We start from the raw sequence: 57,671 nt of genomic DNA, 5'->3' as shown, positions 1-57,671 counted from the left end.
TTTTTAACTTCTGACAGGAATTCTTGAAAATTTTCCATTAATCAAAATTAATAATTATATTAAATATTTCTTAATTTGAAAAAGCAAAATTTTACAGCATTTGCTTTGCATATTAAGCAAGGATAGCCAACATCATCCTATATTTTTAGTGTTTCAAAAATTATTTGATAGTGCAAGGTCAGTTAAGATAGTTAAGGAATTAATCAATAAGACACTTAAGAAACTTAAGACACTTAAGACACTTAATACACTTAATACAGCACTTCCCGAAGTTAAGAGTTACAATAACAGCAATTAGTGAACCAATTTTTTAAATGTTGAGGATTCATCAAGTCGAGAGCAACAGAGATAACTTTGACCGCCAATAAATCCTTTATCAGCTAAGATGCGACAGCCCCGAACGCAGTCTAAAACTGATTCGGCAGCTAGACGTTCATCAGTACTAGCAGGCACTAGAGAGTAAAAGTATCAGGATTTACACTAATACACACTTGATTAAGTACGGTGTTAGGCTGAGGTATTCAAATCAATATCTATATCAGCTGTGTAAATTATATTGCCATGTCAAAATTAGTATCAGCGTTATTAATTACTGCTACGTTGCTATTAACTGCTAGTAGTCACTCTGACATTTCTTTAGCGGGAACTTGTGCATCTAAATGTGGTAAAGCTCCACTGCAATTTACCCCAGGGCAGCGTATCCGCGTGTTAATAATTAATAATACGCCGCGTGTATTGAAAATCCAAAAACCTTCAATTACTGATCCCATTTCGCTAAATCCTGGACAGAATTTAAAGTTAGATCAACTAGAAGGTACAGAACCAAATACATCGCTTGTATTTTGGGATGAAACAGGTAGATCAATACAAGCTAATCTTTCTAAACCCAATTTATCTACCTTGCGCGTAGAACTGCGTCCGACTTGGCGCGTTCCTGGCGATCGCTCTGTGTATATTCAAGATGATGGTAGGATTAACGTGCTTTAAAATAGCCAAAAATAATTGAGAAAAATATAGGATTCATATTGGATTCTCCCTGCCTGGTCACAACAATATTTATTTCAGCCGACCTACTTATTCTTGGGAGCATCCCACTTTTTTATATGTCATTGCGAGGAACGAAGCAATCGCAAAATCTTAGCATTCTGAAGGAGTGCATGAGATTCTTCTCCCAAAGGGAGACGCTACGCGAACGGGAAGCCACTTCGTGTCTACGTCGTTCCTCCTCGCAATGACAATTATCCTCTATATGCGAAATAAAAACTGGGATGCAGCCTATTGCAAGTCGCTGAAAAATGCCTCACTAAGTTGATATTGCTTACTGCACAATCTGATTACACCCATTAGCATCAGGAGGTGCTGTTTGTGTTGAGGCAGTTGTGAGTAGCAGTGAGTTAGGTGCTTGGCCTAAGCCATTACCTGTAGCAATTACATCAAAAATGACTCCGGCCGGGACTTGTTGATTGGCAACTTCTACTGTGATTGGTGGGTTGAAGGCATTATTGATCAATGGATCAAATTGGTCAGGTAGAACTGGATTAAAGTTATATGTACCAGCCGTAAGTTCTGGGTAAGGAATAGCAGTTTTGGGTATTAGGTCTGTGATACGAGTTTCATCCACATTTGGGCTAGAGGATTTGCTAATACGGAAATCTATAACAGCGCTAGTTTCTGAAAAGCGATACCAACGTCCTTTAAATTTACCTGGATTAGGCTGTGTTAAATCCTCTGGAATCACAAAGGGTGATTGATTAAATAATGGTTGACCTGAAGGGCCTTGTAGTGTTCCTGTTACCGCTACTGTATAGGCACTATTAGGTGCGCCTGTAAAGGTTCTAGAAGCAATTGTATTGTAAGTACCAGATTGCCGAAAAACTACCTGAATATTTCCTGGTGTTACATTTACATATTCACTAGCTTGACGAAAATCTACATTTTCTAAAACTTTTGTACCGTTGACAATGACATCAACTGGTGACGCAGTAGCAACCGCAGCGTTAATAACTCTTAATTTTGTAGGGCATTTATAAGGGTTTAGAAGAGGATTTAGAACAGTATTGACTAGGCTTGCAGTGTAAAATTCTTGTACAGGCTTTGTAGATAGTTGAGAATTGGCTAAACTTTTGGATGGATAACTGGTCAAACTAACTAAAGATAATGTCAAAGCACCTAAGAATAATCGTTTTGTTACAAACATAATCTTCCTCTGATCTTCAGACAAAAATAACAAATGAGCAAGCTTTATTCTGCATAAAAAATTGTGCGATAATCATCGCAAAAATTTTTTATGTATAGGGCTATAGATATCGCAATGGTAAATATTTCAGTTGAGAAGACACGTTATTTTTTCTGTTGTTTTCCCAACCATTAAATAGTTTTGGTTCTTCAGTAACTAGTACAGCAAGCCCTAAATAACTAGACTATTAATCCCAACACGTTGCTCTAATGAGGTGCTAGTTCCATTCTCCGAGATAGGCTGGATATTGGAACTTTGAGTTTGGATAAGTGTTGCTCCCATGATTTGACCTTTGAAAATTAGTAGATTGTCAAAATGAATGAGTGCAGGCTTTGTCAAAGTAAAAGACAACAGTCGCACAATAGCGTTCGCCTCAAGACATTAGACTTAGGCAGATTACTATGGCAGCAGCACATATAGTGGCTGACTTAAATTGTCCAACGTGACAAATGCTTTAGTGGAAGCCGCTTTAAGGTTATTGAGAGCGCACTTCATGATTTTAATATTTCACGGTTTTCAGAAGAATGCAAGGACTGTTAAGTAAATGTTTAATAAAAGTTTAATAATTGTCTATTTGCTTGATATTAACTTTATATTTAATTACATAAATACGCAAAAGCTTTACAATGGCTTAGTTTTGGGGATTTAAGGACTGGTTGCGGATCATGCTACGAATAAAACTGAGTCAAGCACCAGATTTTAGTGAAAAAGTCCTAGTAAAATAAGGCAAAAGGAAAAAGTGAGCCAGTGCGGTGGACGGGTTCCCCGACTTGAGGCAACTGTCGTCAACTGGCGTCAACTGGCGTTAGCGACGCAGGAGCGTCACTCGCAAGAGTCAAAAGGAAAGAGAAAGAATAGTGATACCACAAGCCTTTTAGCAAGTTCAGATGGTCTGTTGATTTACGCCGACCTGTACTAGTTAATTTCAGGACTTACGCACAAGCTACGGAAAATCGAACCACAGAGGCGCAGAGTTCACGGAGAAATGAGAGTTTGAGAGATATTTTGCGTAAGTCCTGAATTTATTTTCTGCAAGTAATTAAAAATCTTAAATAGAGACTCAACACTTTACCTAAGCACTGCGTAATGCCACGATGGGGTCAAGTTTAGCCGCACGGCGGGCGGGAACGACACCGAAGAATAAACCGATCGCACCAGAAACACCAACGGCTGTAGTAATTGCTACTACCGAAATTCCGGCATCTAGGGGGGTTAAGGCGGCAACTATTAAAATACCGCTAACTCCAACGGCGGTTCCCACTACACCACCAATGGCGGAAACAATCACGGCTTCAATCATGAACTGCAATAAGATGTCTTGTTCGGTTGCGCCAATAGCTTTTCTCAGTCCAATTTCTTGGGTGCGTTCGGTGACGGATACTAGCATGATGTTCATGATACCGATACCGCCGACAAATAAGGAAATGCCAGCGATCGCCGCCAGCATAATTGTTAATGCACCTGTGATTTGCCCAACGGTTTGCAATGCATCTTTTTGGGTACGGATGGTAAAGTCATCTTCACCGATGATTTTGTGCCGTTGGCGTAGCAAGTTGGTGATTTGAAAGACAGCTGCATCAACACTATTGGCATTTTTCGCCGAAGCGACGATGTAACTTAACTCTAAGCCGTAGGGAGAGGTGCGCCCAACGATGCGGTTAGCCATTGTGTTGACGGGAATTAGTGCCGCATCATCATAGTCAACGCCTAAATTGGAGCCTTTAGCTGTTAATACGCCAATTACTTGAAAGCTGGTATTTTTGATGCGTAATTGCTGCCCAACTGGTGTTGTATTACCAAATAATCTTTCGGCGAGTTTTGCCCCTAGGACGACAACTTGGTTACTACGTTTGGTATCAACTTCCGAGAAAAACCGCCCTTTTTCCGGTTTAAAGTCGCGGACTATTAAAAAGCTAGGGGTTGTGCCGATAATATTCACATCAGTATTTTTACTACCGTAAGTCACGACTTGGCGACTATTTAATTCTGCGGTGACTTCGGCGATGGTGGGAACTTGGGTAGCGATCGCTTGGGCATCTTCTAAAATTAAAGTTTTAGGGACATCACGCGAAATGCGCTCAGTTTCTTGATTACCGGGAATGACAAATAAGACGTTCGGCCCTAAAGATTCTAATTGATTGGAGACATATTTTTGTCCGCCTTCACCAATGCCAATCATGGCAATCACCGAAGCGTTACCAATCACGATACCTAACATGGTGAGCGCGCTACGCAATTTATTAGATAGCAGGGTTTTACCTGCCATTTGCACACTTTCTAAGAAGTTCATTTTTGTTGTTTGGCCTTTTCGAGTTTGTAGTTCTTGGGCAAGTCAACAAATACACGCTCGCCAGCTTGCACGCCTGAGAGAACTTGAGTTTGGTCTTGAATTTGCGCCCCTACTGTGACTTCCCGAAATTGGGGTTGGTTTTTGGCATCGGGAACAAGTACACCCGTTTTACCTTTTTCGGTGACGATGGCGACGGTGGGTAAAACTAAGGTATTGTTAACGCGATCGCCTAAAAAGGTTAAATCTAGATTTAAGCCAGAACGCAATTTATCCATACCTGTCTCTAAAGCTACGCGCACCTGAAAGGATGTGACACCTTGATCTACTACTGCTTCTGGTGCAATCAGTCTTACCGTACCTTTAAATACTTGGTCGGGATAAGCATCTGCAACTATTTCCACAGCTTGTCCTTGTCTAACTCTGCCAATATCCGCTTCTGGGACTTGGGCTAAGACTTCTAAACCTTTGGCGACGGCGACAATTGAGCTAGATGTTGCCGATGCACTCGTAGAAGCTGAAGTAGTTGGGGTCACAAACGCACCGATGTTGGCATATTTCTGCGTCACAATTCCGGCAAACGGCGCGCGAATGACTGTATCTCTCACTTTTACTTGGGCTGCGGCTAACTGTGCTTCGGCTGCTTTGACTGCGGCGCGGCGTTGGGCAATTTCTTCAGGACGAGAGCCATTTTCTAATAAAACTAAGGCGGCTCGGGCTTCAGTTACAGCAGCTTCTCGTGCGGCGATTTCTTCGTTGCGTGTACCACTTTGTAATAGAGATAAACGTTTTTGTGCTTCTGCTAAAGCTGCTTTGGCGCGTCTATCTTCACTAACATATTGATCTAATTGGTCTTGAGAAACTGCTCCTTGTCGGGCTAATTCTCGATAGCGGTTAGCGCGTGTTTCGCTGAGGCTGACTTGGGCTTTGGCAGAATCTACTTGGGCTACGGCTTGTTCAATTTCTTGAGAGCGATTTCCGGCGCGCGCTTGGGCTAACTGGGCTTGGGCTTGGGATAAGCGCGCTTTGGCTTGGGCAATTTCTTGTGGACGATTACCTGCTAAGGCTTGATTGAGTTGAGCTTGGGCTTGGGCTAAATTGGCAAGATATTGTTGAATTTGGGCTTCTAAATCGCCTACATCCATCCGGGCGAGGACTTGATTTTGCTGTACGCGATCGCCTTGTTCGACATATAATTCTGCTAGTACACCAGGATTTTTCGGACTGATATTCACACTTTGAATTGGTACAACTTTGCCACTGGCAGTAATTTTTAACGTGACATCTTTGGTTTCTACGGGAACTGTTAATTTTGTCATATCTTGGTCACTTGCACCACGATTGACCAAGTTGTATGTAGTAGTTGTCCCAACCACTAAAGCACCCGTGGCTATCAACCCCATCAGCCAGCGTCCGGGGTGCTTAATCTTGCCAATCACGGGAACTTCTATGTAGGTGTTCATAATCAAGCTTGATAAAATCCTATAGGAGCTAACGCTGGGATGTGTCGCAAACTGTTGAAATATAATTTGAAACAATATTGCTTAACTTTCCTTAATGTTAGTCTTTAGTAATTTTATATGCCTTCACCTAAATGGGTGAACTCAGTAATAATTTTGAGATTTCGCGGCTCATCATTATCTCTTTTGATGGCTAAAGGGTTTAGGTAACATTACTCATCAAAGTAAATTAATTAAATTTTCCCGACAAAATATTACCAGGGAACAGGGAAATCCCCATAATTAAAATGAGAGGATTTGTCTAAAGACGTATTTCTTCTTGCCCTACGAGCCTCGCAAAAAATGTTTTTATTTCTTTCATAAATAAATAATGGTGCTTTACCCAAAATTCGGGGCTAAATTCTTTCCCTATTCCCGCCTCGAAGGGGCTTGGCCAAATCAATTACTTTTTGCTTTGCTCAGGAATGACTGGCATTTTTTGTTGTTCTAATTTTTGCTGCTGTGCTTGCAGACGTTGTTGAGCAATAGTTTGATTGGCTAAAGCTAAGGAATTTTTTGGATCAAGTGCTAAGGTAGCTGCAAAGGTAGTGACAGCTTCTTGAAAGTTGCCTAATCTTAATAAGGCTACGCCTTTTCCGGCTAAGATATTGGCATCTGTCGGCGCAAGGATATTGGCACGATTATAAGCGTTAATTGCTTCGTTATATCTGGCTAAATCAAATAAAACTACGCCTCGGTTGTACCATCCTTGCGATAAGTCGGGATTAAGAATAATTGCGCGGTCTGCTGATACTAATGCTTCTTGATTTCTCGATAAATGCCATAAAACCACACTACGATTAGCCCAAATATTTGCTAATAGTAATTTATCTGTAAATTTGCCTGTATTTTCTAATGCTTTGCTATAAGCTGCTAAGGCTTGAGGATAGCGTTCTAATGTTTTGAGAATTCTGCCTTTATTAAACCAAGCTTGGGCATATTTAGGATTAATTTGAGTGGCGCGATCGCTACTAGCAATTGCATCAGAGTATCTGCCTAAATACCATTGGGTAACAGCACGATTATTCCAGGCTTCAGCATAGTTTGGTTTCAAAGCTATTGCTCTTTCTAATGATGCTAATCCTTCTTCATAACTACCTAATCCAGCTAAAGCGATTCCCCGTTGTTCCCATGCTAAAGCCGGGCTTTCATCACCCCAACGGTTATCAGCTTGAAGGGCTTGTTCGCCGGCTGCTTGGGCTTCTTTAAATTTATTCAATTTGTTAAATGCAGCACTTTGACTTGCTAAAGCTAAGGCATATTTTGGACTTAATTTCACGGCAAATTCATAAGACATAGCCGCTTGTTCTGGTTTACCAATAGTTGCTAAAGTTCTGCCATGTTCTAGCCAAATTTCGGCATCTTGGGGATTCATCGCTACGGCTTGATCAAATGAAGAAATCGCTTCTTCAAGTTGTCCGTTTTTTTTCTGTGCTAACCCTTTAGCATACCAAGCGATCGCTGCTGTATTATCACCCCAATTTTGATTAGTTTTAATAGCTGCATCACAAGCCGAGATGGCTTCACTCAATCTATTTAAATTTGTGAAAGCTTGGCAATTTGCTGTTAAGGCTAAAGAATTTTCGGGATTAATTTCTAAAGCGTGATTAAATGATGTAAGTGCTTCTGTAAATTGTCCTAATTTAGTTTGGGATAAACCTTTATTATACCAAGCGATCGCTGCTGTATTATCACCCCAATTACCATCAGAACGCAGTGCTAAATCACAAGCGTTGCTGGCTTCTGTATACTTATTTAAACTTAATAATGCTTCACATCTTTGGGCTAATGCTAAGGAATATTTTGGTTGTAGGCGTAAGATGCGATCAGCTGATACTAATGCTTCGCTATATTTTGCTTGCTTGAGTAAAATTTGCGTGCGCGTTATCCAAATTTCTGCTTCATCTGGTTTAATACCTATACCTTGGTTGCAAGCTGCGAGTGCTTCTTCATATTTCTTTTCATCTCCTAGCAGTTTGCAAAAGTTTGCCCAATAGTCAAAATCTTTAATTTCTAACTTTTCTTGAGCGAACAAAGTTTTCGGTACTAAGGAATTTACTGCTAAAAAAGTGGCTGTTAGTCCCCAAACAATTGCACTCGATTTAGCTTTAATCCCTAAGCGCGCAATTTTTACCCAAATATTCGGTTTAGCTGGGCAAAGGTGCGGTGCTAATCTCAGCTTTTGCTTGTTTTTAGCATAAGAATATTTCATATTTTTTTAATTTTTATGAAAGAATGAGGCAATACGAATCAACTTTATCAAACTCAGGATTTAGACAAGAATTGTCAAAAAGTCTAATTTAGCCAACCGCCAAGTCGCCGAGAACGCCAATATATTCTAGTTTCCGTTTACTAAGATTTATAAATTACGCAAGACAAACCTTGATAATGCCTAAAAGATAATGACTTAATGTATATTCTATGGATACAAGGGAAATTACAGTTATAAAATCACCCTATTTGATTTCTCAACTACTTATAGAAATAGGGAATAGATTGGTTTGTCAATTTTAAACGGATTACTTTAGTCTTAATTAAATTTAAAAACTTAAATTTGTATGCTGCCAACAATTTCATTAATTATCACAGTTTATAATCGAGAGCGTTATCTCAAAACGGCTATCGAAAGTGTTTTAGCGCAAACGCGACAAGACTTTGAACTGCTAATTTGGGATAATGGCTCGACAGATAGTTCAGTAGAAATTGCTCAAGAGTATGCAAAATGCGATCGCCGTGTGCGGTTAATATTAAGCAAAAATAATCTTGGACAACCAAAAGCCTTAAAAGCGGCGATTCCCCAAACTCGTGGTAAATACATTGGTTGGGTAGATAGCGATGATTTGTTAGCACCAACAGCACTAGCCCAAACAGCCGCAATATTAGATAAAAAACCGCATATTGGTTGGGTTTATACAGATTATTTAGATATTGACGAAAACGACACGATTTTAAGTTATGGCTATCGTTGTCTTGTACCTTATAGCCGCGAAGAACTATTAAATAAATTCATGACATTTCACTTCCGCCTCATCCGTCGAGAAGTGTTTGAGTTAGCAGGCGGAATTGATGAGTCACTAATTGCGGCGGAAGATTATGATTTATGTCTGCGGCTGGCGGAAGTTGCCCAGGTAGAACATCTATATCAGCCACTATATTATTATCGCACCCATCCAGAAAGCATCTCTCAACAACAGCGTTACCTGCAAATTAAAAATTCTCACTTAGCAACTATCAAAGCACGACAACGCCGTAATTCTAGCCAACAAAAAACAGCAAAACAAGCACTAATTCCCGGTGGTAAAATCAATTTATTGGCGATTTTTCAAGCTAAGAAAATATTCCATCAAAAGAGTTTATTCCTGCCAGCTAAATTATTAGCGGCGAGTAATTTAGCTTTGATATTATCGCTATTACCTGCAAGCGTCAAAGCACAGTCAATCACACCTGCCTCTGATGGTACAGGAACAGTGGTGAATACCCAAGGCAATAATATTAATATTAGTGGTGGCAGTTTAAGCAGCGATCAAATTAATCTCTTTCACAGTTTTACAAAATTTGGACTTGATGCTAATCAAACCGCCAATTTTTTATCGCAACCATCAATTCAAAATATTTTAGGCAGAGTTACAGGTGGACAAGCTTCTTTAATTAACGGTTTAATTACCGTGACGGGGGGTAATTCCAACTTATATTTAATTAACCCTGCTGGGATTATTTTTGGCAGTAATGCCAGTTTAAATGTCCCAGCATCGTTTACAGCGACAACTAGCGATCGCATTGGTTTTGGAAATAATTGGTTTAAGGCGATCGGTAACAATAACTATAGCGCACTTATCGGTAGCCCTAATAGTTTTGCCTTTGATTCTAGCGTTGCCAGTGCAATTTTAAATCAAGGCAATTTAGCTGTACCATCAGGCAATAACTTAAGTTTATTTGGCGGGACAGTTGTCAGCACCGGCACTTTATCAGCCCCAGGTGGTAACATTACTGTTGCTGCTGTACCGGGTAGTAGCTTGCTCAAATTGAGTGTGCCGGGAAACCCCTTAAGTTTAGAAATTCAACCACTAAATTCGCCTACTAATTCAGCTACAAATTCTTTAGCCGCATTGTTAACTGGTGGCGGTGGCAGTAACGCTTCTGGGTTAGTAGTTAATGATCATGGACAAGTGCAATTAACTGGTTCTGGCTTAATTGTTAAAGATGGTGATGTTGTAGCAACTCAAGCGAATGCCCAAAATATTACCCTCAAGGCTAGCCAAAATTTAACATTACCAGAAAGTCAATTAACAGCTACAGGCAATTTAAATTTATTGGCCCAAGATACAGTTACAGTGCGTGATAGTGTAGCCAAAAATTTCTCGGCTATTGCTGGCGGAAATCTCACACTGCAAGGCAATCAAAAGATTGATATTTTTGCGATCAACCATTTAGATCAAACACCTTTTATTAGTAGCGGAAATTTAACATTAATCAGTGATGGGCCAATTTCTCTCGATGCTCACTTTGCCAGCGGTGGTAACTTTGCAATTCTCAATACTCAAGGAGCAGCAGGCAACTTTACTAGTTTAGTTGACCCCATTATTAGTTCTACTCAAGATGTGACTATTGGCGATTACACAGGGCCATCTTTAAAAATAGAATCTAGTGGGAGTATCACTACTGGTGCTATTACTATTGATAATACAGATACAGCACTGGCTAGTTTTTGTGCAACTAATACTTGTACCGCAGATGCTTTACAATTAGCCAGTCAAAGGGCTTTGATTTTAAGAGCAGGTGTCAGCAGTTTACAAGAAACAAATTTTACCCCACCTACCTTCACTACTTCCGGTATTACATCTTCACCAGGAAATGTTATTACACAAAATCTGACAATTGCCGACTATGGTGGGCCAATAACTATTAGTGCGACAGGTAATATTACTACGCAAACTATTCAGACCACACCTACTATTTTTGGTAACGGCGGCGCAGTTAATCTGACTGCTGGAGGTAACATTTCAACTAATAGTATTAACACTAACAGCTCTGATACTGCTGGTGCAGTTACAATCAACGCTGGGGGTAATATTACTACGACTAATATTATTACTTTCAGTTCTACTACAGGCGGCGCAGTTAATCTGACTGCCGGAGGTACTATTGACACTGGTGATATCAATACATCATTTTTTAACGAGACAGGGGGTACGTCTGGTCTTGTTAACTTGACAGCCGGAAGTAGCATTAACACGGGTAGCATTGACACCTCAGCATCGGGTTTGGACGGTGACGTGATAGCAGGTGCAGTCACCTTGAATGCAACTAATACAGTTTTTGGCAGCAATATTACATTTACTAGTATCAACACTCAAGCTAGTAGTAGCTCTTCTGAAGGTGGTACACCCAATGCTCAAGGCGGCAATGTCAGTGTTTTGGCAAATGGTCTGGTTAGAGGAACAGGATTAATACCTTTGAGTGAAGGAGTAGCTACCGATACCATTAACACTACTGGTTTTAGCAACGGTAGTGTTAGTCAGTCAGGTACTATCACAATTCAACATGATGGCGGGCCAAATAATGTCTCCTTTGTCATAGGTGATGCTACTAGCACTAATGGTACAGCAGGCAGAATTGTCAGGAATGATACCCCAACAACTGGTACATCTTTTCCGCTACTAGCAAGTAACGGCACGGTGACAGATACAGGTAACGGCACGAATTTTATTTCGATTAATACAGCACCGACCATCACAACCAACTCACTCGGTACAATTCAACAAAATCAATCCATAACTTTTACATTTGGCTCATTAAATGCAGTTACCAATGATGTAAATAATGATGTTACTACTAATATTTTTGATGCAATTTCATCGGGTACTCTCAGACTAACAGACGGTACACTAGTTACTTCTGGCACTACTTTAACTGCCGACACAGTTTTGGTGTACACCCCGCCATCGGGTACGACTGGTACAATTCCCGCTTTTACAGTCAGAGCTAGTGATGGCGTGTCTCAATCAACACCACAGCAAATTAATATCAGCGTTACACCAACGCCAACGCCAACACCGAGTATAGATAACGCGCCTGACCCAGAGGTTGAAAAACAAACTCCCAGTTCCCAACCCACAGGAGAAATAGTAAATAACCCTCCCAAGTTAGAACTTGACACAGATGTGGCTAAAATCGATGAACAGTTGACAAATCAGGTTGGGCAGTATTTAGGTGAAGGTCAACCCCAAATTAAAACTATCACGGAAGCTCGTGAAATATTAAGTACTATTGAAGCCTCCACAGGTGTAAAACCTGCATTAATTTACGTTTCGTTTGTCCCAGGAACCATCAAACCAGGAGAGATACAGCAGGAAAAAGCTCTGATTGCCCAAGATAACGACCTGTTAGAGTTGGTAGTAGTGACAGCTAAGGGTGAGGCAATTCGTAAGGTAGTAAATGTTACGCGATCGCAAGTTCTCGCCACCAGCCGCCAATTTACTAGTCGTGTAACTGACCCAGCCTTGCGACGCAACTATATCAACCCAGCTAAACAACTATACCAGTGGATGATTACGCCAATTGTTGCCGATCTGCAAAAATACCAAATTAATAATTTAGTCTTTCTTATGGATACAGGCTTGCGTGCCATGCCTGTAGCAGCCCTTTATGATGGACAAAAGTATTTGGTGGAGAACTACAGCGTTGGTTTAATGCCTAGCCTTAGCCTCACCGATACCAAATATGTTGACATTAAAAAAGCAGAAGTTTTAGGTATGGGTGCATCGCAATTTACTAACCAAGACCCTCTCCCTGCTGTACCCACAGAATTAAATACCATCACTCAAAAGCTTTGGCCAGGTAAATCATTTTTAAATGAAGGCTTCACATTAAATAATCTCAAAGCTCAACGCCAGCAAATTCCCTTTGGTATTGTTCATCTAGCAACCCACGGCGAATTTAGACCTGGTGCGCCTGGTAACTCTTACATTCAATTGTGGGATAGTCAATTAAAAATGGATCAAATGCGACAACTTGGTTGGAATGACCCACCAGTGGAACTAGTAGTTTTGAGTGCTTGTCGGACAGCGTTGGGAAATGATGAAGCTGAGTTGGGTTTTGCTGGCTTTGCAGTCCAAGCTGGGGCGAAATCTGCGTTAGCAAGTTTATGGTATGTCTCCGATGAAGGCACTTTTGGACTGATGACAGAATTTTATGAACAACTGCGAAAAGCCCCCATCAAAGCCGAAGCCTTAAGACGCGCCCAAGTCGGAATGCTCAAAGGAGATGTCAGGCTAGAAAATGGTACACTCAAAACACCCAGAGGAAGTTTTGCTTTGCCGCCAGCTTTGATAGAACTTGGTGATAAACAGCTAAATCATCCCTATTTTTGGGCAGCTTTTACAATGATTGGTAATCCTTGGTAAAGAGATTTTTGGTTTTGCAACCTACGTCTGATATTTGAGACTTCACTGCATAATTAATTTGGCTACTTGAGTCATTACTTGGCTAAAAGGATGTTCTGGATGGCGCAGACAAAATAAGTCACTACTAGCTAGTTGAATCAGTTCTTCCGTGAGGGGTAAAATTCCGGCGACAGGCGCGCTGTAGGTTTTTTCTACTTGTTGTTTGAGTGCATCAAAGTCTAATGCTGGTAGTGCTTTATTGATTAAGAGCAACATTTTTGGCACTTCGAGTCTCCGGGCGACTTCAACTGTCACGGCTGTGCCTTGAAAATCTTGGCGATCGGGTCGTAGGATAAGAACTAAGACATCAGAAATCGCAATTGAAAGTAAGGTTTCTTCGTTGAGTCCGGGGTGAGTATCAATAAATAAATAATCTAATTTTAAAGCTACCAAGAGTTTTTGAAAGCCTTCATTGAGTAAATTAAAATCAAAGCCTTCTCGTAATACTTTGGTAATATCTCTAACTTTAATACTCGAAGGAATCAGATAAATTCGCCCTTTGGGTGCGGGTTGATTTAAGGTTGAACTCACATCATAGGCAGATTCTTCAATTTTACAGCGTCCCCACAAGTAATCATTGAGGGAATATTTCATTTTCTGCTCATCAAATCCAAATAAAACGTGAATACCTGGCGATTGGATATCAGTATCAACAATACCAACTCGATATCCATAACTAGCAACTATTCCTGCTAAATTTGCAGTGGAGTTTGATTTGCCTGTCCCACCCCGAAAGGAGTGAATTGATACAATTTTTGACATAAATTAATTATTGTGATTTTTAAATTTAATTTGCATCAGTGGGGCGGACAAGATGTCCACCCCACAAGAGTAGGATGCAATTTCAATATGCAAACTAGATGTTTTTTAGTTGATTAAATGGACATTGAATAATATCCACCTCATCATATTATTCCTCAAGTTTGTCCCAAATATTTTGACTCAACTTACTTTTCTTTGGAGTGCTAAAGCAAGGTTGATAGTAAATTGAGCCATTTTCGTTCACTTCTTGAATAAAGCCTTGATTTTTGAGATTTTGCAGATGTTGTTGGGCGACTTCTGCGGCAATGTTGAGATGGGTGATGACTTGGGTCAGGCTAACTTTTTGCTGATGAATGATTAAGTTGGCAAGTTGTCTTGGCTCATCTGGCAAATTCATCACATCTATGAAACTGCTTGGAGAAGCTGATTTTTCAAATTCGGGTTGATTCATATGATATTATTGATTCTCTTTTAATTTTTTGCTACGTCGCTGTAAATCTGCTAAGTATTCGAGTTCTTCTGGTTCTTCTATAATGGCTGGGTTGGTCGTAATTTCTAGGGGATGAATTGGCTGTGTTTGTATGTTGGTGTTTTGAGAGTGAATTTGGTTACGTTTATCTCTGACTTGTTGTAAGTAATCTACTTCTGGATTGGCGTTATCTGGGGAATAAGTGATGCTGGGTTCAGGCACAGGGTTAGAAATATCTACTTCATGCACAATAGATGAAGTGTTGATTGAGGATATTTCTTGATTGTCTTTGGTGCGTAAATCTTTAGCTTTTTGCTGCAATTCTAGAAAGTAATCACTTTCGGTGATGGCTGCGACTTCTTGATTTTTTTTGTCTTCGTCAATATCAATATTAATTTTGAGGAAGCCTTTAACAGTTTTGACGATTGTGGCAGCGTATCTATCTATTAATACAACACCTACACCACTGGCTAAAAGTGCGATCGCCGGTGGCACTAAAGGAACCCAAGCTGCCCGCAGAAATAGCATATATGTGCTACCTAATAATACGGCGATCGCTACTCCTCCACCTAATACCAATAGCCAAGGTTTACGAATTCGCCATGCTAAAAAGCCGCCTACTAATGACCAAGCAAATACCCATAATCCTTCTTGCCATTCGTTCCAAAACCAAAATAGGGGCCGTTTATCTAAAACTGCACTTAATATCTGGCTGGCATTTTGGGCGTGAACTATTACCCCTGGCATTTTTTGGCTATCTTCTGACCCTGCACTATAAGGTGTGTAAAAGGTATCTTTGACAATTTGGGCGGTGTAGCCAATCATAACAATTTTGTCTTTGATTAAAGCTGGGTCAACTTTATCAGCCAAGACATCACTTAAAGATACTTGCTTAACGGCATTCTTGGCAGAACGATAGTTGAGCATGATTTGATAATCTGCGGTATCGACTTTGTTATACCCTCCCGATTTGGGAGTTAAGCGTTTGAGAAGGGTGGAACCTAGTTGTAATTCTCCAGATTTTGTGAGTTTTGGTTCAATGCCTTGTTCTGCTAGGTAACGCGCCACCATTTGAAAACTTAAAGAAGGCAGTTGATTTTCTGAGTCGGCGATATTGCAGATATGTTCGCTTGGCTTGGGTAGTTTTGAGGCTTTGGGAACGGAAATAATCATCCCTTGACGCACTGTCCCACCAGCATCGACAGGAAAATCAGCAACTCCGACTCTATCTTCGGGGATGCCTGGGGCGGCAGCGATACCTGGGGAATCTGCTTTACTAATCACACAAACTGCAACTATATTGTCGCTGTCGGATAGTATTTGCACTAATTCTGCTCTTCCGGTGGCTGCACCTTGCTTGACATCTCGCAAAACATCTATGCCAATCACTCGCGGTGCTTTTTCTTCTAGTTTTGTTAATAGCTGGGCCATTGTGCCGTCTTCGATGGGATACTCTTTGCGGGTTTGAATATCAACGTCATCGATACCGACTATTAAAAAGCGATTATCTACGCCTTCATCGGGACGAGATCGCATTAACCAATCAAATGCAGCTAACTCCATTCCTTGAAAGCTGCCTACTGCCCGTAACCCGACAATTAACCCTGAGATCGCTAGACTGGTGACAACTACCGTACCACCAATATTCAACACTGTCTGACGTAAATTGCGAAGTCTGGAATCTTGCCCTACCATCGGCTTTACCTCTTGATGTAGATAAAAAGAGTGTCTGATTTTCTCAAATATTGTTTTTTTAAATTCAGTTTTTCTACTAAAAATTATGCTTAATATTTAGTAGCCAAATGCAATAAAATATTACACTTAAATAATTTTTGTTAGTGTGGATAACAACTATGGTAATTGTATAATGTTTATCGAATTTTAGCTAAAAATGCCAAGAATGCTTATAGTAATTTTACGTAAGAGATGATAATTTAAATTTGACTAATTTTTAGGCAAACAAAATTTAAATAATGGAACTTTACTTAAATTAATATAGTCAAGATCATCTGGAAAATTGCCCAAATTTTCCACCTAGCTGTAGCTAGTTACAAAATATAATTTACAAGATAAATTGGGCGTTTATCTAATGGCGATCGCCCAATACATATTCGTTATCAAAGGCGCACTATTGTCAACAAATATGCTTAAAAGAACATTACTACTAATGACTCTAGGTTTAATATCTCCAGAAATGCTGTTAAGTACATTGCCAACAATTGCTGCACCGATACCAAGCATTGCCCAATTCAATAATCAGCGTTCCATCCCCAGATTAAAACCTCGCCGTCGTTCTTTATTAAAGTTTAAAATTCCCGGAATTCGTGGTTCTCGGAATTTAGAAGCGGGAGCCGCTAGAGGAAAATGTAGCCCGCAAATTATTAGTGCAGTTTTACCGCCAAAACCTGCGGCGATCGCGGCAAATCAAATACCTGTAGAATTAACAATTAGCGAGCGTCCTACATTTTTTGTCAATGTCCCGCAAACATCGGCCAAAGAAGCAGGCTTTTTACTGTGGAATGAAGACGGAGAAGAAATCCTTGATAAAACTTTATCTGTGACAGCGACTCAAGGAATTTTAAGTTATACCTTACCTGCTGATTTTTCTGGGTTAGAAGTAGGGAAAAAATATAGATGGCGATTTTCTTTATTATGTGATCAAACCGGAGGCGATCGTAGTGCTGATCCCGTCGCTAGTGGCTGGATTGAAAGAGTTGAACCATCTGCAACAATCACCAAACAATTACAAACAGCTACCAATAAACAACGTGTTCTAATTTATGCAGAAAATGGCTATTGGCATGATACCCTCAAAGCTTTAGCAGATTTGCGCGCTGCCAATCCTAATGATTTAACTTTATTGCGAGATTGGGATGATTTATTACTATCTGTAGGTTTAGAAGAAATTGCCAACCGTCCTTTAATTCCACTAAATGCTGTGACAGCTTCTAATTAATCAAAAGATTATTCTCGCGGCATCATTTTACCAATTTCTCCAACCCAGCGACGGCGGTCAGAGTGTTCTAAATCGAGAATCTCTGCTAAACTCCAGTGAAAATGAAACGCAATATAGGCTACCTCCTCATGTAGTTCTTCCAAGGGGTAGCCTACGATTCCCCCGCTAAAGCTAACTCCACTTGAAAGTTACTATTGCATTGAGGACACTGTGCCGAAATACAAACATCACCTTGTTGATTAATGCGATTATAAAATTCACGTAAATAAGCTAAATCGCGGGTAAAAAGATTTTCTAATAAATCAGGAGTGATTTCTGGTAAATCTCCTAACTTTGTAATAACTCTAGATAGCATCACAATCGATTGATATGCTGAGTTATCTTGAGCAGCTTTATTTTTTTGCACAACAATTTCATCTTTAGCCGTCGCTAAACGCATCACACCATAACGATGCAAATTCCCTTCAGTATCTAATAAACCTCTAGGAAGAATAAACTCAAATTCTGTAGATATATCTGTCATTGGTTATTTGTCATTGGTCATTAGTTAAAAGACAGAAAGCAGAATAATAAAATTTCATACTTCATACTTCATACTTCATACTTCATACTTCATACTTCATACTTCATACTTCATACTTCACACTTCATACTTCATACTTCATACTTCATACTTCACACTTCATACTTCACACTTCATACTTAATTCTCTTCTTCTAATTCATTAATTAGACGATAAAAATTTTGTAAATAACTTAAATCACAAGCAAAAAAATCTTCTACTACTGCTGGTGTTACTTCTTCCAAAGCTCCTAAACGAGTAATCACACGCGATAAAATAATGACTGTCGCATAGGCTGGATTTGATTTCACCCGGGGGTCACGTAAAGGAATAATTTCATCCATCGCTCTGGATAAACGCATTACACCCTTACGATGCAAATTACCATCTGCATCTAAATATCCTTTTGGAAGAGTAAATTCAAATTCAGTTTGCAACATCCTATGATACTTTCACTCGTTTTAATTCTTCTACTACTACTTCTATCTCTTCAATTTCATGTTCACTACCAGAGGCATTCACATCATTAATTTTATAACTAGCGGGCCAAGCATTTTTAAATTCTAATCTAAATTGTGCGGTTGCAGCTTGATTATAAATTACGAGAGAACCGTCGCGTCTTTCATCACCCCATTTACTTTCTTGGACAGAGGCTAACCAATTCCACATGGTCATCGAAATAGTTAAACCCCGCCTTAACACTATATTAGAATATTTAATATTTCCAGGAATCTTAGAACGGACAATTCTACCGTTACTATTGCCATTTTTACCCCAAGTTTGTGGTGTAACTTCGGCAATTTCTACAACTTCCTGATTAACTTGAAAACCTTGACATTCCATAAAATAGCCATCCACTGGTTCTTGACTACCAGTTAGTTTTAACTCCAGATAAAAACGGCTATTAGTAAGAATTTCTGGAAACTCTGCCATGATGCTCACCGCATACAAATTTTAAGATGATAAAAAAGTATGAAGTTTTGTAGGGTGCGTTATGGACAATAGTCCTAACACACCGCAAATCTCTGGCGGTACGTTACGCTGGCGCGATAACACACCCTACTGTACTGAAGGATAAAATTTCATACTTCATACTTCATACTTCTATTTACTTCTTCCTTTCAAAATAAGTAAAACCAATGGTTACTGTTTCTGTTAATAAATCACCACTACCTGCTGTAAAATCACCTGTAGCATAGCTAGTAGGAAATACATCTGTAAATTCGTACTGTACTTTTTCTGCTGCACCATCATAAATAGAAAGTTTTCCTAATTTACGACTTGTACGCCCGTCAGATTTACCTCCTGAAAGAGCTTCAGCATGGCATTTGTTATACCAATCAAGTAGTTGTTTAGAATCAGCAGTTGCTACACATTCCAAGGTAATTTCTGAGCATTCTACACCACCGATAGTAGCTTGGGTTTGAGTTTTACCATCCTTGGTGACACCAATAGGTGCATCTCCACCTGCAACTATCATTTTCATTTGCATACCACTGATTTTCTGAATCAAAATTTCTGTCAGTCCATCAGCTTCCCAGTAAAACTTGGCATTAGAGATATACTCTGGCATAAATCAACCCCCAGATAGATAGGTAATAATTAATTAACTAAAAAATTAGGCAAAATCTATTTTTTGCGATTGATGTTTTCACAAGTTAAGGTGTAAGTTTCTTCAATATAATCGTTGCCATTCACATCTAAATCTCCGATTTTGTATTGAGAAGGCCAAGCTTCTTTTAATTCCCAACGCATCACTTCATTGCCATCCGTATCGTAGGCAACTATAGATCCGGTTTTTTTACTGTCTGCCCATTTGCCTTCACCTTTTTCAGTTTTGGGCATACATTTTTTGAACCAATCATACATTTTTTTGCTGGTGCTATCACTATCTCCACTCATCAGGGTAGAAACGTCGATTGTGAATAGTCCTTCAAACCCAGCAGAGTTAATTTGTCTGAGCGTAACACCGCCTTTTGTAGACATCAAAGGTTTATCTTGACCTTTGACTTTAGCTTCAAATTTGACTCCACCAATTTTGCTAAAAGCCATGTCGGTCATGCTATCAATTTCAAAGTAAAAATTACTGGCGGCAATTGGTTTTAATTCAGGCATATTTTTAGCTCCTTAGTTTGTAATAGAGGGTATTAGGGTGTGAGGGTGTAGGGGGAGTATGATTTCCCTTACACCTCTGCACTTGTTTTATTGGTTAGGAGACCATTGACTAAAGCGGAAGATGACAAATTCCGCCGGACGCACAGGACATACACCAACTTCGATATACAACCGACCCAACATCATGGTTTCGTGGGTGTTGATGCTAGAGTCGCATTTGACATAAAAAGCTTCAGCTGCCGAAGCACCAAATAAAGCACCTTCGCGCCAGAGTCTTTCTAAGAAGTTGCTGACGGTACGGGTGACACGCGCCCATAAATCTTGGTCGTTAGGTTCAAAGACTACCCACTGTGTACCGAGTTCCACTGATTTCTCGATATAGCTCATCAAGCGACGGACGCTGATATAACGCCACTGCACGTTGTCTGGTTCGACCAATGTCCGAGCGCCCCAAATGCGGATACCACGGTTGGGGAAGGTGCGGATACAGTTGATACCTAGGGGGTTGAGTAATTCTTGCTCGCGCAGGTTGGTTTCGTAGGCTAGACCAATTACGCCTCTAGGTGTGTCGTTGGCGGGGGCTTTATAAACGCCTCTGGTTTCATCGGTGCGACACCAAACGCCCAACATATGACCAGCCGGAGGAACCAAAATGGGTCTACCACCGTTGCGGGGGTTGGGGACTTTAATCCAAGGATAGTAGAGGGCGGCAAATTGCGATCGCCTGTTAAATGCACTCAACCACTGAGCAATGTGCTGGGGCTTCACCTGGGTGGGAGATACAGCAGTACCACCACCTTTGCAGGGCGGTGGGTCTAATACTACCATCCGGTTGGGGGCAGTATTTTCACACAGACTCACCATCGCTTCCATGATGCCGTGGACTTGATCTAAATCCAAGATGCCGTTTTGATAAGCCCGCATCAAGTCAGGGAAAGCAATCATGGTAACTTCATCAATTTCAAAGATACCCTGCATCCCGGTGCGATCGTCTCTGACACCTTGCACATCTCTAGGGAAACGGTCTGGGGTGGAGACTACAGGTGGTGGGCTAACTTCATAAGTACCGTTAGCAGGACGACGAGACAGAGGTTGTCCTGGTGTTTCTAAGTCAGCGACAGTCACAAACTGCGACTCTTGCAAAGCCGTCACCGCATAACTACCCACTGCTGCGTCAACTTGCGGGTTCATGGAAAGATTGTCGTACTCTTCCAGAACTTCGCCATTGCGACTAATTATGACTTTGAAAAATTCACCACTATTGGCTGGTGGTTCTGCTTCTGGGTTTTCTGGCGGACGCGGTTCACTTTCTGTGACAGAAACGTTAATTCTGCCTTCTGCACCACCGTCATCATCATCTTCAGCCGGCTTCAGGACAAAACTTAAAGATGGACGGTTCCCGGTAGTGCGAATTTTTAAGGCGGTTTCTTCTGGTGGTGGTGGCTGAGAACCAGGCAGTTTTGTACCGATACTCGCTACCCAACAACGCCCACCGCCATTGAGAAACCAACCATTTACCGCAAAAGGTAAATAAGCATCAAAATCGGTGTAACCGTCAGAACCTTGTTTAGCAAAGTATTCTAAATATTCGTTCCACGATGTTACTAACATCGGTTTAAATAGTTCAGCATCACCGCGCACATCTTCGGTAAAGCCGATAAATCCGGCAATATTTGTACTCACGCCCTCTATTGGACGACTACCTCGGTCTACTTCTTCAACGTAGACACCAGGTGCAAAATAATCTAATCTTGGCATAAAGCTTGGTTTTCCTAATTTTGGAAGTATGAAGTATGTAGACGCGTAGCGGCTTGCCGCAGGCTAGTATGAAGTATGAAGTATGAAGCATATAGCTGTAACCATATAGGTTAGTTAGGACAATGGCGATCGCTCAAAGCTATAAATTGACTGATTTTATACACATTTCAATCTTTAACCTTCAGACTTCACATTTCAGACTTTTTTGGGATAGTTAACTGGCCTTGGCTCGGTTGCAGAGCTAATGTGCAAATTTAAAGGGATAGTCAACGTCACATATAAGGCAGGACGTAAAGGGACTCCCAACGCATTCCATAAAGCCGCAGCATCCATCGGATGAATAGCGCAAACGGTCATTGCCAATTCGCCATGACCTCGCAGTGCTGGAGCAAGTACCTCCTCTTGTATTGAGTGATGATGCAAAAGTAAAATCAAAGCTTCTGACAGCAGACGTTGTTCACCCAAACTGGTGAAATCCCAGGCACTCACCAAAAATGACACATCAAACCACCTAGGGGTCAATAAGCCAGAGTTGTCTGTACTTCGTGAATGCTGACAACTAGATTGTCGATAAACATTTTCTTGAATGTTGTAACAGTACAAATTCAGCCTGGGGTTGATGTTCTGCCCCACACCAGGGTGGTTGAAATCAATTTGCTCTGTACTGAGCAGGGAAATCCCGCCAGCTAAAATTTCTGCCAAAGTTTGGGTAGCAGCTGGGATCATAAGGCACAACAGCGGGTCGGCAGCAAGAAGTTAACCTTTGAATAAGGCTTTTTTGTCAGCTTTGCCAATATGAGGCTAGCTATGAATAGCTTAGATATCTAAATAGTCTGGCGGTTATTAGACTTTGGTCGATATTGTAAAATTATTGTTTTAAATTCCCCAATTTTAAAAGCGGTAGAGTAAGCTAATTTCGTCCGTATTTATACAGTAAGCAGCATCATTTCAACAAGTTAACAATATCTAAAAGTTGGTAGCACCCACAATGCTGCTTACTGTTCGACTATATCCGAGAGTATAAATATGAAGGTTGCTACTCAGAATGTCACTTTCCAGGTGTCTTTACCGCTATCTTCAAGCCAGCTGTTAACAGTCAATGTAAAAGACATTTGTCAATTAGTTATTCAGCAGTTAGTTGCTTTACTGCCAACTTTGGTGGTTTGGGTTGCATATCATGATTTAAGTACAAGTCAGCGTCAATTAGTGGTGCAAGAGCCGGAAGCACAACTACGTTCGACAAAGGCTATATCTGATTACTCTCACCGTGAGTTATCCCATCGAGATTTTGCATATCTGCAACAAGAAAAATGGTGGCGAGATGATTTAGTAAATGTTAATATCCACGAGTTAAATGTCTCGGGTGGGTATCATACTTATGTTTGCCCTTTGAGTCAGCAAAGTTCGATCGCCGAATATATTTTAGTCTGTACTTTTGACCCACTCTCGGTTAAACAGCAACAGTTACTATTGGGCAATGCTCAAATACTGAGTAATTATTTAGCTATGTATCGGGAGCGATCGCACTATCAATCTGAAATCAATTGTTTAGCTCAATTACTCGGTCAAGCCGAACATCAACTGCGAAATCCCTTAGCCTTAATTAATCTTTGTGCTGAAAACCTCCGCCTAGTATTGCCAGACGGTAGTTTACGAGAACAAGCAACATTAATTCGTCAAACTGTAGATGAACTCAGTAGTAAATTAACTGACTTACTTTACCGTGGTCAACGTGCTAGGTTAAAAATAAAAAAACACAATTTACAAACAATTCTTGCTCAAAGTATTAAAAGTTTACAACCTTGGTTAACAGAAAAACAATTACAAATTAACTTTCCCGAAAAACCTGTGTATGTATCCGTCGATGAATGGCAGATGAAACAGGTATTTGACAATTTATTAACTAATGCTATTCATTTTAGCCCGCGTGGTGGCAAAGTTACTTGTAATTGGCATACATATCGTAATGAAGTGTTGATAGAAATTTGCGATCGCGGTTCAGGAATTGCAGCAGAAGATTTGAAGCAAATCTTTAAACCTTATTATTCTCGACGCGTAGGCGGGACTGGTTTAGGATTAGCGATCGCCAAAAAGATTATCCTAGAACATCAAGGTAACTTGTGGGCTGAAAATCTTCCGGAAGGCGGCGCGCAATTTTCTTTTACGTTACCAATTACAAAGTGACAGGTTACAGTTGAGAAGGTTAAAAGTTTTTGGCTGACTTACTATTTAATTTTTTTTGGCTTCTGATTTTTGAGTTTTCATTTAAATACCAGGCATACTACTACCATGAACGTTAAAAAAGAAGTCATTTCTATTTTGCTTGTTGATGATGAGCCACACTTTCGTCAAGGCATTCGGACTCTATTAAATTTTTATAATGTTAGTGCCAGTGTTGGTTTTAATGTTGTTGGTGAAGCTGCTTCTGTAGAACAAGCAATTAAACTTACCACCGAACAACACCCAGCTTTAATCCTACTAGATTTAGAATTACCGCCAGAAGATGGAATTACAGCTTTGCTGCGTTTGGGAGATTTACCTTATACAGGCAAAGTCTTAATTTTATCAGCACATCAACAAGATGATTGGGTATTTCGAGCGATGCAAGCTGGTGCTTGGGGTTACGTATTTAAAGACCAGTTAGCCACTCAATTATGCGAAGCAATTGTGACTGTAATTAATCATAAAGTTTATTTACCGCCTGATGTCGCTACGGGATTTTTCCGATTATTTCAATACTATACAGGACACTCTTTAAACTCTAGTAATGGCATTCATTTAACCGAAAGAGAACAAGAAGTATTAAATTGGTTAGTCCAAGGTGCATCAAACGAACAAATTGCTAAACATCTTTATATTACAGTAGCCACTGTTAAAGCTCACTTAACAGCTATCTTTGAAAAATTAGGTGTTACTAGTCGCACGCAAGCAATTGTTAAAGCCTTAAAAGTAGGTTTAGTGTGTCCATAGAAGAGGCAGGGGAGCAGGGGGGCAAGAATATAATTCAGCACTCAGCACTCAGCACTCAGCACTTTTACTAATGACAAATGACAAATAACCAATGAGTAATTATTTAGCAATTGCCACTGTCACCGCAACTTTGCAAAGAACCTTGCAGGCCAGTGTGCAAGTAGATGTGGATGGGGCGAGGGTAACAACTGTTAGACCAGATCGCTTAAATAATGCTACCCCAGAAGCAGGAGTAAATATTTATCTTTATGATATTTTGCTTAATCCGGCTTGGCGAACTGCTGATTTAAGACAACGCCACTCAGAAGAGAAATATACGAAGCGCGCAAAAACTGGATTAGATTTATACTATTTATTTAGCTGCTATGGTAACGATGTCGAGTTAGAACCACATCGGTTGATGGGTAGCATTGTCCGCACCTTAAACAGTCAATCTAACATTACTTCTGAGATGATTCGGGAAACCGTAGCCGATTCAACTTTTACATTTTTGGCTGATTCTAATTTAGCCGAACAAGTAGAAGGAATTAGCATTTCTTCTGTTGATATGGACATAGAAGAAATTTCTAAAATTTGGTCGGTATTTTTTCAGACACCATACGCGTTATCAATAGCTTATAAAGCTAGTATTGTTTTAATCGACAGCAGCGATATACCAAAAAAACCCTTACCTGTACGCAACCTTCAGCGTCATATTACACCATATCAACCTGCGATCGCTCAAATCAAAGTAGTAGAAGAACTATCTAAACTTTGGCAAACACAATATTCAGCCACACCTTTAATTCTGGCTAACAGCACATTATTAATTCAAGGGAGTAAATTAAGTGCAAATATAACTCAAGTCCGTATCGGTGATATGAAAATAACTCCCCAAGCCGTCACCGACAAGCAAATTACCTTAGATTTATCTTCTGTACCAATAGAATCTCTGCGCGCTGGTATCCAGACTTTGCAAGTGCTTCATCCGCAACAAAATGTGAGTTCCAATGTTATACCTTTTTTGTTACGTCCGACGATTTTAGATATCTCTGTATCTAATGTACATGGTAGAGGTAATGAACTGCGATCGGCAGAGGTCACAGTTGTAGTTAACTTAACTATTGAAAAAACACAACAAGTAACTTTAGTTTTAACAGAACTTTCATTGACTCAATTTACTGGTTATTCTTTTGAGCAAACCAAAAATCGGCGGAACAATGCCAACTCAATTACCTTTGCTATTCATGATTGTTTACCAGGTAATTATTTAGTTAGATTTATTGTTGATGGTGCAGAAAGTTTACTGACAGTTGATACAAATTCCGATAGTCCTACATTTGAACAATATACTGGGCCAGTCTTAGCTATTTTATAGAAGATATTTGACAGGTGGAATTCTTTGATTAACTAGCATTTTTTTTGTATTTTCCCTTCTATCTAAAGTTTAATTATTTTATATCTATTAACTTATTTATGCAAAGTTCTATTCCTCAATTTATTTGGAATAATCCGCAAACCCAAGGTATTTCTCCTCAACCTAGATACGGGCATTCTGCTATTTTGTATCAAAAATCAATGATTATTTTTGGTGGAGAAGACAACAATACTAATGATACTTTTAATGATGTTAATGTACTAGATTTGCCTTCTTGGACTTGGAGACAACCTAAAATTTCCGGGCAAGTTCCTGAAAATAGAAGTTTTCATATATCTATTTTATTTCAAGATAAAATGCTGGTTTGGGGAGGGCATAAAGAGGCCAAAGATGGTGGGTATATTTTTAGCGATGTTGCTGTTCATATTCTAGATTTAAAGACTTGGGAATGGTCAAAGGTTACACCAGATGGTATACCTCCAGATGCTCGTTCTCATCATAGTGCAGTTTTATATCAAGATAAATTATTTATTGATGGTGGCTCTTATGATCTTTACTCAGCGCGAAATGATGTACATATATTAGATATTACTAAAATGCGCTGGTTAAATATTCCCGTTGAGAACTGTGCGATTTCTGCATTAGCTGGTTTAAAAGTTCGTAACAATATATTAGTAAAATTTTTAGGTGATGCAGCTTATGACGGATTCTGCCAAAATATTTTCACTTTAAAATTAGGGGATTTTGATACTATAAATACGACAAAATTACAGTGGGAATTAGCTGATTTTAAAGGTATTGACAACTATCAATACCCAATTTATTCACAAAATAATGATGAGGAAGATACAGAAGAATATGATTACGACAATGAATTAGAAGAGGGGGAAAATTTAATTCCCTGTCGAACTGTTCATGGGTATGGTGAATTTGGGGATAACTTAGTTTTGTTTGCAGGTATGTGTCCCGGCGATGATGTGAGTCATGTGACGATTGGCGATTTGATATTATTAAATCTGCCTAACTTGGAAAACAATAACTCTGGAATTTATCAAGTATTGATTCCAGAAGTAGCTGGTAAATTTCCTCCTCCTAGATTTGGTCATTCAACTATACAGTTTAATCATCAAATGATTGTCTATGGGGGATTATGGATTGATACTTGGTGTGGAAATAATAGCTATGATAATGAAGTATACGTTCTTGAGATTTTAGATAACAGCTATAGCCTTTCCTAATCCCCTCCTGATAACTTATCTCTGTGTGACTCTGTATTTCTTTGCGTAAAAAAACATTTACCTCACTTAATTAGAAACTGCTATAAACTGTTAACTATTAACTTGACTCTATTTATTTACTTTTTATATTTAAAAATGACAAATGACAAAGAACAAAATTATCTTTATTTAATGCGCGAACTAGCTATAGTTCGGAATTTATTAGAAAGCAATCCAGAAAATCAGCAAAATTCATCTTTAGAATTGAGGGTAAAAAATGCTTGGCCAGGGTCAGCCCTCAACACCCTGTGCCGCATTTTTGGTTTAACAGAGTTTGAACGGAATATTTTGCTATTATGCGTTGGTATGGAATTAGACGCTAACTGGGGTTTATTATGTGCCAACGCCCAAGGTATAGGTAAACCTTATCCAACTTTTATGTTAGCAACGATAGTTTTACCGCAAGCCCATTGGAATGCTTTGACACCTTATGCAGCGTTGCGACGTTGGCAATTAATTCAAATTGCGGAAGGTGCAGGGATAAATTTAAGTCCCTTGCGAATTGATGAACGAATTTTACATTATCTGTTGGGTTGGAATCATTTAGATGAGAGGTTACAAGGCATTGTCAAACCTGTGGAAATACAAAGCATTGTTAATGTAGTTTCGCATCAACAATTAGCGGAACAATTAGCAGCAACTTGGGATAATACTACGTTAGAAACGACTTTACCAATTATTCAGTTATGTGGTGATGAAATAACTAGTAAAAAAGCGATCGCATTTACAGCTTGTCAATTACTTAAGATGAATTTATACCTCATGTCCGGCGGGGCAATTGCTAACTTACGTAACAACGAAATCAACGATTTGTTGCGTCTGTGGGAGCGAGAATCAATGTTAACCAATAGTGCCCTACTATTAGATTGTGATGAAATTGATAGCACAGATGCCACGAAAGAAAGTGCGATCGCTCGTTTAATTGCAAATATCTCTAGTCCTTTAATGATGACTAGTCACGAACGCAGGCGATTTTCCCAAAAGCCCCTCATCACCTTTGATGTTCAAAAACCCAGCGTAGCCGAACAACGCACCATCTGGCAAAATGCTTTAGGCGAAGCAGCCACCACCCTCAACGGTCACGTAGATATTTTAGTTTCTCACTTCAGTCTTAGTGCCACAACTATTCAAACAATTTGTACCGAAGCGATCGCAAAGTCAAGAGTCAAAAATCAAGAATTAAGCCTTAATGCTCAAAATCCTACTCCCCACTCCCCACTCAGCACTCAGCACTTAGCACTCAGCACTCTCTTATGGGATACTTGCCGTTCTCAGGCGCGTACACGTTTAGATGAATTGGCCCAACCTTTAGAACTGGGCGCAAGCTGGGATGATTTAGTTTTACCCGAAGCCCAACGTCAAGTTTTACGCGATATCGCCGCCCATGTCCGACAACGGGCGAAAGTGTATGAACAGTGGGGTTTTGGGAATAAGGGAGGCAGAGGTTTAGGTATTAGTGCTTTATTTGCTGGTGCGAGTGGTACTGGTAAAACAATGGCTGCGGAAGTGATTGCTAATGAACTGCGTTTAGATTTATACCGCATAGATTTAAGTCAAGTGGTTAGTAAATACATTGGCGAAACAGAGAAAAACTTGCGGCGAGTATTTGATGCGGCTGAAGCAGGTGGCGCAATTTTACTATTTGATGAAGCCGACGCTATATTTGGCAAGCGTAGCGAAGTGAAAGATAGCCACGATCGCCATGCCAATATTGAAGTAGGCTACTTATTACAACGTATGGAATCCTATCGGGGTTTAGCCATTCTCACCACTAACTTAAAAGCTTCTTTAGATCAGGCATTTCTGCGTCGCATCCGGTTTATCGTCCAGTTTCCCTTCCCCGACGCTAACCAGCGTACAGAAATTTGGCAACGCATCTTTCCCCGACAAACGCCAACTCAAGATTTAGATTGTAGTAAATTGGCCAAATTAAATGTATCCGGCGGCAATATTCGCAATATCGCCTTAAATGCTGCTTTTTTAGCCGCCGATGCTGGGGAATTCGTAGAGATGAAACATATTTTACAAGCAGCTAAGAGTGAATATGCAAAGCTAGAACGACCATTGACCGATACCGAAGTCAAAGGTTGGATTTAGCCGGAAAAACCTGAGATGAAGATTCATGTTGATATGTGAACAACACACACAAGGGAGAGAGATATTTGTAAATCATTTAAGATTGCTATATTTCAGGTAGTAAACCAAAATGTGATCGCCTGCTTTTAATTCTGTGAACAATGGTGGATATCGCTCACCAATTCCTCAAAAATAGTGCAAAAATTGATACTAACTGTGTCTGGACAACAAAGCACTATTTCACAGATTGGGAGAGTTGAGTAAATGTATACAAGACAATACAAAACAAAAAAGACTTCCGCAAATTCCTCTGATACCTCAACTACCAATCAATTCGCACCACGCCGTTTTGTCGTCCAGCCAGATGAGGAAATCACCAACAACCAAACTTCTGATTTGCAGGCTAAATCAGACAAGAAAAAAAACCTGCCAAATATATCTGTATTTCCTAGTAATGTGACTCCGCAACCATTACCCATGCAAATGAAGCTTACCATTGGTCAGCCGGGTGACAAATACGAACAAGAAGCAGATAGATTAGCCGCAGATGTTGTCCAGCAAATTAATGCACCAGAAACTCAACAAGTTCAACGTGAAGCAGCACCGGAAGAAGAAGAGATGCGAATGAAACCCATCTCCGGGAATATTCAACGTGAAGCAGCACCGGAAGAAGAAGAGATGCGAATGAAACCCATCTCCGGGAACATTCAACGTGAAGCAGCACCGGAAGAAGAGGAAGTCCTTATGAAACCAATGGTGCAGCGTTTGTCTGGTGCAGGTGGAATGACTGCAACACCTGATTTAGAACAGTCAATCCAACAAGCCAGAAGTAGCGGACAGCCACTAACAGAAAGTATCAAAGAACCAATGGAGCAAGCCTTTGGTGCTGATTTCAGTGGTGTGAAAGTTCACACTGATGCTCAATCTGACGAGTTAAATCAGTCAATTCAGGCAAAAGCCTTCACCACAGGAAAAGATATTTTCTTTCGTCAAGGAGAATATCAGCCAGGAAACCGTGGAGGACAGGAATTAATCGCCCATGAATTGACTCATGTAGTCCAGCAAAATGATGGTGTGGTGCAGCGCCAATTACCTGGCAAAAAAAAACAAATGCAGTCGGTTACTACCACGGGTAAAACAGCTTTACAACGGCGAGTTGTTGTAGCCAAGAAGAAGATGATAAATGATTTTATCGAACTGACCTCTATTGACTACGCAGTTAAAAGAGCTGGTGGCCCAGTAGAATTATTAAAAGATGCGGATTTTAGCAGTATGTCGAAGAAAGAGGAGCTATACATAGTTTCTCATGGGAAACCCGGTAAAACGGGCGACTACAAAGCAGAACAGATAGTGTATTTTCTCTTCTCTGGGCCAAAAGCTTTACGAAAGCGAATCAAAGCTATTTATTTTACTTCGTGTAATGCAGGTGCAGGGGTAACAGATGACCTCACAGATTCAGTAGTAGCTAAAATTAAGTCAGCACTTGATATCAAAGGTTGGTCTGGTATTAAAGTGAGTGGCCCACGAGGGCCATCTATTAAAACGGATGCATTAGGGGATAAAATTACAGTAATAGATTCCAACAAAAGGGACACGGCTCACCAAATTCAGCATATCTTAAAAAATATACATCAACCAATTGATAAGACAAACACAGCAATTACAGATTTTGAAAATAGAGCAGGTAGACCAGCAACAATTGAAGAAAAGGCTTTATTAGCTAGTGAAGCAACAGTAGACTTCTATAAACAATTTATCCAAGCAGTAGAAGATCCTACTCAACTGCTTCAAGATATCAACAGTCAAATCTCAAATGGGCAACTCGCCTCAACGCCGGATATCGAATCCCTCAAACTAATATTACAAACTGGAGGAAAATTAACATTAGATAAGCCAATGCTAAAGCTAGTCAGTAAAAAGCCAAAGACTTTTAAAAAGGGCTGCTTTATCACTACTGCCTGTGTGGAATCAAAAGGACTACCAGATGACTGTTATGAGTTAACTACTCTTAGAGCTTTTAGAGATACATATATGCGTACTGTTCCATATGGGGAATCATTAATCTCTCACTATTATGAAGTCGCTCCTAAAATCGTTGCACACATTCAAAAACAACCTCATACCCAAGAGATTTTAGCAGATTTATATGAGCGTATTACTGAAGCAGTACGTTTAATTGAAGCCGGAGAAAATCAGGTAGCTCTCCAATATTATTGTGCATTGGTTAGAGAATTAGAAGAAGAATATTTACAAGGATTGCCTAATTTTGTTGGTGATTAGTTTAGAGGATGTTTTAAAAGTATTGGGCGAATATAATTCGCTACTACACAAGCAAAGTTACCCTGCGTGGACTAACACAAAATCAAGGTTTTTCAACCCACGTAGGTGGTGTTCAAATGGCAGCAGATAGCGATGGATATAGAAATTCACAACTTGATTGATAAAAATGCAGAAGATGAACTCTTACTGAAATTTATCAATCACATTCCAGAAAAACCAGAAATTTTTGAAATGAGGGAAAGTGATACCTCGGATGGCAGCGTGTTGCAATTCAAAAAGACGGGATTACAAATTACGTTTGATCAACAACATAAAGTTAACACAATTCATGTTTTCGCTGAAAATATAGATAAATATCAACAGTATCCGTATCCTTTACCCAAGGGTTTATCTTTCAATGTGAATCGAGATGAAGCAATTGCTATTCTAGGACAACCTAGTGTCACAGGTGGCCCGGTTAAGGCTGTAATTAACAAGAGCATTTTCTTTTGGGATCGATGGGATAATGAAAATTTTTCTTTACATTTACAATATCCAGAAGATAAAAACTCTATTAGTATGCTGACTTTGATACGACCTAATCGATTACCTAAGTAATTTATTCAGCAACACAAGTTGAGGTATGCAGCCAAGCGATCGCCCATCTAATCACCCTGCTAAACTAAAATCATATTCTTTACTGCTTACAAAATGGTTGTCAGCTAGGTTGGTTAATTGATCCAAGCGATCGCTCTATTCTTGTTTTTCGTTCCAATCAACAACCAGAATTATTACAGGGTAGCGATCGCTTATCAATATTAGAGGAAATTGAGCTAAATTTGTCAGTCGAGCAGATTTTTAGTTGGCTGAAGATGCAATCTATGTGAGAGGTTGTTTTAAAAGTCTGCTTGTTGGTAGCAAAACACTTTAGATCCCCCTAAATCCATGCCACTTGCTACAACGGAGGGAACCTCCCTGCGGGTGACGCTCCTGATAAACCGAGGAGACTTAAACAACGAAGGTTGGCAGAGGTTAAAACCGTTACAGCTAATTATACAGCTATGATTACGATCGCCTCCATTTTGTTGTGGTTATAGTTTGAAAACACGCCCTAGAGGCTAGTATTTTGACTCAGCACTTTAAAATTCTGCTTCGATTTGTCTTGCTACTGTCAATGCGGAGTAACTCACACCAGCTGTGCCTTCACCGGGATGGGTGGAGTCGCCCACTAACCATAGGGAATTGATGGGTGTGCGGTTGGCAAAACCAAAGGGGCCAAAGGTGGGGATTCTTTGACCTATGCCCCCAACTATACCGCGATCGCGCCCGGTGTAATGGGCAAAGGTGCGGGGTGTGGCAGCTTCTTGATAGATGATGGTTTCGGGTTTGAGGTAAAAATATTGGTTGAGACGAGCGATCGCATCTTGGGTATATTTTTGTTTCAATGCTTGATAATCTGGAGTCTGCCACCATTGTTGATAATCGACAAAAGATGAGGCAATAAGAGTTGCTTTACCTTCTGGGGCGCGGCCGTCTCCGGGATGACTGACGGAAACAAACAAAGAATTATTCTCGCCAATGGGGCCGTTAGCATCATACATAAATTGCAGGTGGGGCGGACAATCTAAAGGAATCGCACTGGCATCTACACCCAAATACACAACAAATGCCCCTGATGGTGGCGGGAGTTTTTCGACTCGCTGTTTGTAACCTAATGGCACTTTGTCGCCCAATAGTTGCACTAAATTTTGAACTGTCACGTTAGCTACTACATGGTCTGCTGCTTCCGTCCAGACTTCGCCTGTTTTCTGGTTTCTGATGACAACTGCCGTAGCTTTACCATTTTCGACTTTGATGTGTTCGACGGTGTGACGCATTAACAAGCGTCCGCCATCTCTTTCTAAGGCAGAGACTAAGCGATCGCTCAACACCTGCATACTACCTTGCAGATGATATAATCCCTGGGGCAATTGCGAAACGCTCAATGCCGTTGCCGCATAGAGTAATGCCGTCTCTTCCGCACTCACCTGAGAATACAACTTCAGTTGCAAATCTAAAAATGTTCGCAAACGCTGGTCATTACCCAGTCCGCATAACCTTAAGGCATCACCCACAGTCAACAAAGTAAATGGCGCAGTAATAAATGTACTGGGACGCACCGCCTGAAATAATTGCCACAAGTCCCACAAGTTACGCGGCGGTAAAACTGGGTCGCGTCCTTGAAATTCCCAACTAGCGTCAAATAAAGTCGCCAATAACTGCCAGAAAGGTTCGCTTCCGGGAAACTGCCGTTGTCGTTCCTCCCGCCACTTATCTGGGTCGCGCCAGACGTTAATAGGTGTAGTTTCCCCAGGTAAATAAACTGCACAAGCCGGGTCACAAGGGGTGGCTGCTGGTAAATCAATTTCTAATTCAGCAAAGATGCGGTGGTGAATTCCCCCAGGTTCTAAACCTGCAACTTGGGTTGCACCGACATCAAATGTGAAACCTTGACGTTTAAATGTAGAAGCACAGCCTCCCGGTACGATGGCTTGGTCAAGGACTAAAACGCTGTAACCACGATGGGCTAATAAGGACGCAGTCGTCAGTCCGCCAATACCTGCACCAATCACAACGACACGAGATTTACTTTTGTCAATAGCAGCACTGGACATTGATATCTTCTTTATATTTCTTAATATTTCTATTCATAATTTTAAATTACCTGAGAAATATTAACTGGACTGGAACCATGAACTTGTCTCTCGATCAAATATTCAAGCATAAGAAAATTACATGGGATATTCAAAAGATTGTGGATATCATCTATCCAAATACAGAAATGTTGTTATGCTTAACAGGACATGATATATGGTGGTCTGCGGTTGAAGTGCGACAGCTAGCCAGGAAAAAAGTGCGATCGCTTGCGGTTGTATCAGAAGGTAGAGCAAGCGTATGATTAAGCTGGTTAGACTTTGAGAAAATTGCGCCAGTAGCATTTGTACTGGTATACTTTCAAAATTTGGCAAAATATATCTATAAATTTATAAGTCCTGATTTTTTGTCGTTATTAGGACTCATGTATGAAAAAGAAAAATTAAGGGTGTGGGGAAGGGTGCAAGGGTGAATGTATCCAAAACCCCTTACACCCGGTCTTAAGAGATTAGTATCAGCTTAACGAAAATTAAAAATTGCAAGGGTCATCATCAAGTGCTAGCAAGAAATTAATCAAATCGGTTTGCTGTTGAGAACTAAACCCACTCTGATAATCTACATAGAACTCATGACCTGTGCCATCAAGGTTACTGCGCTGTGGACTTAAAGCAGGGTTCTTTTTATTGGCACTCACAACTTGCTCACGAAGTCTGCGGTCTAATAAAGCACGTAAGCTACTAGCAGAATCAGCAGGTAAGCCTTGGCTGAGAGTGCCAGTTAGTCCTAAACCTTTAGGGTCAATAACTTGAAATCTACCATCTCCAAAAACCTTTAAACTACCTTGCCTTACTGCTACACCACCATCGTGTAAATAGGGTGGGCTAAAATAAAGACCGCGTAAGGTTGTTGTTTTATAACCGCCCTTGGGTAATATCCCCGTGGGTAAAGTGGTAGGAGTAGCAGAAATACCCTCAGTTGGCACATCTAGAACTGTCGCATTGGCAGAAACGGGTACAGTCGTATCATAGCTATATAACTTAGGTTCCACTAATAACTTATTAAGTCCTAAGCGAGATTTAGCACGGGCAGAATTAGTGCCAATTTCCTCAACGGGATGGATTTTGTTATCGGTAAAGAAGGGGGGAATGTGACAAGTTGCACAGTTAGCTTGTTGAAAAACTTTTGCCCCTCTTCGTACTGAACCATTTTTTAAGGCTTTCCAGTTTTCTTGTGAACGGTTGGCAGGCGGTACTAAGCTATTTTGGAAAGCAGACATAGCATTAGCAGCAAAAAAGAACTTCCCACTGGCGATGTCACCGGCTTTGTTGGTGTTAGGACTGAAAAATAAACCGTTGAATGTAGCCAAGCTAGGATTCAGATTAGGATAGTTCCCTGCATCAGGAGCAGAAATTTGGTCTTCTAATTCTGCGAAGGGAATGCCCAATTGTTGCTGTTGTTGTCGCAACCACTCAGAAGGTTTGATAGGCTCTCCATCTGGTAAGCGAAATCTTGGGTCAGCAGCATTTTGAAGAAATGTACCGATATAAACTTCGGAGTCAATTCCTAGCGTTTTTTCACTAAGTTGGGCAGCAGCTAACAAATTGATTTCTGAAGAGTGAACTGCACTGTTGAAAACACTAAGTCCGTTAAAAGAACCAACAGCAAAGCCACCATCAGCTGTGTAGGGATGATTCCCAAGAGTAAACCCACTAGGAATTTGAGTAGTGTCATCAATGCCATCAGGTGAACTTTCAAAATGACCGAATGGTACATCTAAAACAGCATCATCAAAAGCATCTTCTAACTTTTGAGGATCGGGGAGTTCGACCAAATTACCCTCACTGTCAATGATTGTCTTACCATTGCCTTGGTACTGTGGGTTGAGCGGGTTAAGATTTAAAGGATTATTAGGATCTAATTGTGTATTTAACCGCGCAAACGCAGCAGATGAATTGGGCGCTAATGCAATAAACAAAGGAATAGCAAGTTCACCATTCGGAACTCCTGCTAAACGTTTACCTTCATTGGAAACGCTGGCATGACAAACAGCGCAGCTAATTCCAATCGTTTGAGTTTTTTCATCAGGTAATAGTCCCAAAGGAAATTTACTGCCTTTTTCAACTTTTAAACCTGTATTAATTACATCTCCAATATGGAAAGTGCGGCTACCTAGGGTGAGATTTTTCTGAAGGGTAATTTGTAAATTAGTTGTTGGTTGACCATTTAACTGGACAACTGCCGTTTGAATTTCTGGCAAGATAGTAGAGAGACCTTGGGCTAAACCGAAAACTGCTTGCAGTCCAAAGTTGTCACCAATTTTGCGATTGAAATATATATCTTCTCCTTGTTTGATTAATTCATCAGTTATTTCAACCGCTCCAATTTTTTGATAAGAGACAGGATCACGAGGGTTGAGGCGTTTTTGTTTAACTAAATAGGCAGCCTGTCTAGGACTCAGCAATTTACCAAAATAGTCATAATAGCCTATGGGTTGGGTGGGCGCAGATTGTAAAATTTGATAGTTATATCTAGAAAACGTAGCAAAAGCTGGGTTATTTGTGATCAAATAGTTGGATAACAAAATACCCGTAAAAGACATGAGAAACACATAAATTAACCAGGAAATCCGATTTTTTTTAGCAAATAATTTCCTAAATAAACTATTTTTATGAGTAGTATTTTGGTTTTCCATGTAAGGATACCAGAAAAAGCTTTTGCATACTTATTACCAGAATGAGCAGTAAATATACGTAAAAAACATAAATATTTAATTTATATAGATGAAGTATTTAGTTTTTTTACTGGAAAAAATTGAAAGTATTGAGCCAAAAGTTAGATTCTGGCTAGATAATATATTCTTATTGCTATTGTTTGGATGATTGCTAGGAAAATTGTTGCGGAAATATTACTTAACAGCAGAAGGAAAAATTTAAAATGTATTAAATAATAATCAAGTTAGTAAGCATCAACACATATCTTGCACCAAGCGACTGAAGTCGCAGCTACACAGACAAAACCCGCCTGCGCGGGTTCCAAATCCTTGATATTGCGTTAGTCCGCGTAGGCGGACTTCGTTTGTATAGCCGCGAATTCCATTCGCTGGGGCTAGGTGCAAGATGTGAATCAACGTAAAAAATCCACCAAGCCTCAGGCGGTTCCCAATGATTTGGGAAGCCTACATCGTACCTCAAGGTCGATGTAGGTAGTTCACTTCTTAAACTCACACCTGCAGACTTGAAACATTCAATTTGGCAATAAACTCAGGTAAATGATCAGTACCAACAATTTCAATGCGGGGTAGTGCCAACAGAGAATCTTGGAAACGGCTGAAACCAGATTTGCAAGATAACCCAAATGTATAACCACAAGCACCGATTAAATGTTGTACTGCACTATCTGTATCGCCGTAGGGATAAGCAAAAGCAGTTGGTGTCTGACCTAAGCCTTGGTGTAAAATAGAGCGCGATCGCACTGCTTCTTGCACAACTTCAGTCATCGAAAGAGAAGTCAAATAGCGATGAGTTACTGAATGCGCACCAAATTCCACACCCTCATCTTGTAATTGCCGAATTTCTGACCAGTTCAATAAAGGTAATTCCTCACCGTAATAACTATCCCAGTGATTCGTTCCCCCAATGGCCCCAGCAATCAAAAAGACCGTAGCCGAAAAGCCATATTGTTTCAATAACGGCCAAGCATAATCAGCAAAATCTTGATAGCCATCATCAAAAGTGATAATCACAGCGCGGCCAGGAATCGGAGTTCTTGTCGCCTTCGCCCTGCGCCATTCTTCTAAGGTGATGCTGTGGAAACCAACATCACGCAGATAACGCAGTTGTTCGGCAAAAGCTTGTGGCGTGACTCCATAAGGTGAAGTAGCCGTACACCCTTGGGGATGCACGCGGTGATACATCAAAATTGGTAATTGGTCGGTGACTACTTGCCAGTTCGTGTAAATTTGGGGCGTACCACCATGCCAAAGAATATCAGCCGCAGCTAGAGGTGGCGGTGGTGTCGGTTGAGACATTTCAATGATTTCTGGTAGTTGATGAGTGTTACCTGCTTGGAAAAGTTGCACCCGATAGAGGGGGGTGTGTATTTCTTTGATAAGTTGCAGAGGATGAGTTTTTGCAAAGGTCTCGCCAATAACTTTTGCCCCAAAGGGATGACCCCAGTTGTAACCAGTTTTATCTGGCTCATCGACAACTAAATTGGCGTGGGCAGTAATAAAATAGCCACTAGGGTTAAGAGCATCGGCAACCTTACGTGCAAAAGCTTGTAGTTCTGGCAAGCCACCGACATAATATAAAACTTCGCTACAGATAATTAAATCAAAGCTGCCAGCAATTTCATCTTTAGTTAAGTCAAACAGTTGAAAACTGACGTTGTTGAAATCAGCACAGCGTTGCGCCGCCCTATCCAAAGCTACTTGGGAGATATCAACCGCAAGTAAATTCTCTACCAGTGGGGCGAGTTGTACGGTGAAATGTCCTTCTGCACAAGCCACTTCTAAGACTTGGTTAAAGCGTTTGGCTGGTAGTATTTCGAGAGTTTGTGCGTATTTCTTTTGTTCGTAAGGATTAGTGTATTGCCAAGGGTCAGCTTGGGTGGCGAATAAAGTCTCGAAATACTCCCGCAGGTTAACGGTTGTTGATTTACCTTGAGATTCAATTTGGGAAGAGTTGCTAATTATTTTGGCTGGAGAAGGAATAACTTCCGGTGCATAAACTAGGCGTTCTGGTGATTCATTGTGTGATTGTTTAACTGTTGGTTCACCGAGAATTTTGGCAGCTGCTATCAAGTCATTGACTGCGTTTTTCGGGAAGATTGCCCGTCGAGAAACACTAGTACCGATCGCACCAGAATAACGTGAGAAAATCACATCACTAGAATGGGGAGTGGGGAGTTGGGAATGGGGAGTCAGGCGTTCAAACAAACTTCCTGATGTTAAGCTTTTTCCTAGTAAGGCTTCGCGCACAACGGCGATGGCTAACTCAAACCCGCTTTCTTTAATAATGGCAGCACGTAATTGCTGAGAACTAACTTTTCCGCCTGTGACTTCTACAGATATACTGCCTAAGGGTACACCGCCGACAGTAGGTATAACTATTAATTCTTCAGTATTAACTGACAAATTGGGTAAATCATCCCCGACTTCAACTGTCAATGTGTTTTGATTTACCTGCTGTTTTGGTGCTATTAAAGTGCCGACGGCGGATTTCCAACTACCTTGAGAAATACTCGCCTTCAGTTGACGCAAGATAGTTTTTGTCCCTAGATGTGAACTGTAGAAATGACTATCCAACCAGTGGGGAAGCTGCCACAGTTCTTGTAAAAATACTGTCCAACCGATGCGATCGTGTAGTACTTTTTTTAGTGATTGCTCATCGCTGGGTAGATTATCTGCCAAACACAGAGAACCCCGCCAGATAGAAGAGCCTGCTGTACTGGGTTTAATCGTTAATTTTGGGTAAACTGTGCGGTGGCAGAAATGCCCTAAAATTTCCCAGGCAAATTTAGCTGCGATCGCATCTTGCAAAACATAGCTAGCTACAAACCCATCACAAATAGGTAATATCATACTCCCCAAACGCTTACCTTCTATACTGACAGTACAATGCAAGCGTTCTGTGTTGGCTGGTGCAGTCATATCTAAAATTGGTTCTGTTACTTCCACCGCGATTGCGAATGTAGAACCAACTGCTACAGGCCGAGGCGTTGTTGACTGGTCTAATATTAAGTTCTCCAGGCGACTGCAGACACGGCGCGTTAAAGCGTCAGTCATTGACTGCTTTTCTAATGCAGTTAAAAACTTATGAATATCTATTTCCCGACGTTGCCATAATTCATACCCAGCGGATGATGATGTGTAACAGTTGGGTAAGAATAAAGATGAAAACAGACATAAAGCGATCGCATCAGGACATAAACTAGGGTCAGGTTCCGGCACAGCCTTTAATAAAGACTGGGCATCCTCGCCACGATTGAGCATAAAACCTGCCATCCAGCAGAGAAAACTTAATTTCATCCCTGGTAAGTGCGAGGCTGGCATCCCATTAGCGTAAGCAGGCGATGGTTTAGCAACCCGTGAATCAGGTGAGTGTCCTGTCGTAATTACACGTAGACCATCGGTAAAAATTTGCTGTGAGTTGTTAGAAGCAGAATTCGGACGGATGCGATAACAAGCAGAAGCTTCCGGAATTTCGCCAAAAACTGCACCAGTGCGCGCAATTTTTTGCCAAAAATCCCAATCTTCGCAAGTAATTAAACTTGTATCAAAACCACCAACTTCAATAGCAATGGCTTTACGCACAATACAACAATGAATAGCAAGTACACAGTTACGTGCTAGAGCTGCAAATATCCCACTCGGTTGAAAAGAAAATTCTTCATCCAATACTACCTGTCCATCTGATGTCACCTTCATCCAACCACCATAAACAGCGTCCAGATGAGGATTATTTTGTACCGCTTGCGTCAACTTTTCTAGGTGTTGCGGCAAAATCCAATCATCAGCATCCAAAAACAATAGCCAGTCAAACTTAGCTGCATGGATACCTGCATTACGGGCTGCACATACACCTCTATTTGCTTGACTTAAAACCCGAATCCGCCCATCTTGTTGAGCAAATCGAGTGGCGATCGCTAGCGTATCATCAGTTGAACCATCATCAACAATAATTGCTTCCCATTCAGCAAAACTCTGAACTAGCAAAGACTCTATCGCTTCTTTGAGTGTGTCTCCCGCATTGTAAGCAGGAATAATTACAGATACTTTCATCATAAAAAGTTCTCTTAAAATAAATTTTTTGTGTTCTTTTCTTTGTGCCTTTGCTACAAGTCGGCAAAGCCGTCTAACGCACTACCTCGTCTCTGCGCCAAATAAAAAACAACTCCCGCCACACAACCAAAAATCTCGGCAAACAAAGTCTGATACCTACCGCCAAAACCTCTAATTAAAGCCCCCATAAATAACCGCAAATACCACCTCGGTAAAGTTAGTAATACTCGCCGTAAATTACCCCAATGACCATACTTTTCATATTGAATCAGCAAAGCAGCAACGTGTCCGCGCATATAAGAGTAGATTTGCTGTTTGAGATTACTCATATCCTGACGGTGGTAATGATATGCCACCGCTCTTGGCTCATACCGACACACAAAACCTTCGGCTAATAAACGATAACAAAATTCTGAATCTTCACTACATCCAGCCGCTTTTTTCCCCGCCCCTAATCGTTCATCAAAACCACCAATTAAATTAAAAATGCGACGGCGAACCGCCATATTCCCACTACCACCTATCAACCAAACTGGCACACCATGATGTTGATGCTTTTCAAAAAATTCTCTATCAAAATTTACTTGATAAAAACCCCGATTAAAACTCCAATGTTCTTCAAAAATCTGTTGTGACTTTGTTGTTAACTCTCCTGGTAAAACTAAACCAGTCACAGCCATAACTGCAGGGTCATCAAAGCTTTTTTGGAGTTGCATCAACCAATCAGGATGGGCAGTCATATCATCATCAATAAATGCCACAATATCGCCTGTGGCATTTAAAATACCAGTATTGCGGGCTTTGCTGGCACTGGCTTCTGGCTCTAAAATATAGCGGACATTTGGTATTTGACTGATTAATATTTGGGTAGTATTAGAACTAGGAGCATTATCTACAACTATAATTTCGTGAGGACGTTGAGATAATTGTTGTAAAGAATTTAGGCATTTAGCTAAATGTTGAGTTCTATTTCTCGTGGGAATCACAATAGAAATAGAACTTTTAACTAACAAGGGAATATTAATGCTAGATTTAGTTGATTTTTTGGCTACCGTTAATAAAGCAGGCTGATTTACAGTTTTTGGCTGCAATATATCTATGCCTTGTTTGTCAAGGTAGCTACTAACAGTGGGTGTAATTGTTTGCAGAGCAATATTTAGTAATTGAGTAGCAGGCATCGGTAACTGCTCAGTAGGAATATGACGATGACCAAGAGGAATATTCTGCCACCAAAACACTATATATACACCTTGATAATCAGGATAAGTCGGCAGTGATGATAATCCTGCATCTATAGATATATGGATAATTTTCCACGGTTGATAACTCATACAAATTTCCTCCTAATTTGCTCAATTCGTTTACAAGAACGGGGATATCCACCCAAAAGTCCAACAATTCCGCCGAAAAATTCTGCTAAAAAAATATCCGGTGATAAGGGATTTTTACCTAATAAACTTTCTAATAATTGACGCAGTTCATACTTGATCCACCACCAAACTAAACGTAATAATTTCTCTCGTTGTTGTGGGTCGCTAAGATAGCATTTGCTGACGTAAGATGTAAAACCTAAACCCCAACTACGGCTATATTGACGACGGAGTGAGAGATAGTCTCGACGATGTTCATGAAAGACTAGATATTTTGGTTCATATACGAGGGTGTAACCTGCACGAATAACGCGATAAAACATATCGTGGTCGCCACCACCAGGTAAGGAAGGGCCTGTATCTAAAGCTTCATCAAACCCACCTAAATCAAGCACTATTTGACGGCGAAAAGCCATGTTGCATCCCACGCCAAACACACCTGCACCACAGGGATAGAGAGTATTTCCGGGTAGACTTTGACCAAAGCGAATTTTTTCAAAACCTTTGCGAAAACCACCTCTTTGTTCGCATAGGATTTGTGCTTCTGTCTCTAGGGCGTAGGGTAGAACTTGCCCTGTAAAGGCTGCTGCATCAGGATTTTCTGACCAAGCTTCTATTAAACCGTTCAGCCATTGGCGGTCTACAACTACGTCATCATCAACAAAAGCCAGAACTTCTCCAGTGGCTTCGGATAAGGCGCGGTTACGGGCAAAATTCAATCCTGGTTTGGGTTCTTGAACGTAGCGCACGCTTGGTAATGCGGCAACGAGTTCTTGGGTGCGTTGATCTGTAGAGGCGTTATCGATGACGAGAATTTCAAAGCGACGAGTAGGACGTTGGTGATGTTGAATAAGGATGTGGGGTGTCTTTTGTATCGTGGAGGCAGACAAGATAGCTACGCTACTAGAATGACTATTGAATTCAGCCACGCCTTGAGGTTGTTGTAGCTTGATTAAAGACTGCAAACATCTAGCTAGATTATCAGGTCTATCTTTAGTACAAACTGCAACCGTCAAGCTGGGAAAGTCAGCCATATTAGCTGTTGGTTGAGTTAATTGGTCGCGGATGCTTTCTTGGAGTAGTTTATTCCCGACTTCTTTGGTTATCCATTCGCGTATTTCTGCAGCACTCAGAGTACTATTGGCTGGGAGTGCTTGCATTAAAAATGCGATCGCCAGGTCTTTGCGTCTTACAATTAAGGCGATACCTCTGTCATTTTCTGACAGTTGAATAGTCGGTAAGGGTTGTGTGACTTCAATGTCGATAATTGGGTAAGGCATGGAAGGAACTTAATGATTGGTTTGACGATGCTGTAATTTATATAGCTGGGCAAAAAGTCCATTAATTTTCAGTAGCTGTTGGAGATTACCTTGTTCCACAACTTTTCCTGAATTCAGGACAATGATTTGATTGGCTTGTTCGATAGTGGATAAGCGATGGGCGATGATAATAACTGTACGGTTATGGCTAAGAGTATTGAGAGCTTCTTGAATGAAGTTTTCGGAAATACTATCGAGGGCGTTGGTAGCTTCATCTAAAATTAAAATTTTCGGGTTCCGTACAATAGCACGGGCTAAAGCTATACGCTGTCTTTGTCCTCCAGACAGTCGCAACCCGCGATCGCCTACTTTGGTGTGATAACCTTGGGGTAATTCTTGAATAAAATCATGGGCATTAGCTAGTTTAGCGGCGTTAATAATTTCGTCTTTTTTCGCATCTAAGCGACCATAGGCAATATTTTCTAAAACAGTGGCACTAAACATATAAATATCTTGGCTAACAATTGCTATTTGATTGCGCCAGTCAGTTAAATTAATTTCTCGCAAAGGGTAACTATCTACATATATTTCTCCTGAATTTACTTCGTAAAAACGACAAATTAAAGCAATCATAGTAGACTTTCCCGCACCAGATGGCCCAACTATGGCTGTAGTTTGGCCACTGGGAATAAAAATTGTGACATCATCCAAAGCGGGAGCTTCTTCGGGATAGTATTGAAAGCTAACACTTTCAAAATAAATCCCTTTATTTATACTTTGATAAGGATTATTTCCCGAGTAAATATAAGGTTTATCTGCGGATTCTAAAAATGACATAACATCTTCAACCGCCGTTGTCAAAGATATTAATCCAGTCCGGGTGCTATTTAGCTGGATGACTAAAGGTTGTAAGCGGTTGAGGACAAAAATAAAAGTGAGAATTTCTGGTAAAGCTGCCTGATGAAATAATAAGGCGATCGCTAAAATACACAGCAATACCAATAAAGATAAAATTTCTGAAACAGGGCCAACTGTACCAGAGACAATATCTAATTTCAAAAAAGCTTTGACTACTTGATTTGATGCGGCAATAAATTTTTCATATTCATAATCTTCTCGAGCAAAAGCGCGAATTTCTTTCATGCCAGCTAAACCTTCCCACATCCGTTTAGCTAAGATAGAGTTTACTTCTACTGCTATCTTTCCTAGTTGCTTCACTTGCCTAGTCATTGTCTGATTTATTACAGAAATCAGCAACATTAAAATAGTCACTAGCAAAGTTAATTGCCAAGAAATTAATAGCAATATACCTATATAAACTGCAATATTACAAATTATCGTGACTAAGCCTAAAGTAGTCGCTAAAGCTTCGCTAGCTTGCCAAGTTTCATTGCATAATATATTAACTAAATCACCCGAATCACTACTTTCTATAAAACTGTAGCTCACACTCAATAATTGTTGAAAAACTCCTGTCCGTAAACGATGCCCTACTTGCCCGTTAAACCAGGAAGATAAAATACTGTTACCATAAGCTAAACTGCTTTTGATAACTAAGCTACTAAAAATACATAAGGCGATAATTAGCAGACGTTGATTAGGAGAATAATTATTAAATATTTGATAGAAATAATTGATAAATTGATTATCTTTGATTGCCAAAGATTCTGATTTAATGAAACTTTGCAGTAGCGGAATAAATAAACTTATTCCTAGTCCTTCTAGCAAAGAGGTCAGAAAACCTAAGATAATAATTGCTGCGATCGCACCAGGATAAATTTTTAATATTGGTAATAGTTTTTTAATTAACCTCGCTTCTTGCATCATTTGTGATTGTTATTTTATTAGGGGTTTGCAAATTACTAAATTATCTTTCTTTTTCAATGAAAGTTCAAATTTATTACAAACATCCAAGACTTTTAACCATCTTTTTAACTTAATTTTTTCAGCTATTTTTTTATTATCTATTGAATAATTGTGTGTTATTTTATTTTCTAATTTTACCGTTTTTGAACTAATATTTTGATTGTTTATTAACTGCATTTTTCTACGAAACTGCATCCAATCAACATAATTATTCCAAATTAAAGCGGTTAAAGGCTGTGTAAGAGCTTTCAATATAAATATCAATAGAGATTTATATATCCAAGACTGCAATAGCAGACAATAGTCTAGATTGATGGCTTGATAAAATAAAATTAATGTATGCCAATTATCAGCACATGCTCCACTTTTAAATGCCAAGTATAATTTAAATTCACTTTCAGATAAATCGAATATGTATTTAGGAATTTCTAAATGTCTCTTTTGGCATTCTCTTATTATTAAATAATAAGAGAATGCCATAGAATGATAGTTGCAAGACATACTACCTGTTAGCTGACGATAGCCAACTAAAAAATCTTTTACTACCCGAAATTTATAACATTCAGCTATCCGTAAATATAAATCCCAATCTTCACAGCCTTGAGCATTACGCGCTCTTAATTTGCAGTTATAATCACCTATTCTTTCAAAGCAAATGCGGCGAATCAGAGGTACACTAGCATTACCAAGAAAATTGCTATATATCAATGCTGGATAAACTTTGCCTTCAAGACTACGCCAGATTGCATAATATTCATAATCGCAGTCTGAGATAATTACATCATCTTCATCAATCCCAACAGACCAAGCATAAACTAATCCGACAGATTCATCAGCTGATACTAGACATTCAACTTGCTTTTCTAGCTTCTGAGGATACCAAATATCATCAGCATCAATTGGGGCAATATATTCACCACGAGATTTTTGGATTGCTAAATTTCGTGCAGCAGCTACCCCTGCATTTTCTTGCTGCAATAAAATGACTCGACTATCTTGTTGAGCAAACAATTCGACAATTTCCGATGTTCTATCTTCAGAGCCATCGTCAACAACTATCACTTCAGTATTTTTATACGTTTGCGATAAAATCGAGTTTAAAGTTCGGTCAATAAATCTTGCTGCATTATAAGCAGGCACAATTACTGATACTAAAGGAGCTTTTGTCATTAGCCAATTTTAATTTTGCAGATGTGTACACTGGATTAGGGGAATTAATCAGTTAATTGTCTGTTACTCAAAAAATTTCATGCAAAAGCTGACGAATACTGAGCCTCTTTGAGTCAAGTAAATCGCCGATAAAATACCCACTCCTTACATAAATAAGAAGTAAATATTTATACAGATTATATTAAGCTACTTAATAGCTTGACAATAAACAGTTAAAAGCAGTATGATACACGCAAAGTGGAATGTTGTTATAATTTGAGTAATAACTGAACAAACTCAATTTAGACAATTAGAACAATTGCCTTAGCCTTATCTAGGGATAATTAATTCCCAAAAAAATTTGCCTAAAACACCTAAGCTCTACACTAAAGGTAGATGGGTAAAGATGAACTTTACTTAAGTACATTATAAAAGACTATTACAAAAATAAAGCGTATTGTAAAGCAGAAACATTAAGAAAATATTATATATACTATAGATAAATCAGTACATTCACGGTAGCGCACCGAGAAATACATATCACTAATTAATTTATTTTGGTCAAAAAAATTACTAATAAGGGTATAAGCTAGAGCGATCGCTTGAGGTGGCAGATAAGATAAAGAAATAAGAATGCTTTTCACTCACCACTAGCCATGACCTCAACCCTATTAAAATCTCCTCGTCTCAATTCCCCAACACTACACAAGTTACCCAATGGTTTGACAATTATTGCCGAGCAAATGCCAGTTGATGTTGTCAACCTGAGTCTTTGGATTAGGGTTGGCTCGGCTGTAGAATCTGATGCCATCAATGGGATGGCTCATTTTTTAGAACATATGATTTTTAAAGGAACTGAGCGACTTGCCAGTGGTGAATTTGAACGTCGAATTGAAGAGCGTGGGGCTGTCACCAATGCAGCTACCAGCCAAGACTATACTCATTACTATATAACTACGGCTCCCCAAGATTTTGCTGAACTAGCTCCATTACAAATAGATGTTGTCTTTAATCCGAGTATTCCAGATGATGCCTTTGAACGCGAGCGCTCTGTAGTTTTAGAAGAAATTAGACGTTCTGAGGATAATCCCCAGCGCCGGACTTTTCGCCGTGCAATGGAAATGGCATTTGACTCGCTACCTTACCGCCGTCCAGTATTGGGGCCAGAATCAGTAATATCTGGGTTGCAACCCCAGCAGATGCGAGATTTTCATGCTAGTTTGTATCAACCTGAATCAATTACGGCTGTAGCTGTAGGTAATTTGCCCGTAGAAAAATTAATTGAAACAATAGCTGAAGGATTTGCCCACGTTCCGCAAACTCAGCACCCAACACGGGCTAAAAGCCCCGCTACCGCTAACAGCACTCAAAACCTACTGATAAATCCTGAATCGGCATTTACGGAAATTGTGCGGCGAGAGTTTGTCGATGAAAGTCTTCAGCAAGCACGTTTAGTTATGGTGTGGCGCGTTCCCGGATTAACGCAATTAAACCAAACTTATGAACTAGATGTATTAGCCGGAATTTTAGGACATGGCCGGACATCAAGATTAGTGAGAGATTTGCGTGAAGAAAGAGGATTAGTTTCGGCGATCGCAGTCAGTAATATGAGCAATCTATTACAAGGTACATTTTACATCTCTGCTAAATGTGCAGTTGAAAACATCACCGCAGTCGAAGAAGCAATTACCCAACACATCCGCCGCTTACAAACCGAGTTAGTCACAGAAAAAGAAATCGCTCGTGTCCGCAAACGTGTCGCCAACAGATTTATATTTGGTAACGAAACCCCAAGCGATCGGGCTGGTTTGTATGGTTTTTATCAATCTTTAGTCGGTGATTTAGAACCAGCCTTCAACTATCCACTACACATTCAACAACAAGAAGCTAACGATTTGCTCCTCGCCGCTAATCAATATCTCTGCCCAGAAGCCTATGGAATAGTCATCATGAAACCATTGTAAATTTTAGTCAATGGTCAATGCTCATTTGCTATTTGACCATTAACTATACTTTATGCCCCTTAACTTAATAGCTGGGGTAATTTCATACTTCACACTTCACACTTCACACTTCATACTTCAGAATGTTTTGGACTGAAATTGATGCCCATATTAGCCAGGTGACTGGCGAACAATTCCAAACTCAACAACGACGTTCTGTCAGTGGTGGATGTATTAATCAAGGTTACGCTATTTCTCATGGCGTAACTACATACTTCGTCAAGCTCAACCAAGCAGCGCAAGTGGCTATGTTTGAGGCGGAGATGTTAGGGTTAAAACAAATATTCGCCACCAATACTATTCGCGTACCTAAGCCGATTTGTTGGGGAAGTACAGGCGATTCTGCCTATATCGTGTTGGAATGGTTAGAAATGAATGGCGGTAATGCTAAATCTTGGGCAGAAATGGGACGCAAGTTAGCAGCAATGCATCAAGCTACCAGTCAAAATGGTTTCGGCTGGGAAATGAATAATACTATTGGTTCCACTCCTCAAATTAATACTTGGACAAAAGATTGGGTGGAATTTTATTGCCAATATCGCTTGGGCTATCAATTTCAATTAGCCAGAAGGCGGGGCGGTAATTTTCCTCAACAAAATGAATTATTAGCAGCGATTCCTAAAATTTTGGCAGAACACGAAGTGCAGCCTTCCTTAGTCCACGGTGATTTGTGGGGTGGGAATGCTGGTTTTACTGTGTTAGGAGAACCAGTAATTTTTGATCCAGCAACTTATTATGGCGATAGAGAAGTCGATATTGCCATGACAGAACTTTTTGGGGGTTTTCCGGCTGCTTTTTACCAAAGTTATAACGAAGTTTTTCCCTTAGATGCAGGCTATGAACGCCGCAAAATATTATATAACTTGTATCACATTTTGAATCATTTCAATTTATTTGGTGGTGGTTATGCTTCCCAAGCAAATCGGATGATTGAGCAAATTTTACGTTAGATTTTAACGGTGCGATCGCCTCAATCACAATAACTTTTAATGAGTACTTAAGTAATTTCACTAATATTTTTTTATAAAAACTTTATTGAAAATAAATTATCTTCTCAATAGTTTAATTTATCTATTATTTAACTAGAGAATCAATAAAATCAGCAATTGTACCATGTAAATTCGCCTAAGTTTGATTTTATTCTAGATAGTTGATACATATAATATATGTGTGATTCAAATCACTAAGTAAATAAAATGTTTATTAAATAAACAACATCTCAAAATGTTGTCTAGCAAGACAACGGGTCTTTAGGTTAATTTTTGAGAGATTGAGGGTATGTGAGTCATTATTGAGACAATAAAGTGTAAAAGGTAAAATTTATTTTGAGCAGTATTTTTTTAACCATAGATCCAAAAAATGAGATTTTGAGGAATAGCAATGCCAGGAAACGAGTGGGAAAAAATACGCCACCTGTTGGTTGTCCAAGACTTACAAGGGCAAAGGACTATCCCGCTTCAAGAAACCACTTATTCCATCGGTCGAGATTCGAGAAACGCAATTGTGCTTCGTTCTCGTTCAGTATCTAGACAACACGCGATTTTACTGCGGGTGACGCTGCCGGAAACTGACCAATACGGCTTTCGGATTATTGATGGCAACTTTAAGGGAAAACCCAGTACTAATGGGTTGTATGTCAATGGAACAAAATGTGTCTCTCATAATCTCCAACATGGAGATTTAATTGCCTTTGGCAATAGCCAAGTCCAAGCTAGATACTATGCTATTTCCCACATTTCCGAAAAAGCATTTTCGGAAACTGGTGAATTTGAAGATTTATCTGACTTTTTATTAGAACAAGGTAATCCTGCCAATCCTTTTCAAACTTTAATTGTCGATCCTAACTTTGAAGCCGCCAGTGAAACAGCCTTGGCACGTCTGGCATCATTCCCAGAACTGATTCCTAATCCCATTATCGAGATGGATTTAGAGGGAAATATCACATATCTAAATCCAGCCGCAGCCACTAAGTTTCCCAAAATTCGAGATATCGGCCAGATACACCCAGTTCTTGCAGGGTTGCTCAACGCAGTCCAAGATCGCAAGATAAATTCTTTTTGGCGAGAAATAAAAGTTGATAAAGAAGTTTTTGAACAATGCGTTCATTACTTAGCCGAGAGTGATTTAATTAGAACTTTTATAGTTAGAGATATTACGGAGCAAAAACAAGCAGAAGCTGAACTAACTCAAAGAGATCGCCTCTTGCAAGCTGTCGCAGAAGCAGCAAATTATTTGCTAGTGGAAATGAACTATGAAACTGGCATTGATAAAGCTTTATCAGTATTAAGCAAAGCCGCAAAAGCTGATCGGGCCTATCTATTTAAAAATCATCTCCACCCAGAAACAGGAGACATGGCTTTTAGCCTGCAATTTGAATGGACTCGCCTCAACTTTCCCTCTTCTCGACACCACTGGCAAAACCAGCTATATCAATCGGCGGAACTAACACGCTGGTACGCGACTCTGGCTTATGGACAGTCGATTAGCGGCAACATCAGCGAATTTCCCCCAGCTGAACAAGAATTATTAGCCAGGGACGGTATTCAATCTCTACTGTTAGTTCCCCTACGCTTAGAAGATGAATTTTGGGGTTTTCTGGGTCTAGCAGACTGTTCTGAGCCGCGTCAGTGGTCAAGACATGAAGAATCAACTCTGTTGACAATGGCAGCTAGTATTAGTGGTGCTTGGCAGCGTCAACAGGTAGAAGAAAAAATTCGCTTCCAAGCACTTCATGATATGCTGACTGGCTTGCCTAACCGATTTCTCTTTAATGAGTTACTGGCTAAAGCTTTACCGAACGCAATGCGTAATAACGAAAGTTTAGCTGTCATGTTCCTCGATTTAGACCGCTTTAAAGTAATTAATGATACCTTAGGGCATACCTTGGGCGATAAGTTATTACAAAGTGTCGCGCAACGGCTCCAAGAATCTCTGCGAGAAGGCGACACAGTGGCTCGTTGGGGAGGAGATGAATTTACTATCCTGTTACCACGAGTGAATTATCTTGATGAAGTTGACCAAGTAGCACAGAGAATGCTGCAAGCTTTAGAAAATATCTTCTGTCTTGATGGACATGAACTCTACGTCAGTGCAAGTTTGGGCGTTGCTTTATTCGACGAACACAGTCGTGATCCGGAAACTTTGATTCAACACGCAGATGCAGCTTTGTATTATGCCAAAGATGCAGGCAGGAATAATTATCAGTTTTATAAAACCAGCCTCAGTGCGAGAACTCCGGAACTACTAAATTTAGAGAAAAGCTTGCGCTCTGCATTAGAAAAGCAAGAATTAACTGTGTATTATCAGCCTCGTGTGAATATTCTGACTAAAGAAATTACGGGGATGGAAGCACTGGTGCGTTGGCAACATCCAGAAATGGGGTTAGTAGCTCCTAGTGTATTTATTCCCTTAGCGGAGGAAAGTGGCTTAATTATTCCCATTGGTGCGTGGGTTTTAAAGGAAGCCTGTAGACAGAATAAAGCTTGGCAAATGGCAGGTTTGCCACCTTTAACGGTGGCGGTTAATCTTTCACCCAAACAGTTTCGTCAATCTACGCTGGTAGAAGATGTGGCGCAAATTTTAGCAGAGACAGGATTAGAATCGCATTTTCTCGAACTGGAAATTACAGAATCAACTGCGATCGCTGATTTAGAATTTACCAGAACTGTTTTACAAAATTTGGAAAAAATGGGTGTTCACCTTTCTATTGATGATTTTGGCACAGGACATTCATCTTTATCGCGGCTCCAACTTTTACCTTTGCATAACCTCAAAATCGATAAGTCTTTTATTCAAGAGTTAACTACAGATGTGCGCGTCGCTCATATTGTTAAGGCAATAGTTACCTTAGGCCGTAGTTTGGGTTTAAGGCTCACCGCCGAAGGTGTAGAAAAGCAAGAAGAATTAGATTTCTTGCAATCTATCAAATGTGAAGATGTTCAAGGCTATCTGTTTTATAAACCTCTCTCGGTTGAAAAAGCTACTCAAGTTCTTCAATCTAAGTTGCAGCTGCGTGAATCATCGCTTGATGTCACAAAGCAGTCCTAGTCAGAATAACACTTATAAATTAAGTATTTTTAATTAAAAAATAAGTATAAAAAAATTAAAAATTCGCAGACAAAAGTAGAATCATAACTTTTGTCTGTTTTTTTATGACGCAGTATTGACAGTAATAAATAGTGAAACTAATAATTAGATTAACTAATTGTATGGAAGGTGCATCAAGCTTGTGACAAAAGTGACCGGAAAACCAGAACAGTCAAAAACACCTGCTGACACGCCAAAACAGATGATTTTAGAAGCCCAGGGGCTAACACGCCACTTTGGGAAAATGGCGGCTGTGCAAGACCTAAACCTATCGGTAGAACAGGGTGAAGTGTTTGGCTTGCTTGGGCCGAATGGCGCAGGTAAAAGTACAGTCATAAAAATGCTGACTACGCTTTTACCAGCTAGTGCAGGCAAGGCAACCTTAGCAGGTTATGACATCCATCATCAATCTACGGCTGTCAGAAGGGTAATTGGCTATGTCCCGCAAGCCTTGTCAGCAGATGGTAGCCTCACAGGTTACGAAAACCTGTTGATATTTGCCAAATTGTATGAAATTCCCACACGGCATCGAGAAAGATACATTAAAGAAGTTCTGGCATTTATGGGTTTAGAGGATGCAACTCACCGTTTAGTTAGAAACTATTCTGGTGGGATGATTCGCAAATTAGAAATTGCTCAATCAATTTTGCATCAACCGCAAATTCTCTTTTTAGATGAACCGACTGTCGGGCTAGATCCTCTAGCACGTACTCAGGTTTGGAAACTAGTGCAGAAACTTTGTACTGATTTCGGGACAACGATATTTTTAACAACGCACTTTTTAGAAGAAGCTGATAGTCTGTGCGATCGCGTGGTAATTATGCAGCGAGGTGAAGAAATTGCCACAGGTTCCCCAAATGACTTAAAAGCCTCTTTAACGAAGCCAAATGCAACTTTGGATGATGTCTTTATTCACTATACAGGCGATCAATTAGTATCAGGAGTAAACTACCGTGACACAGCAAGAACCAGGCGTACTGCTCAACGGTTGGGTTAGAGTAGCACCGACGCGGAAAAAAAATCTGATCTCTGCAATTCGGGAATTGGTAACGAAAACTTTAGCGATCGCTGAATTGGAAGTGCGAAAATTACGTCACGACCCCACCGATTTAGCGGTGAGAGCCGTGCAGCCAGCATTATGGCTATTAATTTTTGGGCAAGTCTTCTCCAAAATTCGCGCCATTCCCACAGGTGGAAACTTGCCTTATTTAGATTTTATGACTGCGGGAATTTTGGCTCAAAGCGTCCTTTTTGTTGCCATTTTCACCGGGGGAATGACCCTAATTTGGGAACGAGATTTAGGAATTGTACATAAATTCCTCGCTAGTCCTACCCCCCGCGTAGCTATGGTATTAGGTAAAGCCGTAGCTTGTGGCGTGCGGTGTTTATCCCAAGTATTTATTATTTACGGATTGGCACTTTTATTAGGTGTGAAATTGAACTTGCACCCTTGGGCAATCATCAAAGTTTTATTGATTGTTTTAATGGGTGCTGCTTGTTTTTGTATTTTTTCGTTAATTATTGGCTGTTTGGTCAAAACACGCGAAAGAATGACGGGAATTGGACAATTATTAACGATGCCATTGTTTTTTGCCAGCAATGCCATATATCCCATCTCGCTCATGCCGGCATGGCTCAAGTTTATTTCCCACATCAATCCCTTAACTTATGAGGTGGATGCTTTACGCGGTACAATGCTACTTAACGGCACTAGTCTCTATGGGTTTGGTTGGGATTGTGCAATTCTCCTACTAACATTAATAATATTAACCCTCATCTGTGGCAAACTTTATCCACGGGTGGCAATGTAGAATTAGGAGAATTACTAGCCCATGAAGCTCGATAAACCCTCACATGGTGCGACATCCGAAGAATGTGCTGCCAAAGTAATGGAGACGATTCCCCTAGTGATGCGGTTTATCAGGCGCGAAATGCGAGCGCATAATGCGGGTTTTTTGTCTATTCCGCAGTTGCGATCGCTAGCATTTATCAACCGAAATCCTGGTGCTTCATTATCTGATTTAGCAGATCATCTTGGTGTAACTTCCGCCACAGCATCAGCAACCATAGAAAGACTGGTACAACGTAACTTAGTCCAGCGCGAACACCATCCCCAAGAACGTCGGCGCATAGTTCTGAATCTCACCGATGAGGGAAAGTACCATCTTCAACAATCTCTCGACCATACTCGGACTCAAATTGGTGATTTACTCGCAGGTATGTCAGCCGAGCAATTTTCTTCTATTGAACAAGGGTTAGCTCTGTTAAAAAGTGTCTTTGATCAAACAGAAATGAATTCTTCAGGGAAATAAGACTCTAGATAATTGATACAATCCTTGATTTTTTATTTTCAGGCGTAACTTCTCCGGTTGTTAAACTTATTTGCACGGTTCTAACTGATTCGCTAGGCTATTGATATCCTGTTTATTCTCTAGCCAGCTATGGATTTTGAAGGCAAAACCACCGCCACAACCGCTACAGAAACTCCAGAATTTGCTGAGTCAAGCACAACGCGTAAACCGCTAGAGCTATTACGAGATACTGAGGCTTTGTTACGTCGTCCGGCTGTCGCAACATTAGTACCAATTTTGCCGCCTCAGCTGAGTAACAGAGTCCAAGAAGCCTCAATTGTAGCTGAGGAATCTTTACAAGAATTAGCAGAAATTGACCTAGACCAAATTAGTGACTGGGAATTACAACCTGCAAGGCTGCGGGTAGGTTTAAGTTTTGTGGGTTTTGGCGCGCTCATGATTCTGGTGCTGCTATTGTACTTGAATACACTGCATCCAGAACTCACCACAGTAGAGCAGATTCACCAATATTGGTATCAATATGTTTGGTTTGTTTGTCTGGGAGTAGCAGGAATGTTTGTTTTAGGTAGAGAAACAATGCGCCCAACTACCAAGCCAAAAAAAACCAAGAAAATGGTACATAGGTAAGTAATTAAACCGAATTCTTATATGAATCATGATGCTTTTATTGTTCCGCCAGGTGCAAAAATTTCTTTAAAAAAAGACTATGACTCTGCTTATACAGCTAATTATCATGACCGAAATGATGCCACACTCAAATTACGCTCAGACATCGAAAGATTAGCAAAATATCAAGATGTTCTTTATGCCCAAAACAGCTATGCCTTGCTTTTGATATTTCAAGCAATGGACGCTGCTGGTAAAGACAGCACAATTAAACACGTCATGTCGGGTATTAATCCCCAAGGTTGTCAAGTTTTTAGTTTTAAAGCTCCTAGCAGCGAAGAATTAGACCATGACTACCTTTGGCGTACAGCAAAATCTTTACCAGAAAGGGGGAGAATTGGCATATTTAATCGCTCTTACTATGAAGAAGTATTAGTAGTACGCGTACATCCAGAAATGCTGCAAAAACAGCAACTACCTCACTTACCAAAAGGAAATAAAATCTGGCAACAGCGTTTTACAGAAATAAATAATTTTGAAAAATATTTAGTAGATAACGGCATTATTATTTTAAAATTTTTTCTAAATGTTTCCAAATCAGAACAGAAAAAAAGATTTTTAGCCAGAATTAACTCCCCAGAAAAAAATTGGAAGTTTTCACTGAATGATGTCCAAGAAAGAGCATTCTGGGAAGATTATATGAATGCTTATGAAGATGTTTTTTATCACACTAGTACTACATCTGCTCCTTGGTATATCATTCCTGCTGACCACAAATGGTTTATGCGTATGGTAGTCGCTGATATTATCTGTTCTAAATTAGAAGCACTTAACCTCAAATATCCTACCGTCAACGAAGAATTTCAACAGCACCTCTTACAAGCGAAGTATGCCTTAGAGCAAGAAGATTAATTAAGCAATTAGGTAAACTTATTTAAATAAAATTAATTTTTATAAACCTGCTCTACCGCAAGGCTGATAACAAGTTAAGGCTAATATGTCATTCTGAGCAAAGCATAGATAACTAACAGACAGTGATCTAACTGTGTCTATTTTGCCAGACATTAGCAATTAGCTATTCTAGCCGCCTGGATTTCTTAACAATTTTCTCAAATATTTTTGATAACTTTAGGGTAGAAGCAAAGCGTTAATTGTTTTGCTTTTAATTCCTTGATTCCCAAAAAAGGAAACATATATGGATACCGCTGTTAAATACGACATTCAAATGATCAAGGAAGAAGCACGTCATTTAGTAGACAAAGGTCTTCTTAGTCGTCAAAGACCAATTTATGCTCTATGTCAATATATTCCTGTGCGTGACTGGGTATTTTTTGAACTTGAGCTAGAAAAAAATGAATACTTGCTCAGAGATAGAATTATTGATTTGTTGAGTAGCGAAAGCTGGGCAGAAGATTGACCAGTAACATACAACTAGATTTACATCGCAATGTAGTTAACAAATTTAAAATAAATGGTTCTTCCGGTAGTTTTATGGTCGTTATTAGAATTAACTTGATTTTAATAACTTATAATTTAGTCTTATCAATGTCTATAATATAGATTAGATAAGCATTTAGTAA

At 40.0% G+C, this 57,671-nt stretch carries 46 protein-coding genes (1 of these 46 running past the window's edge); 21 read left to right on the top strand and 25 right to left on the bottom strand.

What is annotated here, in order from left to right:
* Both H6G69_RS25780 and H6G69_RS34135 read right to left on the bottom strand, forming a co-directional pair.
* Positions 1-38, bottom strand: the beginning of a protein-coding gene (locus tag H6G69_RS25780) for a non-ribosomal peptide synthetase (RefSeq protein ID WP_190691965.1). It extends 10,513 nt beyond the left edge of the window; the window shows 38 of its 10,551 coding nt (coding positions 1-38); it begins with the start codon at positions 36-38; its stop codon lies beyond the left edge, outside the window.
* A gap of 256 nt (positions 39-294) precedes the next feature.
* A complete protein-coding gene (locus H6G69_RS34135; protein WP_242072185.1) occupies positions 295-453 on the bottom strand; it encodes a hypothetical protein in 159 nt (52 codons plus the stop codon).
* A gap of 108 nt (positions 454-561) precedes the next feature.
* Here H6G69_RS34135 and H6G69_RS25770 point away from each other — a divergent pair, with 108 nt between their 5' ends.
* A complete protein-coding gene (locus H6G69_RS25770; RefSeq protein ID WP_190691964.1) occupies positions 562-987 on the top strand; it encodes a hypothetical protein in 426 nt (141 codons plus the stop codon).
* A gap of 331 nt (positions 988-1,318) precedes the next feature.
* Here the strand turns inward: H6G69_RS25770 and H6G69_RS25765 are convergent, their stop codons facing one another.
* The 4 genes from H6G69_RS25765 to H6G69_RS25750 all read right to left on the bottom strand — a co-directional run bounded on the left by H6G69_RS25765 (position 1,319) and on the right by H6G69_RS25750 (position 8,234).
* Positions 1,319-2,197, bottom strand: a complete 879-nt coding sequence (locus H6G69_RS25765) for a DUF4397 domain-containing protein (RefSeq protein WP_190691963.1) — start codon at positions 2,195-2,197, stop codon at positions 1,319-1,321.
* Between the two features lie 1,111 nt (positions 2,198-3,308).
* Positions 3,309-4,526: an ABC transporter permease gene (locus H6G69_RS25760; protein WP_190691962.1), complete on the bottom strand. Its 1,218-nt coding sequence runs from the start codon at positions 4,524-4,526 to the stop codon at positions 3,309-3,311.
* Positions 4,523-5,986 (bottom strand): efflux RND transporter periplasmic adaptor subunit, encoded by a 1,464-nt coding sequence (locus H6G69_RS25755; protein WP_190691961.1) that lies wholly within the window; start codon positions 5,984-5,986, stop codon positions 4,523-4,525. The genes H6G69_RS25760 and H6G69_RS25755 overlap by 4 nt, the downstream gene beginning before the upstream one ends.
* A gap of 439 nt (positions 5,987-6,425) precedes the next feature.
* Positions 6,426-8,234 carry a tetratricopeptide repeat protein gene (locus H6G69_RS25750; protein WP_190691960.1) on the bottom strand — a complete coding sequence of 603 codons (1,809 nt, stop codon included), beginning with the start codon at positions 8,232-8,234 and terminating at the stop codon, positions 6,426-6,428.
* Between the two features lie 346 nt (positions 8,235-8,580).
* On the opposite strand from H6G69_RS25750, the gene H6G69_RS25745 reads away from it, so the two are divergent.
* On the top strand, positions 8,581-13,425 hold the full coding sequence (locus H6G69_RS25745; protein WP_190691959.1) for a CHAT domain-containing protein: 4,845 nt from the start codon (positions 8,581-8,583) through the stop codon (positions 13,423-13,425).
* A 42-nt stretch (positions 13,426-13,467) separates the two neighbouring features.
* Here H6G69_RS25745 and H6G69_RS25740 read toward each other — a convergent pair whose 3' ends face one another.
* The 3 genes from H6G69_RS25740 to H6G69_RS25730 all read right to left on the bottom strand — a co-directional run bounded on the left by H6G69_RS25740 (position 13,468) and on the right by H6G69_RS25730 (position 16,390).
* Positions 13,468-14,226 (bottom strand): MinD/ParA family protein, encoded by a 759-nt coding sequence (locus tag H6G69_RS25740; RefSeq protein ID WP_190691958.1) that lies wholly within the window; start codon positions 14,224-14,226, stop codon positions 13,468-13,470.
* A gap of 148 nt (positions 14,227-14,374) precedes the next feature.
* Positions 14,375-14,677, bottom strand: a complete 303-nt coding sequence (locus H6G69_RS25735; protein WP_190691957.1) for an ArsR family transcriptional regulator — start codon at positions 14,675-14,677, stop codon at positions 14,375-14,377.
* A gap of 6 nt (positions 14,678-14,683) precedes the next feature.
* Complete coding sequence (locus H6G69_RS25730) at positions 14,684-16,390, bottom strand: CHASE2 domain-containing protein (RefSeq protein ID WP_190691956.1); 1,707 nt, start codon at positions 16,388-16,390, stop codon at positions 14,684-14,686.
* A gap of 472 nt (positions 16,391-16,862) precedes the next feature.
* Between H6G69_RS25730 and H6G69_RS25725 the strand changes: the two genes are divergently transcribed.
* A complete protein-coding gene (locus H6G69_RS25725) occupies positions 16,863-17,651 on the top strand; it encodes a DUF928 domain-containing protein (RefSeq protein ID WP_242072184.1) in 789 nt (262 codons plus the stop codon).
* An 8-nt stretch (positions 17,652-17,659) separates the two neighbouring features.
* Here H6G69_RS25725 and H6G69_RS34505 read toward each other — a convergent pair whose 3' ends face one another.
* The 8 genes from H6G69_RS34505 to H6G69_RS25690 form a co-directional block, all read right to left on the bottom strand.
* Positions 17,660-17,794 (bottom strand): DUF6760 family protein, encoded by a 135-nt coding sequence (locus tag H6G69_RS34505; protein ID WP_277883463.1) that lies wholly within the window; start codon positions 17,792-17,794, stop codon positions 17,660-17,662.
* Between the two features lie 8 nt (positions 17,795-17,802).
* Positions 17,803-18,174: a phage tail assembly protein gene (locus H6G69_RS25720; protein WP_190691955.1), complete on the bottom strand. Its 372-nt coding sequence runs from the start codon at positions 18,172-18,174 to the stop codon at positions 17,803-17,805.
* Between the two features lie 179 nt (positions 18,175-18,353).
* Entirely contained in the window at positions 18,354-18,653 is a 300-nt protein-coding gene (locus H6G69_RS25715) for a hypothetical protein (protein WP_190691954.1), read from the bottom strand.
* A 1-nt stretch (position 18,654) separates the two neighbouring features.
* Entirely contained in the window at positions 18,655-19,146 is a 492-nt protein-coding gene (locus H6G69_RS25710; protein ID WP_190691953.1) for a phage tail protein, read from the bottom strand.
* 175 nt (positions 19,147-19,321) lie between these two features.
* Positions 19,322-19,786 carry a phage tail protein gene (locus tag H6G69_RS25705; protein ID WP_190691952.1) on the bottom strand — a complete coding sequence of 155 codons (465 nt, stop codon included), beginning with the start codon at positions 19,784-19,786 and terminating at the stop codon, positions 19,322-19,324.
* Between the two features lie 56 nt (positions 19,787-19,842).
* Positions 19,843-20,328, bottom strand: a complete 486-nt coding sequence (locus H6G69_RS25700) for a phage tail protein (RefSeq protein WP_190691951.1) — start codon at positions 20,326-20,328, stop codon at positions 19,843-19,845.
* Between the two features lie 87 nt (positions 20,329-20,415).
* Positions 20,416-22,086, bottom strand: coding sequence for a phage tail sheath C-terminal domain-containing protein (locus H6G69_RS25695; RefSeq protein ID WP_190691950.1), 1,671 nt, complete (start codon positions 22,084-22,086; stop codon positions 20,416-20,418).
* 195 nt (positions 22,087-22,281) lie between these two features.
* Positions 22,282-22,812 carry a Pvc16 family protein gene (locus H6G69_RS25690; protein ID WP_190691949.1) on the bottom strand — a complete coding sequence of 177 codons (531 nt, stop codon included), beginning with the start codon at positions 22,810-22,812 and terminating at the stop codon, positions 22,282-22,284.
* A gap of 300 nt (positions 22,813-23,112) precedes the next feature.
* Between H6G69_RS25690 and H6G69_RS25685 the strand changes: the two genes are divergently transcribed.
* From H6G69_RS25685 to H6G69_RS25650, 8 genes are all read left to right on the top strand, one after another.
* Positions 23,113-24,270, top strand: a complete 1,158-nt coding sequence (locus H6G69_RS25685) for a sensor histidine kinase KdpD (RefSeq protein ID WP_190691948.1) — start codon at positions 23,113-23,115, stop codon at positions 24,268-24,270.
* Between the two features lie 105 nt (positions 24,271-24,375).
* Complete coding sequence (locus H6G69_RS25680; protein WP_190691947.1) at positions 24,376-25,056, top strand: response regulator transcription factor; 681 nt, start codon at positions 24,376-24,378, stop codon at positions 25,054-25,056.
* Between the two features lie 91 nt (positions 25,057-25,147).
* Positions 25,148-26,413, top strand: a complete 1,266-nt coding sequence (locus H6G69_RS25675) for a DUF4255 domain-containing protein (protein ID WP_190691946.1) — start codon at positions 25,148-25,150, stop codon at positions 26,411-26,413.
* Between the two features lie 98 nt (positions 26,414-26,511).
* Positions 26,512-27,651, top strand: coding sequence for a kelch repeat-containing protein (locus tag H6G69_RS25670; RefSeq protein ID WP_190691945.1), 1,140 nt, complete (start codon positions 26,512-26,514; stop codon positions 27,649-27,651).
* Positions 27,652-27,786: 135 nt separating this feature from the next.
* The gene (locus H6G69_RS25665; RefSeq protein ID WP_190691944.1) at positions 27,787-29,787 is read left to right on the top strand and encodes an ATP-binding protein; all 2,001 of its coding nucleotides are present in this window, start codon (positions 27,787-27,789) and stop codon (positions 29,785-29,787) included.
* Between the two features lie 243 nt (positions 29,788-30,030).
* Positions 30,031-32,046: a DUF4157 domain-containing protein gene (locus H6G69_RS25660; protein ID WP_199336278.1), complete on the top strand. Its 2,016-nt coding sequence runs from the start codon at positions 30,031-30,033 to the stop codon at positions 32,044-32,046.
* Between the two features lie 132 nt (positions 32,047-32,178).
* Complete coding sequence (locus H6G69_RS25655; RefSeq protein ID WP_190691943.1) at positions 32,179-32,643, top strand: hypothetical protein; 465 nt, start codon at positions 32,179-32,181, stop codon at positions 32,641-32,643.
* Between the two features lie 74 nt (positions 32,644-32,717).
* On the top strand, positions 32,718-32,912 hold the full coding sequence (locus H6G69_RS25650) for a Uma2 family endonuclease (protein ID WP_190691971.1): 195 nt from the start codon (positions 32,718-32,720) through the stop codon (positions 32,910-32,912).
* 252 nt (positions 32,913-33,164) lie between these two features.
* On the opposite strand, the gene crtD is transcribed toward H6G69_RS25650, so the two are convergent.
* The gene (gene crtD, locus H6G69_RS25645) at positions 33,165-34,679 is read right to left on the bottom strand and encodes a C-3',4' desaturase CrtD (RefSeq protein ID WP_190691942.1); all 1,515 of its coding nucleotides are present in this window, start codon (positions 34,677-34,679) and stop codon (positions 33,165-33,167) included.
* A gap of 77 nt (positions 34,680-34,756) precedes the next feature.
* Between crtD and H6G69_RS25640 the strand changes: the two genes are divergently transcribed.
* Positions 34,757-34,963 (top strand): hypothetical protein, encoded by a 207-nt coding sequence (locus tag H6G69_RS25640; RefSeq protein WP_190691941.1) that lies wholly within the window; start codon positions 34,757-34,759, stop codon positions 34,961-34,963.
* A 225-nt stretch (positions 34,964-35,188) separates the two neighbouring features.
* On the opposite strand, the gene H6G69_RS25635 is transcribed toward H6G69_RS25640, so the two are convergent.
* The 7 genes from H6G69_RS25635 to H6G69_RS25605 form a co-directional block, all read right to left on the bottom strand.
* The gene (locus H6G69_RS25635; protein ID WP_190691940.1) at positions 35,189-37,351 is read right to left on the bottom strand and encodes a di-heme oxidoredictase family protein; all 2,163 of its coding nucleotides are present in this window, start codon (positions 37,349-37,351) and stop codon (positions 35,189-35,191) included.
* A gap of 273 nt (positions 37,352-37,624) precedes the next feature.
* Positions 37,625-37,774, bottom strand: a complete 150-nt coding sequence (locus H6G69_RS25630; RefSeq protein WP_190691939.1) for a hypothetical protein — start codon at positions 37,772-37,774, stop codon at positions 37,625-37,627.
* Positions 37,775-37,879: 105 nt separating this feature from the next.
* Positions 37,880-41,443, bottom strand: coding sequence for a trifunctional glycosyltransferase/class I SAM-dependent methyltransferase/polysaccharide deacetylase (locus H6G69_RS25625; protein ID WP_199336277.1), 3,564 nt, complete (start codon positions 41,441-41,443; stop codon positions 37,880-37,882).
* A gap of 50 nt (positions 41,444-41,493) precedes the next feature.
* Positions 41,494-42,771 (bottom strand): glycosyltransferase family 2 protein, encoded by a 1,278-nt coding sequence (locus H6G69_RS25620; RefSeq protein ID WP_190691938.1) that lies wholly within the window; start codon positions 42,769-42,771, stop codon positions 41,494-41,496.
* Positions 42,768-44,090: a glycosyltransferase family 2 protein gene (locus H6G69_RS25615; RefSeq protein ID WP_190691937.1), complete on the bottom strand. Its 1,323-nt coding sequence runs from the start codon at positions 44,088-44,090 to the stop codon at positions 42,768-42,770. The genes H6G69_RS25620 and H6G69_RS25615 overlap by 4 nt, the downstream gene beginning before the upstream one ends.
* Before the next feature lie 9 nt (positions 44,091-44,099).
* Positions 44,100-45,896 carry an ABC transporter ATP-binding protein gene (locus H6G69_RS25610; protein ID WP_242072183.1) on the bottom strand — a complete coding sequence of 599 codons (1,797 nt, stop codon included), beginning with the start codon at positions 45,894-45,896 and terminating at the stop codon, positions 44,100-44,102.
* Between the two features lie 9 nt (positions 45,897-45,905).
* Positions 45,906-47,105: a glycosyltransferase family A protein gene (locus H6G69_RS25605; RefSeq protein ID WP_190691936.1), complete on the bottom strand. Its 1,200-nt coding sequence runs from the start codon at positions 47,103-47,105 to the stop codon at positions 45,906-45,908.
* A gap of 635 nt (positions 47,106-47,740) precedes the next feature.
* Here H6G69_RS25605 and H6G69_RS25600 point away from each other — a divergent pair.
* The 9 genes from H6G69_RS25600 (at position 47,741) to H6G69_RS25560 (ending at position 57,508) form a co-directional block, all read left to right on the top strand.
* Complete coding sequence (locus H6G69_RS25600) at positions 47,741-49,048, top strand: pitrilysin family protein (RefSeq protein WP_190691935.1); 1,308 nt, start codon at positions 47,741-47,743, stop codon at positions 49,046-49,048.
* A gap of 122 nt (positions 49,049-49,170) precedes the next feature.
* Complete coding sequence (locus tag H6G69_RS25595; RefSeq protein WP_190691934.1) at positions 49,171-50,037, top strand: fructosamine kinase family protein; 867 nt, start codon at positions 49,171-49,173, stop codon at positions 50,035-50,037.
* Between the two features lie 430 nt (positions 50,038-50,467).
* Positions 50,468-53,134 carry an EAL domain-containing protein gene (locus H6G69_RS25590; RefSeq protein WP_190691933.1) on the top strand — a complete coding sequence of 889 codons (2,667 nt, stop codon included), beginning with the start codon at positions 50,468-50,470 and terminating at the stop codon, positions 53,132-53,134.
* 181 nt (positions 53,135-53,315) lie between these two features.
* Positions 53,316-54,170: an ATP-binding cassette domain-containing protein gene (locus H6G69_RS25585; protein WP_190691932.1), complete on the top strand. Its 855-nt coding sequence runs from the start codon at positions 53,316-53,318 to the stop codon at positions 54,168-54,170.
* Entirely contained in the window at positions 54,127-54,984 is an 858-nt protein-coding gene (locus H6G69_RS25580; protein WP_190691931.1) for an ABC transporter permease, read from the top strand. Before H6G69_RS25585 ends, H6G69_RS25580 begins: the two co-directional genes overlap by 44 nt.
* A 21-nt stretch (positions 54,985-55,005) precedes the next feature.
* Positions 55,006-55,485 (top strand): MarR family winged helix-turn-helix transcriptional regulator, encoded by a 480-nt coding sequence (locus tag H6G69_RS25575; protein WP_190691930.1) that lies wholly within the window; start codon positions 55,006-55,008, stop codon positions 55,483-55,485.
* A gap of 129 nt (positions 55,486-55,614) precedes the next feature.
* Entirely contained in the window at positions 55,615-56,112 is a 498-nt protein-coding gene (locus H6G69_RS25570) for a hypothetical protein (RefSeq protein WP_190691929.1), read from the top strand.
* A gap of 21 nt (positions 56,113-56,133) precedes the next feature.
* Complete coding sequence (locus H6G69_RS25565; RefSeq protein WP_190691928.1) at positions 56,134-57,003, top strand: polyphosphate kinase 2 family protein; 870 nt, start codon at positions 56,134-56,136, stop codon at positions 57,001-57,003.
* 283 nt (positions 57,004-57,286) lie between these two features.
* Positions 57,287-57,508, top strand: a complete 222-nt coding sequence (locus H6G69_RS25560; protein ID WP_190691927.1) for a DUF4327 family protein — start codon at positions 57,287-57,289, stop codon at positions 57,506-57,508.
* Positions 57,509-57,671 lie beyond the last annotated feature (163 nt).

Source organism: Nostoc sp. FACHB-110, assembly GCF_014697425.1.
In the GTDB taxonomy this organism is placed as follows: Bacteria; Cyanobacteriota; Cyanobacteriia; order Cyanobacteriales; family Nostocaceae; genus Nostoc_B.
The sequence above is the reverse complement of the archived record's forward strand: the minus strand, read 5'-3'. Positions and strand labels throughout refer to the sequence as shown.

Excerpts from the sequence above, each read along its gene's own strand:
- H6G69_RS25575 (WP_190691930.1), top strand. The coding sequence starts at position 55,006 with ATGAAGCTCGATAAACCCTCACATGGTGCGACATCCGAAGAATGTGCT.
- H6G69_RS25565 (WP_190691928.1), top strand. The coding sequence starts at position 56,134 with ATGAATCATGATGCTTTTATTGTTCCGCCAGGTGCAAAAATTTCTTTA.
- H6G69_RS25660 (WP_199336278.1), top strand. The coding sequence starts at position 30,031 with ATGTATACAAGACAATACAAAACAAAAAAGACTTCCGCAAATTCCTCT.
- crtD (WP_190691942.1), bottom strand. The coding sequence starts at position 34,679 with ATGTCCAGTGCTGCTATTGACAAAAGTAAATCTCGTGTCGTTGTGATT.
- H6G69_RS25705 (WP_190691952.1), bottom strand. The coding sequence starts at position 19,786 with ATGCCAGAGTATATCTCTAATGCCAAGTTTTACTGGGAAGCTGATGGA.
- H6G69_RS25740 (WP_190691958.1), bottom strand. The coding sequence starts at position 14,226 with ATGTCAAAAATTGTATCAATTCACTCCTTTCGGGGTGGGACAGGCAAA.
- H6G69_RS25640 (WP_190691941.1), top strand. The coding sequence starts at position 34,757 with ATGAACTTGTCTCTCGATCAAATATTCAAGCATAAGAAAATTACATGG.
- H6G69_RS25750 (WP_190691960.1), bottom strand. The coding sequence starts at position 8,234 with ATGAAATATTCTTATGCTAAAAACAAGCAAAAGCTGAGATTAGCACCG.
- H6G69_RS25595 (WP_190691934.1), top strand. The coding sequence starts at position 49,171 with ATGTTTTGGACTGAAATTGATGCCCATATTAGCCAGGTGACTGGCGAA.
- H6G69_RS25735 (WP_190691957.1), bottom strand. The coding sequence starts at position 14,677 with ATGAATCAACCCGAATTTGAAAAATCAGCTTCTCCAAGCAGTTTCATA.
- H6G69_RS25615 (WP_190691937.1), bottom strand. The coding sequence starts at position 44,090 with ATGCCTTACCCAATTATCGACATTGAAGTCACACAACCCTTACCGACT.
- H6G69_RS25675 (WP_190691946.1), top strand. The coding sequence starts at position 25,148 with ATGAGTAATTATTTAGCAATTGCCACTGTCACCGCAACTTTGCAAAGA.
- H6G69_RS25610 (WP_242072183.1), bottom strand. The coding sequence starts at position 45,896 with ATGATGCAAGAAGCGAGGTTAATTAAAAAACTATTACCAATATTAAAA.
- H6G69_RS25570 (WP_190691929.1), top strand. The coding sequence starts at position 55,615 with ATGGATTTTGAAGGCAAAACCACCGCCACAACCGCTACAGAAACTCCA.
- H6G69_RS25625 (WP_199336277.1), bottom strand. The coding sequence starts at position 41,443 with ATGATGAAAGTATCTGTAATTATTCCTGCTTACAATGCGGGAGACACA.
- H6G69_RS25745 (WP_190691959.1), top strand. The coding sequence starts at position 8,581 with ATGCTGCCAACAATTTCATTAATTATCACAGTTTATAATCGAGAGCGT.
- H6G69_RS25560 (WP_190691927.1), top strand. The coding sequence starts at position 57,287 with ATGGATACCGCTGTTAAATACGACATTCAAATGATCAAGGAAGAAGCA.
- H6G69_RS25665 (WP_190691944.1), top strand. The coding sequence starts at position 27,787 with ATGACAAATGACAAAGAACAAAATTATCTTTATTTAATGCGCGAACTA.
- H6G69_RS25605 (WP_190691936.1), bottom strand. The coding sequence starts at position 47,105 with ATGACAAAAGCTCCTTTAGTATCAGTAATTGTGCCTGCTTATAATGCA.
- H6G69_RS25685 (WP_190691948.1), top strand. The coding sequence starts at position 23,113 with ATGAAGGTTGCTACTCAGAATGTCACTTTCCAGGTGTCTTTACCGCTA.
- H6G69_RS25590 (WP_190691933.1), top strand. The coding sequence starts at position 50,468 with ATGCCAGGAAACGAGTGGGAAAAAATACGCCACCTGTTGGTTGTCCAA.
- H6G69_RS25710 (WP_190691953.1), bottom strand. The coding sequence starts at position 19,146 with ATGGCAGAGTTTCCAGAAATTCTTACTAATAGCCGTTTTTATCTGGAG.
- H6G69_RS25770 (WP_190691964.1), top strand. The coding sequence starts at position 562 with ATGTCAAAATTAGTATCAGCGTTATTAATTACTGCTACGTTGCTATTA.
- H6G69_RS25655 (WP_190691943.1), top strand. The coding sequence starts at position 32,179 with ATGGATATAGAAATTCACAACTTGATTGATAAAAATGCAGAAGATGAA.
- H6G69_RS25700 (WP_190691951.1), bottom strand. The coding sequence starts at position 20,328 with ATGCCTGAATTAAAACCAATTGCCGCCAGTAATTTTTACTTTGAAATT.
- H6G69_RS25755 (WP_190691961.1), bottom strand. The coding sequence starts at position 5,986 with ATGAACACCTACATAGAAGTTCCCGTGATTGGCAAGATTAAGCACCCC.
- H6G69_RS25695 (WP_190691950.1), bottom strand. The coding sequence starts at position 22,086 with ATGCCAAGATTAGATTATTTTGCACCTGGTGTCTACGTTGAAGAAGTA.
- H6G69_RS25600 (WP_190691935.1), top strand. The coding sequence starts at position 47,741 with ATGACCTCAACCCTATTAAAATCTCCTCGTCTCAATTCCCCAACACTA.
- H6G69_RS25725 (WP_242072184.1), top strand. The coding sequence starts at position 16,863 with ATGACTCTAGGTTTAATATCTCCAGAAATGCTGTTAAGTACATTGCCA.
- H6G69_RS25690 (WP_190691949.1), bottom strand. The coding sequence starts at position 22,812 with ATGATCCCAGCTGCTACCCAAACTTTGGCAGAAATTTTAGCTGGCGGG.
- H6G69_RS25670 (WP_190691945.1), top strand. The coding sequence starts at position 26,512 with ATGCAAAGTTCTATTCCTCAATTTATTTGGAATAATCCGCAAACCCAA.
- H6G69_RS25730 (WP_190691956.1), bottom strand. The coding sequence starts at position 16,390 with ATGGTAGGGCAAGATTCCAGACTTCGCAATTTACGTCAGACAGTGTTG.
- H6G69_RS25680 (WP_190691947.1), top strand. The coding sequence starts at position 24,376 with ATGAACGTTAAAAAAGAAGTCATTTCTATTTTGCTTGTTGATGATGAG.
- H6G69_RS25720 (WP_190691955.1), bottom strand. The coding sequence starts at position 18,174 with ATGACAGATATATCTACAGAATTTGAGTTTATTCTTCCTAGAGGTTTA.
- H6G69_RS25715 (WP_190691954.1), bottom strand. The coding sequence starts at position 18,653 with ATGTTGCAAACTGAATTTGAATTTACTCTTCCAAAAGGATATTTAGAT.
- H6G69_RS25760 (WP_190691962.1), bottom strand. The coding sequence starts at position 4,526 with ATGAACTTCTTAGAAAGTGTGCAAATGGCAGGTAAAACCCTGCTATCT.
- H6G69_RS25635 (WP_190691940.1), bottom strand. The coding sequence starts at position 37,351 with ATGGAAAACCAAAATACTACTCATAAAAATAGTTTATTTAGGAAATTA.
- H6G69_RS25765 (WP_190691963.1), bottom strand. The coding sequence starts at position 2,197 with ATGTTTGTAACAAAACGATTATTCTTAGGTGCTTTGACATTATCTTTA.
- H6G69_RS25620 (WP_190691938.1), bottom strand. The coding sequence starts at position 42,771 with ATGAGTTATCAACCGTGGAAAATTATCCATATATCTATAGATGCAGGA.